Origin of the sequence: Kocuria sp. CPCC 205297 (assembly GCF_040981035.1) — a bacterium.
Lineage (GTDB): Bacteria > Actinomycetota > Actinomycetes > Actinomycetales > Micrococcaceae > Kocuria > Kocuria marina.
This window is the reverse complement of the sequence record NZ_JAVKPY010000004.1, coordinates 170777-227525: the sequence shown is the minus strand read 5'-3', so window position 1 is coordinate 227525 and position 56749 is coordinate 170777. Positions and strand designations below refer to the sequence as shown.

Genomic DNA, 56749 nt, shown 5'->3' with positions numbered 1-56749 from the left:
TTAAGGACGTCAGGGACGCGAGGTTGCACTCACGCCGCCGCGGGTCGTGCGGCAACGGACGGCCCTGCGCGGACAACCGCGTGAGCCAGATCGGCAACTGGTGGGACACGGCCACGGCCTGGGCGCCGTCGCCACCGCGGCGCACCGCGTCCCGGGCGAGTTCCCGCACGGCCTGTGCCATGCGCTCGACCTGCGCCTTGTAGGGCTCACCCCACGAGGGCCGCAAGGGGTTGAGCATGTAGGGCCAGTGCTTGGGCTTGGCGAGCTCACGACCGGTCACGTGCAGACCCTGGAAGTGGTTGGCCGGTTCGATCAACCGCTCGTCCGTGCGCACCTCGAGCCCCAACTCGCGGGCCACGGGTGCGGCAGTCTCCCGCGTGCGGGTCAGCGGCGAGCACGCCAGCAGAACGATCCGATCGCCATCCTGGACCCGCCGGGCCAGGTCCGCCGCGGCGGCCTCGGCCATCCGAGCGCCCTTCTCGGACAGGTGGTAGTCCGGGAGCCGCCCGTAGACCACGTGCGCGGGGTTGTGGACCTCGCCGTGGCGCAGGAGGTGAACGGTTGCTGAAGGCATGCCCCCAGTGTCTCAAACCCCGCTGTCAGCCCCCAATCGGCCCCGTCGGCACGGAACTGACCCCGTCAGGACAGCACGGCGCGCAACCGGGCGGCGTCGATGCGCAACCGGTCCCATGGGGCTCCGTCCACGAAGACCACGGGGATGTACTCGGCGTAGTCGCGCAGCAGCTGCAGATCGCCCGTGATGTCCCGCTCGCGGTACTCGCTGCCCGTCTGCTCGCACACCCCGGTCACGACCTCGCGCGCGTCCTCGCACAGATGGCATCCCGGTTTGGTCAGCAGCGTCACTGTGTGCGCCGGGCGCGGGCGGGTCCAGTCCGCGCCGGAGAGCAGGGGCGTACGACGTCGCTCGCGCCCGTCCTGCCGCCCCGCGGCACCGGCGCCCGCGCCGGTTCCACGCGCCGTCGTCGTTGCGGGAGCCGTCGTCCCGCGCGTCGTCGCCGCTGCGGGTTCCGCCTGCACGGCGGGGCCCGGTTCGGCCGGACGGGCGGGATCGAGACGGTCGGGGCTCACGGGCTGCTGCGTCATGCGGCCCATGCTACGCACGCGGACACTGCGCACACGATGAAGGCCCCGTTCCCATAGCGGGAACGGGGCCTATCACGGGCGCGCTTACTTCTTGTTACGGCGCTGGTGACGAGTCTTGCGAAGCAGCTTGCGGTGCTTCTTCTTGGACATGCGCTTGCGGCGCTTCTTGATGACCGAACCCATAGGATCCCTCACAGTTCTCTGGACAGTGGTATTTGCTGGGGGCCGCGGGTGAACACCGCCCCGCCCCTGCTCACGCGGGGGCAACATACGTTTAACGGCAAACTACTGGCCTACCTTACCGTGCGACCCCGCCGGGCCCGAAAACGGGCGCTCAGGCGCTCGCGCGGCGATCGGCGTCGAGTTCCTCGTCCTGCTCTGGCCGCCCGTCCTGCTCCGTGACGGAACGCCCCCGCGGCGTGGCCGTGCGCTTGTCCCGGGACGACGCCACACGGTCCAGCGAGCGTGGTTCCGCGACCGAGGCGCGGGAGTCGTCCGGGTCCACGCCGGCTTCCTCGTACTGGTAGGTGATGTGTTCGGCCACGAGGCGGGCGGCCAGGTTGTGGTCCCCCGCTTCGAGGGCGCCCACGATGGCCCGGTGTTCGGCGCGGATGCGGCTGGACGTGGTGCTCCACAGCGGCACATGACCCACGAGTGCCAGGGTGTACTCGTAGATCGAGTCCCGCAGGGCGGTGAACAATGCCGCGTTCACCGCGTTGCCGCCCGCCTTGACCAGCGCGATGTGGAAGCTCACGTAGAGGTGGTGGAACTGCTTGAGCCCCAGGTCCTCGTCCATCTGCGCCATGATCGCGTGCAGTTCCTCGCGCGGGATGCTGTGCTTCTCGGCGTTCTCTAGGGCCGAGGTCTCGAGCATCACGCGAGTCTGGACGATGTCACGCAACGGGTGCTGCGACGTCGCTATGTGCAACTGCAGTGCGGGACCCGCGGACGCGGCCGGTTCGCGCACCAGGATGGGGAGAATGCTGCGGTGCGGGCCCTCGAAGAGTTTGACGATGCCCTGGGCCTCCAGGATCTTGAGGGTCTCACGCATGGAGTTGCGGGACACCCGGAAGATCGCGGCCAGGTCCTTGTCGGTGGGCAGTCGTTGACCCAGCACCAGGTTTGCGTCGAACAGCTCGTTCTCGAGCCATTGCAGAACCTCTCGATGCGTTGCCATATATCCCACCCTAAACGTCGTACGGCGCCCGACCGCCGTATGGCACGGTCGGGCGCCCGGCGCGCCGCTCTCCGGACGCGGCCGTGCTCAGATGATGCCCTGGGCCACCATGGCCCGGGCGACCTTGAGGAACCCCGCGATGTTCGCACCGGCCACGTAGTTGCCCGGCATCCCGAACTCCTCGGCGGTCTCCGCGCAGCGATCGTGGATCCCGCGCATGATCTCCCGTAGGCGTTGCTGCGTGTAGTCGAAGCTCCACGAGTCGCGGGACGCGTTCTGCTGCATCTCGAGCGCGGACGTGGCCACACCGCCGGCGTTGGCGGCCTTACCCGGCGCGAACAGCACGTCCGATTCCTGGAACCGGTGCACGGCCTCGGTGGTGCACGGCATGTTGGCACCCTCGGCGACGGCCACGATCCCGTTCTCGAGCAGGGTCTTGGCCTGACGGCCGTTGAGCTCGTTCTGCGTGGCACACGGCAGCGCGACCGTGCCGGGGACGTCCCACACCGAACCGTCGGAGATGAATCGGGCGCTCGAGCCGCGCCGTTCGGCGTACTCGCTGATTCGGGCCCGCTCAACCTCCTTGACCTGCTTGAGCAGCTCCAGGTCGATGCCGTTGCTGTCCACCACGTAACCACTCGAGTCCGACGCCGTGAGCGCCTTGGCGCCGAGCGACTGGGCCCGCTCGATCGCGTAGATCGCCACGTTGCCCGAACCGGAGACGATCACGTCCCGGCCCTCGAGGTCCAACCCGCGGGTCTTGAGCATCTCCTCCGCGAACATCACCGCACCGTAGCCCGTGGCCTCGGTGCGCACGAGCGAACCGCCCCAGGACAGGCCCTTGCCCGTGAGCACACCGGACTCGTAGCGGTTGGTGATGCGCTTGTACTGACCGAAGAGGTACCCGATCTCACGCCCGCCCACGCCGATGTCACCGGCGGGGACGTCCGTGTACTCACCGATGTGGCGGTACAGCTCGGTCATGAAGGACTGGCAGAACCGCATGATCTCCGCGTCACTGCGCCCGGACGGGTCGAAGTCCGATCCACCCTTGCCGCCGCCGATGGGCATGCCGGTCAGCGCATTCTTGAAGATCTGCTCGAAACCCAGGAACTTCACGATGCCCAGGTACACCGACGGGTGGAACCGCAAGCCACCCTTGTAAGGACCCAGCGCGGAGTTGAACTCCACCCGGAACCCGCGGTTGATATGCACCCGGCCATGGTCGTCCATCCACGGCACACGGAAAATGATCTGACGTTCGGGTTCGCAGATACGCTCCACGATCGCGGAGTCCAACAGATCCGGATGGCGAGCCACCACGGGACCCAACGACTCGAAGACCTCGTCCACGGCCTGGTGGAACTCGGACTCACCCGGGTTGCGCGCCGTGACGATCTGCCGGATGGGGATCAGTTTCTCGTGCATGTCTCTCCTGCCCTCTTGAAAGGTCTGCGGCTCCCACTCAACCGCGGCGTGAACCGCGGTTGCGGCGCCGGAAACCCGTCAGAGTGGACAGCAGACCGCTCTGACGGCGATGCGCGGCCCCGCGAGGTCGGATGAGCTCCGCGATCTCGGGCGAGTTCGTCTCCGGGGAGACAGCGCGGGGCTCTGCATCGTGGGGCTCGGCATCATGCGCGGCACGGGGCTGCGCAGCGGGCTCGGTGTGGGCACCATCGTCCACAGTATCCCCTGTGACCTGGGCCTCCCGTTCGTCGGCCAGGCCCTCCGGATCAGCGGAATTGATAGCTTCTTCGGTGACCCCCGAGCTGAACTGCACGACTTTCTCGGACCCCTGGGATGATTCGTCGAAAAACTCGGCTTCTACGGGCGTCTCTGCTTCGCCAGAATTTTCTTCCGGACGGGGATCATCGACCGGGGATCCGGGGGCGACCGTGGGAGCGGGGATGTCCAGGACCTCGGGATCGTCCGAGGTGTTGGTGGCCTCCGCGACCTCCGTCGTGACGTCGGTGACATCCGCCGTGAACCACGGCAGGGACCGCTCGGGTTCGCGCACAGGTTCCTGGGCGGCGCCGACGTCACCGGCCTCGGCGCGTACGGGCTCCGGGCGCGGGGCGTCCTCGGGCGACGGTGCGGCGTCATGGTCGGTCGACTCGGCGGAGGCGTCCGTGGTCAGCTGCGCAGCGTCGTCGACGGCCAGCTGCACAGCGACGTCGTTCGCCATGGTGGGCCCATCGGACTCGGCCGGGGCGGACTCGTGCGCATCCGTCACGGGAGTGTCCGCCTCGTTCGCGGCGGCGACCAGCTCGTTCACCCAGTCGAGCACGGCCACGAAGGGCTCGGCGGTGAGGTTGTAGAAGCGCTTCTGTCCCTGGGCGCGCGTGGTGACCATCCCGGCGTCGCGCAGGACCTTGAGGTGCTTGGACACCGTGGGCTGGGAGACCTCGAGCGCGGTGACCAGCTCGCCCACCGGCCGGGGCCCCCCGCACAGGGCCGTGAGGATGCGGCGTCGGGTGGGGTCGGACAAGGCGGAATATGCGTCGTGGGACATGGGATTCACCTTAGACGGGCTACCCACCCTGACCCAATCAGACCTTCCCGTCACGGGTCGGTCCCACCAGCGTCAGCCCTGCCAGGGTCAGTCGTACCAGGGGTCCAGTCCCCACTGGGGAAAGACCTCCTTGCGCGTGGCCATGATGCTGCGGTCGGTCTCGTCACTGGGGTCGTAGCCGATCTCCCACGAACGCCACCAGATGTCGACGTCGTCGCCCATGCGCTCGGGCGGGCGCCCGCCGTACTTTTCGGCCATGTAGCTGCGCCACGCCTGCGGGACCGGCGTGTTCACGTCCACGGGGTATCCCGAGGCGACCCCCACGAGGTGCGCCCACGAGCGGGGAACGGCGTCGTGGCAGTCGTACCCGCCGCCACCCGTGGCGATCCACCGGCCCTCACATAATTCCGCCGCGAGCTCGGACACCGCCAACGCGATCTGACGCTGCCCGTCCACGCTCATGCGTAAATGGGTCAGTTCGTCCTGGAAGTGGGAGTCGCAGCCGTGCTGGGAGACGATCACCTCGGGACGGAACTCGCGCGCGATCGGGGGGACCACGGCGTCGTACGCTCGAAGCCACTGGGAGTCGTCCGCGCGCGTGGGCATGGCCACGTTGACCGCGGTGCCGGCCGCCGCCCCGGAGCCGATCTCGTTGGCGAAGCCCGTGCCCGGGAACAGGGACAGGCCCGTCTCGTGCAGGGACACGGTCACGACGCGGGGCTCGTCGTAGAAAATCGACTGGGTGCCGTCCCCGTGGTGGCCGTCCACATCCACGTAGAGCACGCGCTGCACTCCGTTGTTCAAGAGGTGCTGGATGGCCACGGCACAGTCGTTGTACACGCAGAAACCTGAGGCCTTGTCCGCCGCGGCATGGTGCATGCCACCGCCGAAGTTCACGGCGTGGACCACGGAACCGCTCAGCAGGTCCACGGCACCCTGGTAGCTGCCGCCCACCAGGCGCGCACTCGATTCGTGGATGCCCTCGTAGCCGGGAGTGTCCTCGGTGCCCAAACCGCATTCGGGGATCTGCCGCGTGGGGTCCTCCGAGACGGCGCGCACGGACTGCACGTAGGTCTTGGTGTGCACGAGTTCCAGGACGGAGTCGTCCGGGACCTCGGGGACGGTGACCCGCACGTTGGGCGCGGTGTCCAGGCCCAGGTTCTGCACCAACCGCATGGTCGCGTCCAGGCGGGTGGGGCTCATGGGGTGGTAGTCCCCGAAGTCGTACTGGAGCAACCGGGGATCCCAGTAGACACTGGTGGGGTAGACGGCATCCTTGCCCGTTGTCGCGGAGCTCACACCTCCATTAGAACACTCACGCGCGTGCGGCAGTCGCTGCAGCGCACTGTGACGGGGGATACTAGGGGTCGTTGCGCCGATCCACCCCCGCGGGCCGTAGGATTCCGCGTGACCCGACCGTCCATCGGATCCCGCGAGGAGGTGCCGTGAGCGAGCTCGAACAACCCAACGCCGTCGAGGAGCCTGCATCCCCCACGCCCTCCGGTGAACCGCTGACCACACGCACGGCGCGAGGCATCCGGGACTTCGTGGACCAGATCGCGAGTTCCTCGCCCGCGCGGCTCGCGGTGATCGTGTTCGTGATCGTGGACCTGGGCTTCGCGGCCCTGTTGTGGCTGCCCTTGTCCGCTAATCCCGGTCAGGAGACCCGGTTCGTGGACGCCGTGTTCACCGCGACCTCCGCCGTGACCGTGACCGGACTGACCACGGTGTCCACGGCCGCGCAGTGGTCCGTGTTCGGCCAGGTAGTCATCCTGATCGCCATTCAAGTGGGCGGTCTGGGCACCCTGACGCTCACGTCCATCCTGGCGCTGGCCATCGGGCGCAAGCTCGGGCTCAAGTCCAAGCTCATCACTCAGGAGGCCCTCAACATCGGGCGCTTGGGTGAGGTCGGCTCGCTGCTGCAGATCATTGTGATCACCTCCGTGAGCATCGAGGCCGCCCTGGCGCTCGTGCTCTCCGTGGGGTTCCTCGCCGAAGGAGAACCCCTGGGAACGGCCCTGTGGCACGGGGTGTTCTACGCGATCTCGAGCTTCAACAACGCCGGGTTCACGCCCCACACGGACGGGCTCGTGCCCTACGACCACGCCGGGCCCACCGCCTGGCTCATCCTGCTGCCCGTGTGCATCGGGGTGATCGTGGGGTCCCTGGGCTTCCCCGTGATCTTGGTGCTGCGTCAGGTGGGGTTCCGGTTCACCCGGTGGAACCTCAACGCCAAACTCACCGTGGTCACCACCGCCGCACTGTTGCTGCTGGCGTGGGTGCTGTTCACGGCCATCGAGTGGGCCAACCCGGACACCCTGGGCGGACAGTCCGTCCCCGAGCGGATCTTCCAGGGGTTCTTCGCGTCCGTGATGATGCGCTCGGGCGGTTTCAACCTGGTGGACATGACCGACACGTCCCAGGTCACGCTGTTGCTCACGGACGCCATGATGTTCGCCGGCGGCGGTTCCGCGTCCACGGCCGGTGGGATCAAGGTGACCACACTCGCCGTCGTCTTCCTGGCCATCCTTGCGGAGGCCCGCGGCGACCAGTCCGTGATCGCGTTCTTCCGCACCATCCCTGACTCCGTGCTGCGCATCGCGATCTCCGTGATCATGATGGGCGCCTCCGTGGTGCTGCTGGGTTCGAGCATCATGGTCGCCCTGACCCACATGCCCCTGGACCACGTACTGTTCGAGGTCATCTCCGCGTACGCCACATGCGGTCTCAGCACCGGTGTGTCCGCGGGCGCCCCGGACGCCGGGAAGTACGTGCTGTCCGTCATCATGCTCATCGGCCGCATCGGTACCAACACCGTGGCCACGGCCCTGGCCCTGCGCTCGCGGCGCCGGCTCTACACGTACCCGGAAGAGAGGCCCATCATTGGCTAAGAACTCCTCCCACTCCGTCCCCGTCCTGGTGGTGGGCCTCGGGCGCTTCGGCTCTGCCACGGCCCTGCAGCTGATCCAGCAAGGGCGCGAGGTCCTCGGCGTGGAACGCGACGCCGCCCTCGTGCAGAAGATGTCCGGCCAGCTCACCCACGTGGTCGAGGCCGATGCCACGGACATCGACGCCCTGCGCCAGCTCGGCGCCGCCGAGTTCTCCTCCGCCGTGGTGGGTGTGGGCACGTCCATCGAGTCCTCGGTGCTGACCACCGCAAACCTCGTGGACCTGGGGATCGACCGGATCTGGGCCAAGGCCATCTCCCCCGCCCACGGCAAGATCCTCGCGCGCATCGGCGCCCACCACGTGATCTTCCCCGAGGCCGACGCCGGGCGCCGCACCGCCCACCTGGTCTCCGGGCGGCTCCTGGACTACATCGAGTTCGACGACGACTTCGCGATCGTCAAGATGTACCCGCCCCGGGAGACGCAGGGGTTCACGCTGGGCGAGTCCGACATCCGCTCCAAGTACGGCGTGACCGTGGTGGGTGTGAAGTCCCCGGGCGAGGACTTCACCTACGCCCGCCCGGACACCACGGTCAGCTCGCGGGACCTGCTCATCGTGTCCGGGCACGTTGACCTGATCGAACGGTTCGCCGCACGCCCCTGACCCGGTTGCGTCTCGGCGGGCCGTTGTGATCCGGCATCACGGCCCGACGCCCCTCGGTGACCGGCGTGACCGACGCCCGCGAGCGACGTCGTCCCCCGCTACGGCGTACGCGCGTGACGCTACCCCGCGTTACTCAGCATCCGACGGCGCGGCCGTCATGGCCCGCGTGGCGAGCGCCATGATCCCGGGGACGCCGGCGCGGCCGAACGCCCGGCGCTGACGGCTCGCCCCATTACCGCGCTCGAGGATGTGGTGCACCCCCGCCTCGGCGAAGCGACGGTCCTCCTGCGAGGTGTAGTGCCCGCTCACCCGTTCCAGCAGGGTGCTCACGAGTTCCTCGGCTGGGACCAGGGTGGCCGTGACGGGATCCAGGAGCCGACCGCTCAGCCCCCACCGGGCGGACTGCCACAGTGCGATGTCCAGGTACTCCTGGGTGAACGCGACCGCGGGCGGTGTCTCGAGCGCGTAGTTCGCGAGGGCGCGCGTGAGCACCGCGATGGCCACCGAGTCCTGGGCCTCCAACTGGACGTCGCACGCGCGGATCTCCAGGGTGTCGTGGCGGTGGGACAACCGGGCGAGCCAGCTGAGACTCGCGGGGCTCTCCACGGCGTCGAACGCGGTGAGCATGGCCACGCGCGAGTCGTAGTCGTGCAGGTCCTGGAAGTGGGGCGGCACGCCGTTGGTCATCCAGCGGCGATAGTGGATGGAACGCCAGCTCTCGAACCCGGATTCCATGCCCCGCCACACGGGCGAGTTCGCACCGATGGCTACGAGCACGGGCAACCAGCCCCGCAGCCCGTTCAGGGCGCGCACCGCGACCTCCAGGTCCGGGAACCCCAGGTGCACGTGCATCCCGCTGATGTACTGGTCCGCCGCGATGGCCGGGGTCTGGCCGGCAAGTCGCTGGTAGCGGGCGTCGTGGGTGATCTGCGCGGGTTCGGGCCGCACGTCCGGGGCTGCGGCGACGCCCACCACGTCCATGCCCATGGCGTTCGTGGCCTCGCGCAGCGCCGTGCGGAATGTCACGAGCGAGTCCACTGCCGTGGCGGCGTCGCGGAACACCGGGGAGGTCTCCTCGACCTGACACGAGAGCCATTCCGGGGTGGCCGCACCGCCGCCAGCGGTCAGCGACATCAGTTGCGCCGACTGTTCCGGCGTGGGCCGTGCGGGGAGGTTGTCCCCGCGGTCCACCAGCAGGAACTCTTCCTCGATGCCGAACGTGCTCATGGTGCTACCGCCTTGCGTGGTCTCGTGTGGTGGGCCGGGCGGTTCACGTCATTCGCCGCCGTATTTCTCCTCCATGTGGTCACCCTTCGTCGCGGACGCCTCCGCGCCGGCCGCGATGATCTCGCGCAGGCCCTTCTCGTCGAACGTGGTGATCGCCTGCTCCGTGGTGCCGCCCGGGCTGGTGACGGCCTTGCGCAGGGTGGCGGGATCAGCGTCGTCGGGAGCGAGCAGGACGCCCGCGCCGGAGACCGTCTCCTTCGCGAGCACGCGCGCCGTCTCCGGGTCCAGGCCCAGCTGCTCCCCCGCGTGCTGCATGGCCTCGGCCAGGTAGAACACGTACGCGGGGCCCGAGCCGGACACACCCGTGACCGCGCGGATCAGGTTCTCGGGCACCTCCACGACCGTGCCCACGGCGGCCAGCACGTCCTTCACCGCGTCCAGCTGCTCACGGGACACGTGCTCACCCGGGGTCACGGACAGCACGCCACGGCCCACGCTCGACGGCGTATTGGGCATCGAGCGCACTGCCGGCTGCCCCTGCGGCAGGGCCTTCTGCAGGGCGTCCAGCGTGACACCGGCGGCCACCGACACCACCACGGTCCCGGGGTCCAGAGCGGGTGCGATCTCGCGCGCCAGGTCCAGGATCGCGTACGGCTTGACCCCCAGCAGCACGACGTCCGCGCCCTTCACAGCAGTGCGGTTCGCCTCCGCGTCTTCCTCGCCCGCGAACACGGTCACGCCGGTCTCGTCACGCAGCTCCTCCCCCGACGACGCCGATCGGGTCGTCGCGCGCACCGCCCCCTTCTCGGTGCCGCCCGCCAGGACCCCTCGCAGGATCGCACCGTTCATGGAACCGGTTCCCAGGAACGCCAGGGTCAGCTCGCTCATGCCATCAGTCCTTTCACACACGCCCGGGGGCCCTCTCGTGCTGTCGCCGCGCAGTAGGGCTCACGGGGTGTTGTTGCGGTCACGGAACTCTCCTTGAACGGTATCGCGCGGCGGACGGTCCCCGCGAGCGCGCCGGATGGGACTCCGTGCCGTGGGGGTCGGCGGGGAGCACTCCATACGGGGCAAGGGAAGCACCGCGCCCCGCGGCTGCGAACATTCATGGCCCGAAAAGACACGGATCCCGTGTCCAGGCGGCTGTTCCGGGACTTGTGTGTATCCGCCCCTGGTGACCGGGCGGAGGCGCCAACCTCAGCCCGCTCCCACGCCGGTGCGGCCCGGGACATCCTCGCTGCAGAACGCGCGGATTCGGGGCCGAAACCGTGCGTATCGCAGCGCAGACGTGCGCGCCACCCTGGACGGGTGGCGGTGCAAGGCGGTGTGAGGCGGAAGGGGTGGCGGCAACGGCCCGCCGCGGTGCGCCGGGTCCGGGGTCCGGCGGGCTAGCCCTCCACCGTCATGTGGCGGCGCGCGAAAGACAGGGCTTCGGCGAGCCACTCGTCCCGCTCGTCCGCGTCCTTGGTCTTGCGTGTAGAGACCTCGACCCCCACCACACCCTGCCAGCGCTGATCACGCAGGTACTCGAGGGTCTCGGCGACCGGTTGTACGCCCCGCCCCGGCAGGAGGTGCTCGTCCGCCATGGTCTGACCTGAACCGTCCGTGAGGTGCACGTGGCCCAACCGGGAACCGAGTTCCTTGACGGCCGCGAGCGAATCCATCTTGGCGGTGGCCGCGTGGGAGAAGTCCCACGTGACCCAGTCGTAGTCCTGACCCAGGGGGCTGTAATGCGGCGAGTAGACGACAGCCTCACGCCCGCCCACGCGCCACGGGTACATGTTCTCCACGGAGATCTTGGTGTCGGTCATCCGGGAGACCTCACGCACACCGGCCGCGAAGTTGCGCGCGTACTTGCGCTGCCACCGGAACGGCGGGTGGGCCACCACGACTTCCGCGCCCACCTGGTGCGTGAGCTTGGCGGCCATCTGGATCTTGGTCCACGCCTTGCCCCACACCTGTTGCGTGAACAGCAGCGTGGGCGCGTGGATCGTGGAGATGGGCAGCTGGTACTTCTGGATGTTGTCCAGCAGTTGGTGGGTCAGCTGACTCATGCGCTCGTGGGTCACGAGCACTTCCACGCTGTCGTAGCCCAGGCGTTGGGCGGCGTCGAACGTCTCGGGGACACCCTGCGGGTACAGCGAACTCGTGGACAGAGCCACGTGCGGGCGGTAGACGGGTGTGTCGGTCATGAGCTGGTCACCAGGTCCTTGGGATCGACGGTCGAGCTCGTGGAGTCCCGCAGCAACCGGTCCATGCGCCGCAGGATGAGTCCTTCCCGCAGGGCCCACGGGGAGATCCGCAGCGACTCCACCTTGAGCAGGTCCATGGCGGTCTCCGCGACGATCGCCCCGGCCACCACCTGTGCGGCACGGTGTTCGGAGACACCGGGCAGGTCCGCGCGTTCGGCCACGGTCATGGCCTCCATGCGCCGCGTCCACAAGCGTAGGTCCTCCAGGTGCATGACGCGTTGCACATACGGTCCCTGGCCCGACGGCGCCGCCCCGCAGATCCGCGCGAGCGAGCGGAACGTCTTGGACGTGCCCGCGACCAGATTCGGTTGTCCCCCGGCGGCGATCCGGTCCACGGCGGGACGCAGCGTGGTGCGCACGTGCTTGCGCAAGGCCTTGAAGCGGGCCGGGGGTGCGACGTCGTACCCCGCGAGATATGCCCGGTACAGCCGACCCGCACCGAGCGGGACGGACGTGGCGACCGTGGGCAACGCGTTGGTGCCGATCGCCATCTCGAAGGACCCTCCGCCGATGTCGAAATCCAGGACGCGTCCGGCGCCCCAGCCGAACCAGCGGCGCACCGCGGAGAACGTCACGGCCGCCTCCTGGTCCCCGGACAGTTCCGTCAGCGTGACCCCGGACGTGGACTGGACGTGGTCCAGCACGGCGTTGCCGTTGGTGGCCTCCCGGATCGCGGAGGTCGCGAACGCAAGCAGGTCCTCCGCGCGGTGCTCCACGGCAAAGTCACGCGCCTCCACCACGAACCCGGTGAGCAGGTCACGGCCCTCGTCCGTGATCCGACCGTCGTCGTCCTGGTAGTCCACGAGCCGTAGCGCCATCTTGTGGGACGAGTACGGTTCCGGCCGCGACCCCGGGTAGACGTCCAGCAGGAGCAGGTGCACCGTGTTGGAGCCGACGTCCAGGACGGAGAGCCGCATGTGAGTTCCTTCGCTCGCTGGGTGGAGGCGTTGGGTGGGGCCGTTGGGCCGGATCGGATCGCGGGGCTTCGGGACGACCGCGGAGACGACGCCGCCGGGATGCCGCCGCACGAACCGGTCCTACTTGCTCGCGGAACGCCCCGCGCCGGCGGTCTTGCGCGTGGTCTTCCTGGCCGCGCCACTCTTGGTAGCCGCACCCTTGGTCGTGGAACGTTTCGCCGTCCCGCTTTTGGCCGTGCCGCTCTTGGCCGAGCTGCGAGAGCGCGACGTCGTCTTGGCGGGCGCCGGGCCCTTCGCCCGCTTCTCGGCGAGCAACTGGGACGCACGGGCCGCGGTGATCTGCTCGATCGCCTCGGCACGCGGGACCGTCACGTTGGTCTCCCCGTCCGTGATGTACGCGCCGAAGCGGCCTTCCTTAATGACCATGCGCTTCTCGGTCAGGGGATCCGCACCCAGATCCGCGAGCGGGGGCTTGGCGGCCTGGCGACCGCGCTGCTTGGGCTGCGCGTAAATGGTCTTGGCCTCGTCCAGGGTGATCGTGAAGATCTGGTCCTCGGAACCGATCGACCGGGAGTCGGAGCCCTTCTTCAGGTACGGGCCGTAACGCCCGTTCTGCACCGTGATGGTTTCACCGTCGGTGTCCTCACCCAGTACCCGGGGAAGGGACAGCAGCTTGAGGGCGTCGTCCAGGGTGATGTCCTGCAGGTTCATGGACGAGAACAGGGATGCCGTGTTGGGCTTGGGCCGCTCGACCTTCTTGGGCTTGGGCTTGCCGTTCTTGTAGTACTCGGTGGGGATCGCGTCCAATTCCTCCTGCGTGGGCTCCGGGATCACCTCCGTGACGTAGGGACCGTAACGGCCGTCCTTGGCCACGATCATCCGACCGGTGTCCGGGTTCACGCCCAGCTCACGGCCGTCCGCCTTCCCGATCTCCATGAGTTCCCGCGCCTTCTCGGGCGTGAGCTCATCCGGGGCGAGGTCCAGCGGGACGTTCGCGCGCACCGGGTCGGTCAGTTCCCCCGTCTCCGGGTCCACCGTGCCACCGGTCTCGAGGTACGGACCGAACTTGCCCACGCGCAACGTGATCTCGTCCGTGACGGGGATCGAGTTCACGGCACGGGCGTCGATCTCCCCGAGGTCGTCCACGAGCGGCTTGAGTCCTGGTTCGGAGGCGGTGTCACCGAAGTAGAACCCCTCGAGCCACTTGACCCGCTCGGCCTCGCCACGGGCGATCCGGTCCAGGTCCTCCTCGAGCTCCGCCGTGAAGTCGTAGTCCACGTAGTCGGAGAAATGCTCCTCCAACAACCGCACCACGGAGAACGCGAGCCAGGACGGGATCAACGCCGAGCCGCGCACCTGCACGTAACCGCGGTCCATGATCGTGGAAATGGTCGCGGCGTACGTGGAGGGCCGCCCGATCCCCAGTTCATCCAGGGTCTTCACGAGGGAGGCCTCGGTGTAGCGGGCGGGGGGCGTGGTGGTGTGCCCGTCCGCGGTGACCTCGGAGGCGTCCAGGGCGTCACCCTCGGCCATCACGGGCAGCCGCTTGTCCTCGGACTTCTCGGACTGCTTCGAGTTCTCATGGGCGAGATCCGGGTTCACGTCCCGGCCCTCCTCGTACGCGGCCAGGAACCCCCGGAAGGTGATGACGGTCCCGGAAGCCGAGAACTCGGCGTCGGCGCCGGAATGCTCACCGGCGGCGGAGGTGGCCGTGGCGCCCAGGCGGACGGTCGCGGTGCTGCCCTTGGCGTCCTCCATCTGGGAGGCCACGGTGCGCTTCCAGATCAGCTCGTAGAGCTTGAACTCGTCCACGGACAGCTGCGAGCGCACCTGCGACGGGGTGCGGAAGGTGTCCCCCGCAGGGCGCACGGCCTCGTGGGCCTCCTGCGCGTTCTTGGATTTGGACGCGTACACGCGCTTGGAGGCGGGGACGAACTCCGCGCCGTAGAGCTCCTTGGCCTGCGAGCGCGCGGCGTTGACCGCCTGATCGGACAGCGCGACCGAGTCGGTACGCATGTACGTGATGTAGCCGTTCTCGTACAACCGCTGCGCGACCCGCATGGTGGTGCGCGAGGTGAAACGCAGCTTGCGAGCGGCCTCCTGCTGCAACGTGGAGGTGGTGAACGGTGCGGCGGGACGGCGCGTGTAGGGCTTGGTCTCGAGCGAACGGACCGAGAACTCGGCGTCCTGCAATCCGGCCGCGAGCGCCGTGGCCACGGTCTCGTCCAGCGCGGCGGGGGCGTTCTGCCCGGAGGCCTTGAGCTCGCCGCGGTCCGTGAAGTCCTTGCCGGTGGCCACGCGGCGGCCGTTCAGGGAGCTCAACCGCGCGGTGAAGGCCCTCCCGGTGTCCTGCCCCTCGGGCCGGGAGAAGGTGCCGGTGAGGTCCCAGTAGTCGGCGGGCACGAACGCGATCCGCTCCCGTTCGCGCTGGACCACCAGGCGGGTGGCCACGGACTGCACGCGCCCGGCGGAGAGCCCCGAGGAGACCTTGCGCCACAGCACCGGGGAGATCTCGTAGCCGTAGAGCCGGTCCAGGATGCGGCGGGTCTCCTGGGCGTCCACGAGGTCCTGGTCAATCTCCCGCAACTGCGCGAACCCGCGCTCGATGGCCTCCCGGGTGATCTCCGGGAACGTCAAGCGGTACACGGGGACCTTGGGCTTGAGCACCTGCAACAGGTGCCACGCGATCGCCTCACCCTCGCGATCACCATCCGTGGCCAGGTACAGGGCGTCCGCGTCCTTGAGCTTGCGCTTGAGCTCCGTGACCTTCTTCTTCTTGTCCGGGTTGACCACGTAGTACGGGTCGAACTCGTGCTCCACGTCCACCGCGAACTTGCCGTACGGGCCCTTCTTCATGTCCGTCGGCAGCTCGGAGGGCTGCGGCAGGTCACGGATGTGGCCCATGGAGGACTCCACTTCATAGGCGTCCCCCAGGTACCCCGCGATCGTCTTCACCTTGGACGGTGACTCCACGATCAGCAGGCTCTTGCCCGTACCGGCGTTCTTGGTGGCCTTGGATGCCAAAGGTGCTCCTCGTCATGACCCGTGGTTGCGGGGCGGGTCTGTGTTCAATGCTGGCCGTTCATGCTGATCGGCCGGTGGGCGTGGGCGACGGCGCTCGATTCCTCCGCGCGCCGCGTTCACTTCGTGCCCGGGACGTCAGCGTACGACACGCTGGATCACTACAGGTCGTGATCCGGTTCCTCGCCCATGGTGAATTCGCGTCCGGTGGCGTCGTCCGGCTCCAGGACCACGTAGTGGAACTTGTAGTTCGGTGCCCATGGGGTCAGCGGCAATTGTTCCGCCGCCTCCACCTCCGCCCGGGTCTCCAACCGGCGCGCCCGGCCGTGGACCACCGCGGATTCAACATGGGTGCCCTCGACCTTGTCCACCTCGAACGCCACGTGGTTGTTCACCACCAGGCTGGCCAGCTTGGTGCCCTGTGACGTGCGGAAATAGATCTTGCGCTGATTGACCACGTGATTGACCGGGAAGATGTCCACGAGGCCCGCGCCCTGGACGGCAAGGCGGCCGTACGGCATGTCGCCCAACAACTCCCAGACCCGCTGGGAATCCATGACCCGGAAGGGATTCAGGTTCTCGCTCATGGGTTCAGTCTTACACCTCCGTCAGGAAGCCATGTGTGATCAGGCCTTTGATTTCACGCAGCAGCTGGGGTGCCGGGCCGTCCTGCCACCCCAGCAGCGATCCGAGGGCCGTGAGGATCTGCCCCGCGCTGAGCTCGCCGTCGCATACGCCCGCGAAGCCCGCCGCCTCGCTCGAGAGGATCACGCTCCGACGCAGTCCCGCCCCCTGCCGCAACAGGATCAGGGCCGGGTCCGGGGCCCCGGGTGTGCCGTGGCGTTCCTCGGTCACGTCCTGCGCCACGGTGTAGTGCCGCGCGAGCCACGCGGGATCGGTGCCCGACGCCGCTGCCGGGCCGCGAGCGCCGTGGTCCGCCTCGTCGCGCGCCATGCGCAGCATGCGCTCCCACTCCGCGGCGAGCGCCGGGGCGATGGGTTGCTGGATCGGGTGCGGGACGGTCTCGAAGATCCGCGGTGCAATATCCGGTGTTTCCTCACCCGGGCGGTACAACCACACCATACCGAAGCCCACCGCGGCCACGTCCCGGGAGTCGAAGTCGTCCAGGTAGGCCGCGTAGGCACGTTCGTAGTCGGCGACGTCGCGCTGCTGGGACGCGTCCCGCAACCAGGTCTCGGCGTACTCGCACGGGTCCTGCACTTCACGTTGGACGAGCCACGCGCCGGTTCCCGGCGGCACCCACGACGCCGGCCCGCGGGACCACGTGGTCGAGGGCTCCTCGTGCGGATCACGCGGGATCTCCCAGTTCGCGAGCAGGTGCGCGGTGGCCCCCGGGTTCAACACGGTGGGCAGCGCGCCCAATAATTCCCGCACGAGCCGGTCCCCCGGCAGACCGCCGTCCCGATAGGTGAAGCGGTCCTCGGCGTGTTCGTCCGGGCTGCGCGGCGTGATCACGAAGGGCGGGTTGGACACGACCATGTCGAACCGGCGATCCGCCACGGGCTCCAACAGGCTCCCCCGTTCCAGGCTCACCCGGGCGGGCAAGTCCCACGGGTCCACGTCCAGTGCCTCGGCGTTGAGGATCAGGTTGAACCGCGCGGTGGCCAGGGCGCGGTCGGAGATGTCCGTGGCCGTGACGTGGCGCGCGTGGGCCAAGAGGTGGAAGGTCTGGATCCCGCATCCGGTCCCCAGATCCAGGGCGGTGTCCACGGGCCGGCGCGGTGTGGACTGCACGAGGGTCAGCGATGCACCCCCGATGCCCAGCACGTGGTCATGGCGCAGCACGCCCGGTCGCTGGAACGCACCCAGGTCGCTCGCGACGTACAGCTCGGCCGAGGAATCCGTGGCGTAGGGCCGCAGATCCACCGCGGAACGCACTGTGACGGAGGGCGCGGGGGTATCCGCCGCTGCGCTCTCGTCCGGGTTCGCGTGGGACGGGCAGTTCTCACGGAGCCCGCGTGCAGCGGCGTCGACGGCGCCTTCGGCCGACTCGGCGGCGGCATCGGCGGCATCATCGGCCGGCTCAACGCCGGCCTCGACCAGACCCAACCGTTGCAGGCCGGAAGCGCCCACGGAGGGCAGCGCGGCGTCGAGCGATGTGGCCGTTACGGGGTCCCCGAGCAGGAAGAACGCGGCGAGGGTGATCAACGCGGCGACGTCATGGCCCGCGGAATCCGCAGCGTTGCCGACGCCACGCGGTGAGGAGTGAGTATCTTCCGCACCGCCCGGCACCGAACGGAGGTCCTGCGAGCGACGTTGCAGGGCGCGACGGGCAGGGACCGCCTGGTCCCGCGACCACGCGGACATGGCCTGTTCGCCCACGAGGTCCGTGACCCCGTCCACCGTGAACCCCGCGGCCACGAGGTCGTCGTGGAGGCGGGCGATCAGCTCCGGGTCATCGGAGCGCGGGGCATCCGGGACCACGCTGAACGCGGGCCCGGGAGCGGCGTCGTTGGGACAGGAAGAGACCACCCGTCAGTGACCCAACCGGAAGGCGCGACCCGTGATGCGCGTGGGCGTGATCTCCACGAACTCGATCTTCTCCGTCTCCAACCACGGTCGCAGACCAAGCTCTTCCACGTACGCGATCCGGTCCGTGTCCGTGATCATCTCGGCCGTGCCGCGCACCACCACGGAGTGCGCTTGTGAACCGGCGGCGCGGTCGATCTCGACCGTCACGTTCGGGTTCAGTTGTAGGTGCAGGACCTTGGTGCCCTTGGCGGAGCGGAAGAAGATCTTCTCGCCGTCGGTCACGATGTTCAGCGGGGTGATGTCGATCTCGTCGCCGTCGCGAGTCGCCAGCCGTGCGAAGCGTGCCTGCTTGAGCAGCTCCCAGCTCTCCTGTTCGCTCAGCTCGGTGATGGGCGGGACCTGGGACGCGTCATCGTGCTCGTGGGCGATGTTCATGGGGTGCGGGTGCTCAGCGTTGCTCATACCCCCATGATTCCATGCGGGTGCGGGACGTGGGCCAGGTGGCGGTGTCTTCCCCGCATCGGATTCCGGCACCGGGTCCCCGCACAGGCAGGGAGCCGACGACGCGTGGCGGGCCCCGCGCATTGGTGGCCGGGCGGCGTCGTCCCCGCCCGGTGTGGGCCACAATGTCACGGTGACGACTTCGCAGGAGATGGTGGACCTGCTCGGACGCGGACCCCGCCCCGAGCAGGTACGTCATGTGCGCGAGATCCCGGAACGTGAACCCACCCACGCGCCCTGGCCCGAATGGCTGCACCCGGACGTGGTCAGCGCATATGAACGGCTGGGTATCCATGAACCGTACGCGCACCAGGTCGCTGCGCTGACCGCTCCGCGACACGCGATCGTGGCCACGGGCACCGCTTCGGGGAAGTCCCTGGTCTACCAGTCCCTCGTGCTCGACGCCGTGCACCGGGGCAAACTCGCGGTGGCCGAACGCCCCGGCCTGCTACACCATCCGGACGAGGCCACGGCCCTCTACATCTCGCCCACCAAGGCCCTGGCCGCGGACCAGCTCACGTCCCTGCGTGCGCTCGGCTTCGCGGACGTGCGCGCGGCGACCTACGACGGGGACACCGATCCCGGCGAGCGCCGTTGGATCCGGGAGCACGCCGACGTGATCCTGTGCAACCCGGACATGCTCCACCACGGGATCCTGCCGCATCACATCGGCTGGTCGCGGTTCTTCCGGCGGCTGCGGTTCGTGATCGTGGACGAGGCACATTCCTACCGGGGGGTGTTCGGTTCGCACGTGGCCGTCCTGTTGCGCCGACTTGTCCGGGTCGCGGCGCATTATGGGGCCTCCCCCGTGTTCGTGGGGGCGTCCGCCACGAGTGCGTCCCCGCAGCAGTCATTCGCCAAGCTCATCGGCGCGTCCGAACAGGACGTGACGGCGGTGACCCGTGACACCTCGCCCCACGGTTCGCGCACCGTGGTGCTGTGGGAGCCGGAACAGTCGCCCGGCGGTTCGGACAACGGCGCGCCCCGTCGCCGCACGGTCACAGCCGAGGCCTCCGACATGCTCACCGACCTGGTGCTGCGTCAGATCCGCACGATCGCGTTCATCCGTTCCCGCCGCGGCGCGGAGACCATCGCACAGGCGGCCCACCGGCAGCTCGAGGAGGTGGACCCCTCGCTCGGTCATCGCGTGGCCGCCTACCGTTCCGGATTCTTGCCGGAGGAACGCCGCGAGCTGGAACAGCAGTTGCGGGACGGGCGGTTGCTGGGGGTCGCGAGCACGTCCGCACTCGAGCTCGGGATCGACATCGCGGGGCTCGACGCCGTCCTGGTCGCCGGGTGGCCCGGCACCCGCGCGTCCTTCCTGCAGCAGATCGGCCGCGCCGGGCGGGCGGGCCAGCACGCCTTGGCGGCACTGATCGCCGGTGACGATCCCCTCGACGGCTACTTGGTCAACCACCCCGAGGCAATCTTCGACGTCCCCGTGGAGGCCACGGTGTTCGAGGCCTCCAACCCCTACGTGCTCGCACCGCACCTGTGCGCGGCCGCCGCAGAACTGCCCCTGCGCCCCGACGAACTCGAGCTGTTCGGGCCCACCGCGCGCGACGTCGTCGACTCCCTCACGGACGCGGGGCACCTGCGCCGACGTCCGAGCGGGTGGTTCTGGACCCGGTCCGAACAGCCCGCCACCATGGTGTCGATCCGTTCCGGGGACGGCGGTCCCGTGCAGATCATCGACTCGGAGACCGGCTCGGTGCTCGGCACCATGGGCGCTCCGCAATCGCATTACCAAGCCCACCCGGGGGCGGTCTACGTGCATCAGGGCCGAACCTATCTGGTGGAGGAACTGGACGAGGAACTGCACGTGGCGGCGGTGCGCCGCGCGTTCCCGGACTTCTACACGGTCGCGCGGGACATCACCGAGGTCCGCGTGCGGGACGTGCGCGATTCGATGCAGTGGGGTCCTGTGAGCATCCACCGCGGGGCCGTGGACGTGACCACCCAGGTGGTCAGCTATCAACGCAAACTGGTGGCGTCCAACGAGGTGGCGGGTGAGGAACCCCTGGATCTGCCGCCCCGCCAGTTGTCCACCACGGCCACATGGTTCACGGTCTCCGGGGGTCAGCTGGCCGCGATGGGGATCGAGGAACCGGACATCCCCGGCTCCTTGCACGCCGCGGAACACGCGATGATCGGGCTCCTGCCACTGTTGGCCTCCTGTGACCGGTGGGACGTGGGCGGGCTCTCGACCGCCCTGCACGTGGACACCGAACTGCCCACGATCTTCGTGCACGACGGCCACCCCGGCGGTGCGGGCTTCTCCGAGCGCGGGTACGACATGTTCCGGCACTGGATCACCGCCACCCGGGACGCGATCGCGCAGTGCGAATGCGAGTCCGGTTGCCCCTCGTGCGTGCAGTCCCCCAAGTGCGGCAACCGCAACAATCCGCTCGACAAGGCGGGGGCGCTCAAGCTGCTCAACGGGGTGCTGTCCTTCGCGCCGTGATGCGCTCGCGGCTGCCACGCGGCGGGTGGCCGTCCCGCAATGGCTGACTACTCCGAGGTGGGGGACCACTCCGGGGCGGGCGCCTGCTGCGGGGCTGATGGCTGCTCCGGGGGTGAAGTTCCCGGAGCTCATGGCTCCCCCGGCGGCGGTCCGGCCCGGGACACCCCGGTGGCCGGGCCCAGTGACGCGAGGGGTTGCGGCAACTCGATCACCGCGGTGACGTCCACGATCGTGTTCTCAGGGGCCACCACCGCGCACTCGGACAACTGCGCCCCGTTGTCAGCGGCCACCCGCGCAGCCACATCGCACGGGACGCCGGGGCTCAGGCCGCGAGCGACGTCGGCCGCGGCGAGTGCTGCCAAATCCGCCGCCTTGGCCGCACGGTGCGTGAGGATCGCGGCCTGCCCGACGAGCAGGACCACCAGGAGGACAAAGCAGAGCATCACGGCCAGTGTCAGACCGTGCACCGTGCCGGACCCCTCGTCGCGATGATCTCCCGCGCCCACTGCTCGAGTCCGGCGACGCTCGTGCACCTCGTCCGACGTCATGTCACGGCCTCGCATGATCAAGCGTCCCCGGCCCGGCGCTCGGACCCCCGGTGGTTCCGAGAGCGGTGTCCACGGCCGCGCTGCCCGTGGCCTGCAAGCGCCAATCACTCCACGTCCCCAGGATCCCCGGGGCGGGGCCGTTCACCGCGACCGTGACCCGGTCGTCCGCGACGCTCACCCGGACGACGGCGGTGTCCCCGGCGATCTCACGCGCCGTGCGTTCCACGACCTCGGCGGTTTCTCCCCGTGCGGCGGCGCGCGCGGAGGCCCGGGCGGCTTCCTCGTAGCGCACGGTCGTCATCCCGGCAGCTGCGGCCGCGAGCAGAACGGCCAGGAGCAGGACGAGACCGGGCATAATCACGGCCGTTTCCACCGTGACCGCTCCGGCATCCGGATGTCGTGGTGGGTGCTCCGGCTGTCCCGGTGGGGCTTCGGCGCGATCGTGCACCGGCACGGTTCTTGACCTTCTCATGGGAGTCCTCCTTCTACGGACGGCCACGCGCTCGCTCACCGGCACTCCACGGTGTTCGAACCACGGTGTGACTGGGGACCGTGGCAGTTCCGGGCGGCGTGGTGGTGGCCCACTCCGACGAGCGGGTCCGCCGGAACAGAAGCGCGGCGGGCCCGGGGGCTCGGAGTGGTTCGGGTGTATGCGGTTCTGGCACCGGGCCCGGGCCGCAGGGTGGCCGGTCCTACGCGGCCCTCCCACGGCCCGGGCCCGGTGGGTGTGCGGTTCAGACGGCCAGGGCCTTCTGGATGATGCCGAGCAACATGCCCGACACGGAGTCCGAGGACAGCACTGCGGCCATGACGCCGCCGAACGCGGCGGCCGCGAGCACGATGACCGCGTACTCCGCCGTGGACGCCCCGAGGTCCGGGTCGTCCGGATCGATGGCGGTGCGGGGCCGCACCTCGGCGGTCGGCATCGACTGGGTCGCATCCTCCACGGGGATCTCCGTGGGATCGTCGAACGCGGTGGTGCAGGCGGGAAGCGTGATCGTGGACATGGTGGTATTCCTGTTCGTTGGGTGTTCGTGATGTGTTGAGGGGTGAGATGGCAGCGGTGTCGCGCACCCGCCTTCGTGACAAGTGGAAGGTTGCAAATACGTGTCTAGATCGGGGCGCAGCATCCTGCGGGCGGTCCTCTCCCCCTCCCCGCAGCGTGAGCGCCGTGCAGGCGCGCGTGGCCGGTCATGATCCGAAGACCCTGGGCAGCAAACTCATGAGCACGGGGACCACACCCCAGCACATGAACGCGGGCAGGAAGCACAGGCCGAGCGGCAGCACGAGCTTCACGGCGAGCGCCTCGGCCGCCCGTTCGGCGCGACGGTACTGCGCTCGCCGCACGAGGTCCGCCTGACCCCGCAGGACGGACGCCGAGGCCGTGGCGGAGGTGGCCGTGAACTCGAGAGCGTCGCGGAAGTCGCGCATGTCCCGGGACAGTTCTTGATCCGCGGGCCACGCCGCGTCCCACGGGAGCCCGAGTCGCAGGGCGGCCGCAACCCGACCCAGCTGCTGGTGGACAGCTCCAGCGCAGCTGTTCGCGAGGACGGACACGGCCTCCGCGAGGGGCAATCCGGTCTCAAGCTGGCATGCCGTGAGTTCCACGAGTGCCGCGGCGGGTAGAGGGGGGATCGACGCCGCCGTCGCAGTTGCTGCACGGACCGAGGGGCCCAGCGATGCGTCCGCCGGCATTGCCCAGGTCGCCACACTCCGAGCATCCCCGGTCGCTCCCGGGGTCGTGGATGACCCAGACGACCACCCGTTCACCCCGGTCGATCCGATGTCCCCGCCCCGGGCCAATCCGCCGTGAACGGTCGACGTGGCCTTTGAGCCAGGACGATGAAACCCACCATTCAACCCCGAACGGGACGACCCGAGCTCACGCGGGGAACGTCGCCGTCCGCGGGGGATCCGCAGCCGCGAGCCGGGAGAAAGCCACACAAGTACACCGCATCCCGCGAGAACACCCGCCATCAGCGCCCCGATCATGACGCGCTCTCCACTTCGGCGCGATGCATCAGGGCCCGGGTCCACAATCGCCCGGCGATGCTGAGGGCAGCACCCGCCGCGAGCGCGAGCCGACCCCACCACGTGGTCAGCAACGTGGTGATCGGATCCGTGCCCATGAGCACACCGAGCCCCAGCGCGAGCACGGGCAGCCACGACAGCGTCCGCACCGTGACCCGCGGTCCTGCCAGGGCACTGTCCCGGGCGGCCTGCGCGTCCAGCTGCGATTCTAGGGACTCCGCCACGCCCGAGAGCGTGCGCCCCAGGGGCGCCCCGGAACGCTCCGAGATCTCCCAGCACGCGGCGAGCTGGGCGCACACGGACCGCGCGGTGGCCGCGAGGGCACGATCACCCACGGGCACGGGAGCACTCGCGAAGCGTGTCAGACTGGCGGACACCGGGATCCCGACCTGGGCGGCGGCGTGGACGTCCCCGCACATCCGGGCGATCCACCGCCCCGTGGGTCCCGAGCCCGTGGAGACCGCGGGCAGTTCGCCGAACACCCGGGCGGGTGCCCGCCCCGCTTGCAGCAGCGCGGCCAGTCGGCGCACCACGGTCACCCATTGCATCGCTTCCGCGGCACGATCACGACGACGCCACCGTGCGAACACGCCCGTACCCACCGAACGCTCGGCACCGCCGTCGGCGTCGTCATCACCCGAGCGGTGTGCGGGTACTGCGAGGCTGCCCCCGCGCGCGCCGCCACTGCTCCAGACGAGCAACGCGGCCGCGGTGAGGACGAAGAGGAGAAACGCGAGCATCATGATGCGTCACGCCCTCGGGCCAGCAGCCGTGCCAGCTGTGACCACCCGGGCCCCTCGACCGGATGCCCGGACTCCACGGTCAGAGCGGGCCGGGTGCTCAGCACACCGTCCTCGAGGTGGAGAGTGCACAGGGAATCCAGCCTGCGTCCGGCGGGGGTGCGGCTCACGTGGGCCACGAGGTCCAGTGCGTTGGCAGCCTGCAGGTCCACGGCGCTACGGCTGAGTCCCGCGAGGGACCCCAGGGCGGCGAGCCGGGCCGGAACCGCCCGCGCGGAGTTCGCGTGCACGGTTCCCGCACCGGAGTGCCCCGTGTTCAGGGCGGTCAGCAACTCGCGGACCTCCGCGCCACGGCATTCCCCCACCACGAGCCAATCAGGGCGCATCCGCAACGCTTGCCGGACCAGGTCCGTGAGGTCCACGGAACCGGCCCCCTCCACGTTCTCCTGCCGGGACTGCATGCCGACCACGTGGGGATGATCGGGGTTCAGCTCCGCGGCGTCCTCCACGAGCACGAGGCGCTGTCCCGGCGCGCACTGGGACAGTAGAGCAGACAGCACGGTGGTCTTTCCGGAACCGGTGGCGCCGCTGATCATGAGATTCGCCCGTGCGGCCACGGCATCCGTGAGGACGTCCGCGAGGAACGGGTGCACGGTCCCGGAGTGCACCAGATCCGCGAGCGACAGCCGCTGCGGAGCCCGGAAACGGATGGACAGCAGTGTCCCCGACGTGGACACCGGCGGGATCACGGCATGCACCCGTAGCCCGGTGGCGGTCTGCACGTCCACGCACGGGTGGCCGTCGTCCAGCCTTCGCCCGGCCGCGGTCACGAGCCGCACCGCGAGCGCACGCACGTGCGCCTCGGACGTGAACGGGCTCGTGACACGCTGGATCCCGTCGTGGGTCTCCACGAAGACGTTCTCGTGGCCGTTGACGTAGACGTCGCTCAGTCCGGTTGCCGGCAGTAGTGGCTCCAACGGCCCGAGCCCGGTCAATTGCGCCTTGACGTGCTGCGCTGCTCGGACGGAGCCGACGGCCCCGAGCACCCGGCCCGTCTCCCGCACGGCCTTGGCGATCCTGGTGTCGGTGATCGGACCGCCCTCGGCCAGGAGGCGTTCGCGCACCTGGTCCACGAACGCGGCGTCGTGCGCGGCAGCTTCCGGCCCTGGCGTGGCGCACGGCCCGGACCGGGTTGCGGTGTGGTCGACTACTTCCGACCCCGACGCGTCGCGCGGACCGGGCCGGGCGGCGTCGTGATCGTGGGACACCGTGCATGAGACCGTCATGACAGCTCCTCCAATGCCCGGGCGATCTGCGCCACGGCCTTCGCGTGGCGGGGACGCCGGCCGCGACGTAGGACGGTGCCATCGTCGAGGTGCTGGGGCACGCCAGCGTCGAACGCCACGGCCGCCACGCACGGCACGCCGGCGGCCTCGGCCACGACCGGGGGATCCACGTCCGCGACGTTGACCCCGCACACCGCACTCACCACGGGAACGGGTGCGCAACGCCGCACCGTGTGTTCCGCGGCCAGGATCCCGCGCACGGTGCGGGAAGCCAGGACCAGCACGGCATCGCACCAGCGCGCTTGCCGTTCGAGGTCCGAGCGGCACAGATCCACCACCTGGACCGCAGCGGCGCCACGCAGCGCGGCGATCACCGTGGCCATCGGAACGGTGTGCGCTAGGCTCGCGTGGCGATCCCATGAGAGGTACCGCAGGGCATCCAGGCGCGGCATGGCCGCCCACAGTTGATCGGCCGCCACGGTGCCCGAGAACTGATTGAGCTCGGGCCACCGCAGCCCGTCGGTGGTTTCCTCCCCCAGCGCGAGATCGAGGCCCGCGCCCAGGGGGTCACCGTCCACGAGCGCGGTGTCCACCCCCCGGGCCGCGAAGTGCCCCGCGAGCCAGCACGCCACCGTGGACGCGCCCACTCCCCCGGTAGCGCCGACGACGCCGTACACCCGCCCGGTCGTGCGTGGCAGTTCGGAATCGGACGAGCGGGAGATCATGTCCGCGAGCCACGCGGCCGCGTGCGGTAACACCACCACGGCGGACGCCCCGAACCTCACCGCGGTGTCCCACGCGTCGGCGTGTTCGGTGAGCGCCACGACCACCGCCCCGCGGGGTACGACGTCCCCGGCCCAGGCGGCATCCACGAGCACGACGTCCGACGACGCCGCTCGCGCCCCCGCACCGTCGTCCGTCACCCTGAGCGCAACCCCGGCGCCGATACACACGGCCTCAACGGCCTCCACGAGGTCAGGGGTGGTGCTGAGCAACTGCACGCCGCGGGTCCCGTGCAACTCGGTGCAGGCCAGCGAACTGCCCGCCGAGGCACCGCCCGCGGCGACACCGCCCGATGCCGCGCTGCCCGTCGCCGCGCCTCCCATCGGTGCACGTCCCCCCGCTGCGCTGGCCCGCGAGCGCGCCGCGATCGGGGACTCGCAATCCGCGGGGACCGGCCCGGCAGGGAGCGGGCCACACCCCTGATCGCCATGGCCGCTGTCAAAGGCTGCGTAAGACCGACTGGCCGCGCGGCGGGCTCGACGCGAGGCGCCCGGAGGGTCGACGGGAGCCGTGATGGATGCGGTGTTCATGGCACCAACCTGGCCGGTGACACCCACGTTCCGCGCCCGCTGGCCCGCACTGTGCAGCGTTGCGGGCACCCGCCGCGGCGCGTCGAGTGCTGTGCAGATCGCCCGCCGCGGGGACGGAGGGTCCCCTCCCGTCGTGCGTGCTCGCCGAGTATTACGGAACGGTAACCGGTGGTGCACAGTTGTCCGGGGAAGCACCACCTTGAGCTGATGGACCTCAAACCTGTGACACGAACATCGGCCGTCGCGGCGCTGATCCTGAATGTGCTCTATTGCCTGCTGGTGCTCGCCCTGCTGCTCTGGGTGTTCCACTGGGGCCGGGTCAGCATCATAGTGGTGGCTCTGCTTCTCCTGGCCGTCATCATCATCCCCGGGTTCTTCGCATTGCGCCCGCAGACCGAGTGGGCGAAGGACTACACCATCACCTCATGCGGTGCCCGTAGCCAAGGGCAACTCACGGTACCGGTGCCCGTCTCCGAACTTCCGAGACTAGTCGAGCGTGCCTGCGTCCAGCACGCGGAACTGGGCTTGCGAGAGCTCGGTGCGCAGGGCGGGCGGATCTCGGTGGGAATCCCGCTCTCGTCGTGCGGCGCGCGCGTCCGGTCCGCTTTGCGACCCGTCTCGGAGACCGCGTCGCAGATCGTGGCGACCTCGCGTCCTCGGATGCCCCTGGAACTGTGGGGCCTGGCCGGGAGCGAGGCAAACCTGTCCGTGCTGTTCCGCGGCGTGGCACGGGAGGCCGAGCGCACGCACACGAGCGTGGCCTGAGCACCGCCCGACCGGGCACGGCGCATGCCCCATGAGGCCCGGCTCTCAGCTGAGCCGCCGCTCAGGCGGGTTCCACCCACCACGCCCGGGTGGTGTCGGTGGGGCCGTCCAGCTCGGTCAACCCCGCGTCCGTGACCGTGACCGGCCTCTGGACCCCGCCCCACTCATCCCGCGAGGGGAACTCCACGCGCACCCGGTAGTCGTCCACGCGCCAGCGTTCCCGCACTGCTTCGGGCATGGCCTCCCACGCGAGCTGCGCGGCGTGCCCACACTGCGCCGCGAGCTTGCCGCTCGAGATCCCGAGTCCCGGGGCCACCTCCACGGTGACCACGGCATTCTGCGTGGCGGAGGCCCCGACGGCGGGGAATTGCGTGCCGGACACCTGCAGCTTGTGCAGTTGCTTGGGCAGGGGCTGCACGGGTGCGGGCACGAACGCCCTCACGGCCGCGGTGCCGTGCTCGTCCGCTGCCGTAGTCGGCGCCTTCTGCGCCACCGTGACCCCGGGTAACGCCTGCACGTCCTCCCAGCGCTTGCCGTCCGCGCGCCGCACAAGTTTGCGGATCTGCACGTCCCGCCACGTCCGCACGGCCTCGTGCCATGGCCCACCCGGGGCGCTGCGTTCGTCGGCCAGCAGCATCACGACGGCGCGCGCCGCCGCTTCCGCGACGTCCACCTCCCGTGCGGGGCGCCCACGATCCCGGTACACCACCAGTTGCATGGCCCAGGGGACGTCGTGGGTCTCAGTCGGCTCGGCACTCATGGCCCCGAGTCTCCCACACGGGTCCGCAGCGCGAGCTCGCCCACGGACAGCGCGTGCGCGTCCGGGACCACGGGGACCATGAGACCGCGGTCCGTGGCCGTGGCGATCCCCAGGTGCACGCGGCGGGGGACCGTGATCTGCTCACCCTGCAGCGAGGCGTTGAGCTCCGGAGTCCGGTGCAGGACCCAGCACATGGCCCGCGAGAGCACGGCCAGGGGGCTGACCCGGGCGTATCCCTCCGCACCGCAGCTGCGCGCCACGAGCTCCATGGTGCGCGTGACGTCCACGTCCAGGAACTCGGTGACGTGCGGCGCGGGGGACGCAGAAGCCACCATCGCCTGCGCCGTGGCCTTGCGGACGCCCTTCAACGGGATGGTCCACGTCTCGTCGCCCTCCGGTGCGCCGGGCGACGCCGTCGGCGCGACCTCCGGGAGACCACCGGTGCCTACCAGGTGCTGCGCGAGGTCCCTGCGGGTGACCTCGCCGGCCGGACCCGTTCCGGTCAGCGCGGCGAGATTCACCCCGGCGTCCTTGGCCCGCTTGTGCACGGGCGGTGTGGCGCGGGCACGCGTGTCCCCGGGGGACGGCACCGAGGGTTCAAGACGCTGCGGGGCACCCACGTCCTCGTGGAGACCGATAGGACCGGACGGTGCTGGCCCCGCCGGCTCGGCCGCCCGCTGCTCCGCAAGGGCACGACGTCGCCCGAGTCGCCCGCGACGCTTCGTGTCCTCCCGAGCCCCGTACCCGACCAGGGTGGCGCAGGAACCCTCGGCATCGGCCGCGGGTTGCGCGCCGGTCTGGGGGCCGGACTCCCGTGCAGAACCGGCCGGGGCAGCGGGTGCACCGGTGGACCCGTCCGCCACGGCGTCCTCGGCCACGATGTCGATGATGGGCGTCCCCACCTCCACCGTGGCTCCCTCGGGGGCGAGCAGCGCCGCCACCGATCCCACGGTGGGACACGGCAGTTCCACGACCGACTTGGCGGTCTCGATCTCCACGATCACCTGGTTGACCTTCACGGCGTCACCGGCGGCGACTTTCCAGGTCAGGATGTCCGCTTCCGTGAGGCCCCCGCCGACGTCGGGGAGCTTGAACTGGGCTGTATTCATGATCTTCTCCTCAATACTCGAGAGCCCGGTCGATCCCGTCGAGGATTCTGTCCACGTCGGGCAAGTCGTGGTGCTCGGAACGCGACGCCGGGTACGGGGTGTGGAACCCGCCCAGGCGGATCACGGGTGCCTCGAGGTCGTAGAAGCATTTCTCCCCGACCCGCGCGGCGATCTCAGCGCCCACACCGAAACTCGTGGGCGCTTCATGGACGACCACGAGACGACCCGTCTTGCGCACGGAGGTCACCACGGTGTCGATGTCCACGGGGCTGATCACCCGCAGGTCCACGACCTCCACGGACACGCCGTCGTCCTGCGCCGCCGCGGCCACGTCCAGGGCCGTGGTGACCAGGGGTCCGTACGTCACCAGGGTCACGTCCTCGCCGAGGCGACGAACCACTGCCCCGCCTGCGAGACCGAAGCTCCCATAGGCGGCGGGGTCGGTCCCCACCTCACCCTTCATCCAGTACCGGCGTTTGGGTTCGAAGAAGATCACGGGGACCTCGGAGGCGATCGCCTCCCGGATGCCCCAGTACGCGTCGTGCGGGGTGCCGGGCGCCATGATCCGCAGCCCGCTCATGGCCATTCCGACGCCCGTTCCCACGATGCCCGCTTCCGCGAGGGGAGCATCGATGACCCGCTGGTCACCGAAGTCCTTCTGCAGCCCGTCCGTGATGAGGAAGACCCCGCCCGCGCGCCGATGTCCTCCCCGAACAGCACGACCCCGGGATCGTCCTCGAGGGCCTTGCGCAGTCCCCGGTTGATGGCAGCGGCCAGGGTCATGGTGGTGTTCTCGGCCCCGGGTGCCTGGGCCGCGGTCCCAGCTCGCCGCTGGGACTGATCATCTGCACGGGATGAGGTTCACCCGGTCCCGTTCGTTCCGGATCCATCACCTCGTTGTGAACGTTCATGTCACTCCTCGAAGTAACGCGTATTCAATTGTCACTAGGTCTCTGTGATGCAGGTCGCTACGTCTATCCCGCGCGGCTCCGCCAGGGGGCCCGGGCGTACCCGATCCACGCCCCATACTGGGAGCATGCACATCGTGGTGGCCGCCGCAGAGCCCGGGTCCTGGGTGTTGCGGGTGGTCTCCGCGAACGGCAAGCCCGCCGGGGAGCCGCACACCGTCACGGACGAGGGCCTCGCCTTCGAGGTCGCCCGGCGCGAGAACGCGGCACGTGCCGCGGGCGTGGTGCCTCCCGTGTGGACGTGGCTCGAGACCTCCGTCCCCGCCGCACTGCTGCTCGCCGCGGGCGTGTGGGTGACCCGCTGCCGGGACCTGGGACTGTGCGCCACGATCCTTGCCACGGCCGCGACCGCCCCCGGATCCGGCGCGCCCGATCCCACGTCGGACGAACCCCGCCCACTCGACTACCGTCCCGTGATCGAACCCGCGGACCCGCGCCGCGTGCCCGGTCCACGCGCCCCGGCCGAACCGAGCAGCCAGGGGTCGCTGTTCGCCGTCGTCGAGCAGCGCGGACCCGGGACGGACGAGTTGATCGCGGAGCTCGCCGCGCAGAACCGGGCGTGCGAGACCGCGCGCTATCCCCGGCGGATCGAACGCCTGCTGGCCCTCGAGTCCCAGGGCGCGTTGGTGGCCGCGGACATGCGCCACCACGGCGTCCCCTGGAGCCCCCGGGCCCACGAGGAGATCCTCGAGGAGCTGCTCGGCCCCCGCCCGGTCGGTGAGGAGCGGCCCGCGCGCATGCAGGAACTCGCCCGGCGGGTACGTGACGTGCTCGACGCCCCCACCCTCAACCCTGACTCCCCCGTGGAGCTGCTCAAGGCCCTGCGCAACGCCGGGGTGGACGTGGACACCACGCGCGCGTGGAAACTGCAGGACTGGGCCCTCGTCAACGGCCGGCCGCAGGAGCAGCGCGTGGCCATCGTGGAACCGGTGCTCGAGTACAAGAAACTCTCCCGGATCTTCTCCGCGACCGGGTGGCACTGGTTGGACACCTGGGTGCGGGAGGAGCGCTTCCACCCCGAGTACGTCGTGGGCGGCGTCGTGACCGGACGATGGGCCGCGCGCGGCGGCGGTGCGCTGCAGATCCCCAAGTACATCCGCGGCGCCGTGCGCGCGGATCCCGGCCGCGCGCTCGTCGTGGCCGACGCCGCCCAGCTCGAGCCGCGCGTGCTGGCCATCCTCGCGCGCGACGACGCTCTGGCCGAGGCGTCGCGCGACCGTGACCTCTACGAGTCCATCGCACTGCAGGGCGAGGCACGCGGTTCGGAACTCAAGGAGCGGGCGCACGCGAAGCTCGCACTGTTGGGCGCGATGTACGGTGCGACGTCCGGGGCCGGCGGGCGGTTCATGCCTCACCTGGCCCGGATGTTCCCGCGCGCCGTGGGTTACGTGGAACACGCCGCGCGCGTGGGCGAGCTGGGGCACCAGGTCTGCACCTACCTGGGCCGCTGGTCACCCGTTCCCGGGGCGGAATGGTTTGAGGTGCAGCGCGCCACGGCCACCCAGGCCGGCGAGCGCCGGGCCACCCAGGCCGCGCGCGGTCACGGCCGGTTCTCCCGGAACTTCGTGGTCCAGGGCTCGGCCGCCGAGTGGGCGCTCGCATGGTTGGGACACATCCGACAGGGTCTGCACGACGCCGGCCTGGACGCACAGCTCGTGTTCTTCCTGCACGACGAGGTCATGGTCCACTGTGCCGAGCAGCATGCGCCCCGGGTGCGGGACCTCGTGACGCAGGCGGCCGAACAAGCGGTGATCACGGTGTTCGGCAGGGTACCCGTGGCGGTCCCGGTGGCCACGACGGTGGTGACGTCGTACGCGGATGCGAAGTGACCGCGGCTGCGCGCACCGGCATTACGCTGAGACGTCCCGCTCCTGAGTGGCGTCCTGCTGGTGACCTCGCGGACCGTCCGCACCATGCGCCTCGACGGGGACCGAGGGTGAACGGCGCTGAAAGGGTTACGCCTTCGGCCCGAACCTCGGCGCGGGGCGCTTGATCGAGCGGTCCCACTCCACGGACCAGCCGAGCCAGTCGAGCACGCGGTCGATGATGACGCCGGTGAACCCCCACACGGTGATGGGCTCGGCCACGTCCGCCACGCTCACGTCGAATGCCGGGGACTCGTAGGTGTGCTGCCCGCGGGTCACGGTCGCGTAGTACCGGTGGGCGGGGTTGATCAGGTCCAGCACCGGCACCCGGAACACCAGGGAGGACTCGGCGTGGTCCACCACGTCCACGGGGGACGGGCTGCGCCACCAGCCGATCACGGGCGTAACCAGGTGGTTGCTCACGGGCAGCGGCACGGGGTGCAGTGCACCGAGGACCTCCACGCCGTCCGGGTCCACCCCGGTCTCCTCGTGGGCCTCCCGCAGTGCCGCCCGGATATGGGGTGCGCTCACGCGCCCGCCGGGCACGTCCAGGAAGGTGCCGGGTTCGCCGTCGGGCGGATCGAGGCGCCCGCCCGGGAAGGCGACCTGGCCGGGGTGGGCACGCAGGGTCGCGGCGCGCTGGACGAGCAGCACGTCCAGGTCACGTCCCGGCCCGTCCGTGTGCTCGGCGTAGTGCGAGGGCACGGCGTCCAGCGCGCCGAAGAGGATGAGCACCGCGGAGTGCCGATGGTTCTCGTCCAGCTCGCCGATCCGCCACGGTTCGCGGTCGTGCATGATCACGGAATCACCGTGCCGGGCGAGCTCCACGAGCTGATCACGGGGGTCGGCCCCGTGAGGGTCGGAGGGGGTCATGCGAAGTCCTTTCACGCGCCGAGGGTGTGTCCGTCGGCGCGCAGTTCGCGGCGCGTGCGCCCGGCCAGGAAGCCCGCGAGCAGCTCCTCGCGGCCCGGGGCGAGTTCGTAGGCCAACAGTTTCCGGGCGGCCAGTGGATCGGTGGGGCCCGTGCCGTAGGAGGGGCACAGATCCGCGACCGGACACACTCCACACGCTGGTTTGCGCGCGTGGCACATCCGCCGGCCGTGGTAGATCAGTTCGTGGGACAGCTCGGTCCACACCGCGGGCGGGAACAGGGCGGCCACGTCCGTCTCGACCTTGACGGGGTCCTCCTGGTCGGTCCAGCCGAAGCGGCGCGCGAGCCTGCCGAAATGCGTGTCCACCGTGATCCCGGGGACCCCGAACGCATTACCGAGCACCACGTTCGCGGTCTTGCGCCCCACGCCGGGCAGGGTCACGAGCTCGGCGAGCGTACCCGGGACGCGGCCGTCGTACTCGTCCACGATCCGCGTGGCCAGCCCCTGGATGGAACGCGCCTTGGACCGGTAGAACCCGAGCGAGCGCACCCGTTCCTCGACGTCCTCGGCCGGCGCCTCGGCCAGCTCCCAAGGCCCGGGGTATGCGGCGAACAGCCCCGGCGTTACCGAGTTGACGCGCACGTCGGTGGTCTGCGCGGAGAGCACCGTGGCCACGAGCAGCTGCCACGAGTCGTCGAAATCCAATTCCGCCACGGCGTACGGATAGCTGCGCACGAGCTCGCGCTGGATCCGCCGCGCGCGCCGCGTCGTCGCCAACCGCGTTTCGCCCCCGGTACGACGACGCCGCGCGGCCGCCTGCTCGGCCTGGCGCGGGGGCACGAAGCGCACGTGGGCAGCGGCGGCCGGGGAGTCCATGTCCTCGATCATGGTGGCCGCCGTGGCGGGGGTCAAACCGCGCGGCCGCCGTGACGGTGCGCGCGACACCGGCCGCCATGGATCGAGCACGGGCGGGAACCTCGACTACGCTGGAGAACAAGAATGTGAACTGAACCACGTGCCCGCGAGCGGCACGAGACGGCCCAGGTAAGGAGCACCATGTCCCCGGAATCCGCAGCATCCCAGTCGAAGACCTACGCACCCAGCGAGGAGTTCGCCACCCAGGCCAACGCCACCGCGGAGCTGTACACGCGGGCCAAGGAGCAGGGTGAGGAGTTCTGGGCGGACCAGGCCCGCGAGCTGCTGACGTGGTCCACCCCGTTCACCGAGGTATTGGACTGGTCCAACCCGCCGTTCGCCAAGTGGTTCCAGGACGGCACCCTGAACGCCGCGTACAACGCCGTGGACCGCCACGTGGAGGCCGGCAACGGGGACCGCGTGGCCCTGTACTTCGAGGGCGAGCCCGGGGACAGTGCGTCCTACACGTACGCGCAGCTCAAGGACGAGGTCTCCAAGGCCGCGAACGCGTTCGAGGCGCTCGGCGTGGGCAAGGGCGACCGCGTGGCCGTGTACCTGCCCATGATCGCGGAGGCCGTGGTCACCATGCTCGCGTGCGCGCGCATCGGAGCGATCCACTCGGTGGTCTTCGGCGGCTTCTCCGCGGATGCCCTGCGCTCGCGCATCGAGGACGGCGAGGCCAAGCTCGTGGTCACCGCGGACGGCTCCTACCGCCGCGGCAAGCCCACGACGCTCAAGCCCGCCGTGGACGCCGCCCTGGAGAAGGGCGGGAGCTCCGTCCAACACGTGGTGGTGGTCAAGCGCAACGGCGAGGAGGTCGCGTTCCAGGACGGCCGTGACGTGTGGTGGCACGAGGTCACCGAGAACGCCTCCACCGAGCACACGCCCTCGGAGCAGAACGCCGAGGATCCGCTGTTCATCCTCTACACCTCCGGCACCACAGGCAAGCCCAAGGGCATCCTGCACACCACCGGCGGCTACCTCACCCAGGCGGCGTTCACCCACAAGAACGTGTTCGACCTCAAGCCGGAGACGGACGTCTACTGGTGCACCGCGGACGTCGGGTGGGTCACGGGCCACACCTACATCACTTACGGGCCGCTCGTGAACGGCGCCACCCAGGTGATCTACGAGGGCACCCCGGACTCCCCGCACCGCGGCCGGTTCTGGGAGATCGTGCAGAAGTACGGCGTGAGCATCCTCTACACGTCCCCCACCGCCATCCGCACCATGATGAAGTGGGGTGAGGAGATCCCCGGCGAGTGGGACCTCAGCTCGCTGCGCTTGCTGGGCACCGTGGGCGAGGCCATCAATCCCGAGGCCTGGACCTGGTTCCACCGTGTGATCGGCGGCGAGCGCTGCCCCATCGTGGACACGTGGTGGCAGACCGAGACCGGCTCGATCATGATCTCCCCGCTGCCCGGGGTCACCCACGCCAAGCCCGGTTCCGCGCAGGTCCCGCTGCCGGGGATCGCGGTGGACGTCGTGGACGACGCCGGCAACTCCCTGCCCAACGAGACCGACGGTTTCCTGGTGGTCCGCAAGCCGTGGCCGTCCATGCTGCGCACCATCTGGGGGGACGACGACCGTTTCGTCAACACCTATTGGGGCCAGTTCGGTGACAAGTACTTCGCCGGCGACGGCGCCAAGCGGGACGCGGACGGGGACGTCTGGATCCTGGGTCGCGTGGACGACGTCATGAACGTCTCCGGCCACCGCCTGTCCACCCCCGAGATCGAGTCCGCGCTGGTCTCCCACCCGTCCGTGGCCGAGGCCGCCGTGGTGGGCGCCCAGGACGAGACCACGGGCCAGGCGGTTTTCGCCTTCGTGATCCTCTCGGACCAGGCCACCGCCGAGAACCGGGACGCCGCCGAGCTCGCCGAGGAGATCCGCGCGCACGTGGGCCGGGAGATCTCCCCGATCGCCAAGCCCAAGAAGGTGTTGATCGTACCCGAGCTGCCCAAGACCCGCTCGGGCAAGATCATGCGCCGTCTGCTCAAGGACGTCGCCGAGGACCGCCCCGTGGGTGACGTCTCCACGCTCGCGGACCAGACGGTCATGCAGCAGATCGTGGACTCGCTCGGCCAGAAGTAACCCCGGCCCCGGCGGGCGACGCCGCTGCGGTGCCTCGCGTGAAGAGGTCATCGTGGCGGCGTCGTCCGGTGTTGTCAGGGTGTTCGACGACGCCGCACTGTTCGTCGGTGCCGCACTGTTGGTCGGTGCCGCCTTGTTCGGAGGTGCCGTGTCGCTCCACGTGACCGTGTTGTTGAATGGAGCCATGAGTGAGCTGCCGATCCACGTCCTGAATGGGCCCAATCTCAACACCCTGGGCACCCGCAAGCCCGAGATCTACGGGCACACGACCCTTGCGGACGTCGAACGCAATGTGCGCGTCCGCGCGCAGTCGTACGGGCTGGACGTGGTGTTCGAGCAGTCCAACTATGAGGGGCAGCTCGTGGACTGGATCCAGCGGGCGCGCACCGAGGCATGCGGGATCGTGATCAATCCCGCGGCGCTGACCCACTACTCCGTGGCCCTGCACGACGCCCTGGAGATGTGCGAGATGCCGATCGTGGAGGTGCACATCTCCAACGTGCACCGCCGGGAGGCCTTCCGGCACACGTCCTTCGTGTCACCGCAGGCCACGGCCGTGATCGCCGGTGCCGGTGTCCTGGGGTACGAACTGGGCGTGCAGGTGATCGCCAACGAACTGGGTAAGAACATCGAGAGTTAGGACGCACCCTGACCGCAGCAGATCCACGGTCCGGTGTGCCCCTGGTCTACAGGCGCATCGATGAGTCCTTCCAACAGGTGGCCGCCGCCGGGGGCGTGGAGCTGTTCGCCGATGCGTGGTTGCCCGGCGGCCACGAGGTGCACTGGGAGCAGGTCAAGGACACGTGCGTGGAAGCCGCGGTGCTCTTCGAGGGGTGCATGTTCTCCTGGGCGTTCCGGCCCACGTCCCGGAGGACCTGGTCTCGTCCCTGCAGGAACTGGCCAGACCCGAGGTGGCCGAGCGGATGACCACGCTCACCGCGCAGGGGACCATGCCCGGGACCGGTCTGACCATGCGCTCCGAGAAACTCATCGAGGCCTACGGACTGGCTGCGCTGGGGCGGCGCCAGGAGATCGGTGACCCGCGGGCCATCATCGACACGGTCGACCGGCGCATGGCGGACGAGGACTGGTTCGTCACTGCCCTGTGGCAACCGCAGTACCTCCACGACGTGTAGTACGACCTGCGCCCGCTGCGTGATCCCCTGAATGCGTTCTTGGCCCCGGACCGCGCCTCCCTGCTGGCGCACTCGGTACCCGGCCACCGCTCGTGCGTGCTCGACCGCCGGTCATCGGTGCTCAGCCGCTGCTTGTCGGTGTTCAGCTGCTACCAACAGGATGTCCGCTCAGGACACCACGCACTGACCTGTGGGGACGGACTCCGTGGAGTCCCCCGCCGCGGCGAGGATCTCGGTGACACGAGCCACGGGGATCGCATACCCCACCTGATCCGTGACGGCCTTGGCGAAGACCACGCCCACGACCTCACCGTCCGCGTTGAGCAGCGGACCGCCCGAGTTGCCCTGCTCCACATTGCCCGCGATCTGGATGATGCTGCGGGTCTGGGTCTGCCCCGTGGTCACGTTCTGCACGGGGGCCACCGCCTGACCCTGGATCGTGGCCGGGCGCAGCGTATAGGGACCACCCAGCGGGTAGCCCGCGAAGGACACGGTCTGTCCGCTCGTCACCGAACTCTGCAGGGCCAGGGGTGCCTCGGGCAGATCGGGGACGCGCAGCACCGCGAGGTCGGACGCGGCGTCGTACTGCACGGCCTGCGCACGGTAGACGCGACCGTCGCGCGTCTGGACCACGGGCTGGTCCACGCCCGCGACCACGTGGGCGTTGGTCACCACCGTGCCGGGCTGCGCCACGAATCCCGAACCCGTCTGGTTCTGGGCGCACTGGGCGGCCGTGCCGTAGACCTGGACCACGGACTGGCCCGCGTCCGCGACGCTCTGGGTGTCCGGGGTGTCCGTGGGGTCCGGGGCGGCCTGGGACGGGAAGAGCAGTTCGTCCAGCTGCCGGATGCCCTGGGCGCCGCTGATCGCGTTGCGGGTCTGTGTCATGGCCTGGCGCACGGGCTCCGGGGTGACCCGCTCGATACCGCGCAGCACCTGCGAGGACGCGACCTGTTGGGACAGTGCGGGAAGGCCCAGCTGACCCACGAGCGAACCCACGAGCCCCATGACCAGGGCGGCCACGACCACGTTGAGCACCCCGCCGCCCACGCGGTCCAGGATCCCCAGTCCCGTCCTCTCGGTGATCCGCGCGAGGGCGTTACCCGCGATCGACCCCAGCCACTGACCCAGTGCCAGGGCCACGAGGACGGTGAGCAGCACGGCCGGGATCCGCCATTCGTCCGAGACGTACGCGGACACCACGGGGCCGGCCCAGAACGCCACCACGGCGCCGAGCACTAGCCCCACGAGGGACGCGAACGAGCGGAAGAACCCTCGGCTCAGCCCTGCGACGAGATACGCCACCAGCGCCACGATCAGCAGCACGTCCAGGATGTTCAGGGACAGGGTCATCGAAGTCCTCACGGAGGGGGAACACGCGGGGATCGGGTGCGTGCTCAGCCGAGCATACGGTGGGGGGCTGGGTAAATCGTGGATCGTGAACGGTGGATGAACACGAGCGGGAACACCCGGAACTCGCAGCGCGTTCACACCGGGCATAACCAGCGGGGTGGGCCCGGGCGGTGTGAAATTCGTTACGATGGAACGTACTCAGATCATGTGCCCCTGTCCGGGCTCATCCGCAATCCGTGAGGAGTTTTACCTTGGATACAGACGTCCTACGCCGCGCTCCGCTGTTCGCTTCCTTGGACGATGAGGCGTTCGCCGCTCTGACCGAGGAGATCACCGAGGTGAACCTCTCCCGCGGTGCCACCCTGTTCTACGAGGGTGATCCGGGGGACCAGCTTTACTTCATCGTCTCCGGCAAGATGAAGCTTGGGCGCACCGCGAGCGACGGTCGCGAGAACCTCGTGGCCGTCATGGGTCCCGGTGAGATCTTCGGCGAGATGGCCCTGTTCGACCCCAGCCCCCGCTCCACCTCCGCGACCGCCGTGTCCGAGACCCGCCTGGACGGGCTCAAGCACGAGAACCTGCGCAAGGTCATCCAGCGCTCCCCCGAGGTCTCCGCGCAGCTGCTGCAGGCGCTCGCCCGGCGCCTGCGCCGCACCAACGAGAACCTCGCGGACCTAGTGTTCTCGGACGTCCCCGGCCGCGTGGCCAAGGCTCTGCTGGACCTCGCGGACCGGTTCGGCCGCCCCGCCACGGACGGCATCCTGGTGTCGCATGAGCTCACCCAGGAGGAACTCGCCCAGCTCGTGGGCGCCTCCCGCGAGACCGTGAACAAGGCCCTGGCCGAGTTCGTCCAGCGCGGTTGGATCCGCCTCGAGGCGCGCGCCGTGGTCATCCTGGACCTGCAGCGCCTCAAGCAGCGCTCCCGCTGACACCGGTTCTTCCGCCGACGGCGCTCGTGGCACCCGCCACGGGCGCCGTCGCCTTTCACACGGGATGCGTACGGGGTGCGTGAGGGCGCGCGGGACGCGACCCACCCGGGAGGTCACTCGTCCAGGACGAGGACGGGTTCGCCGTCGCGCAGATCCAGTCGGGGACTCTTGACCCGCAGGTCCCGCCGGGCCGCGAGGAACGCCACCGCCGAGCCGGCGTGCGCAACCGCCTCGAGGGCGCACTGCACCCCGGGGGTCGTGAGCTCGTTGAGGTCGAAGTGCCAGGGGTCGTCGGTGAGGCTGGCTTCCTCCGACTGGCGCCGGAACAGCTCCGGCACCGGTGTGGACCACGGGTCCTCGAACAGGGCGCGCGCGTCCACCCAATCGAGCCACGCCACACCGCGCTGCGTGGCCAGCGGCACGGGGCGCTGGCCCACGGGAACGGCCGCCGAATAAAACTGCAGGTCCACGCGCTGGTGGATGAAGTCCGAGGTGATCCAGTGGGACAGCGGCCGGAGGCATTCGCTGTGGAACGTGAGACTGCGCTTGGCCAGCAGGTCCGCGAAGGAGAACTCCTCTGCTGCCAGCCGTTCCCGCGAGGTCATCCAGTCCGCGCCGTCCACGCTCTCGGCGACACCGTGACCCGGGGTTCCCGCGAGCAGGATCCCGGTCTCCACGAACACCTTGCGCGCGGCGGCCACCACGCTGCGACGCGTGCGGCCGATGTCCTCCGAGAGCACCTTGTGGGCCCACTGCGCGGGGGTGGGGCCGTGCCAGTCCAGGGGTTCGTCGTCGCTGGTCTCGCACACCCCGCCGGGGAACGAGAGCGTGCCCATGGACTGGCGGCCCGGGCGGTGGAGCATGAGGGTCTCCACGCCGTGCTCGCCGTCCCGCACGAACACGGTGGCGGCGCCGTGGCGGGGGGCGGAACCGTGCAACCCCAACCCCCGTTCCATCCAGGCCCGGGCGGCCGTGGAATAGGCGCGGGGCACCGCGAAGATGCGTTCGTTCCCGCGGCCCCCGCTCATCGTCAGTGGAACTCGACGATCAGTTCGACCTCCACCGGGGAGTTCAGCGGCAACACGCTGACACCCACGGCGGAGCGGGCATGCACGCCGGCGTCCCTGAACACCCGGCCCAGCAGGGTGGACGCGCCGTCCACCACGGCGGGCTGACCGTAGAAGTCGGTCGCGGAGGCCACGAAACCCGTGACCTTGACGATGCGTTGGATCCGGTCCAGGTCCTCGATCTGGGACTTCACCGCGGCCAGGGCGTTGAGCGCGCAGCGTTCGGCGAGCTCGGCGGCCCGTTCCGGGGACACGGTCCCCTCGGCGCCGGAATCGCTCACCACGCCGGTCTCGAGTAGTGACCCGGACACCAGCGGCAGCTGGCCTGCGGTGTAGACGTGCTTCCCGCTCACCACGGCCGGGGCGTAGGCCGCGAGCGGCCGGGCCACGCCCGGCAGTTCCAGACCCAGCTGCGCGAGCCGGTCTTCGTAGCTCTTGTCCATGATGTCCTCTTCCCCGCGGGTCAGTTCTTGGGCCGCTTGAAGTAGGCGATCGGGTTGGTCTGGACGGGGGCGTTCACGTTGCCCGCGGGGGTGTCCGCGGCCTGCGTGCCGGGCAGGACGGTCACGAGCTCCCAGCCGTCCTCACCCCAGTTGTCCAGGATCTGCTTGGTGGCGTGGATCATCAACGGAACGGTGGCGTATTCCCATGTGGTCATGGCCACCACCCTACTGGTCCCGCCCCCCGCAGCGCGCCGGGAGCGTTCCCGCACGAGGTTCGCGGGCCGTGTGCCACCCTCTCCGGTACACGATTCGCACAGGACCCGGCCTATAGACTGGCCCAATGGCATCACGCAACAACTCGGGCTCCGAGCCCACCTCGGTACTGGGCAACATCGTGGCGTTCATCGCCGTGTCGGTGGTTGCCGGGGTGGTGGCAGCCGGACTCCTCGTTCCCCCCGCCGCGGCCGCCGGACTGGCCGCCAACGCGTCCATCGGCTGGTTCAAGTCCCTTCCCGCGGACATGGAAATGGGCCCCCTCTCCCGTTCCTCCACCGTGGTGGCCAAGGACGGTTCCGAGATCGCCACGTTCTTCGCGCAGAATCGGGAACCGGTCTCCCTGAACCAGATTTCCCCCAACATGAAGAAGGCGCTGCTGTCCATCGAGGACCGCGACTTCTACGACCACGGCGGTGTGGACCCCTGGGGCATCGTGCGTGCCATGGGCAATAACGTGTTGCGCCCCAGCAACCGCCAGGGTGCCTCCACCATCACGCAGCAGTACGTGAACAACTTGATCATCGATCAGCAGGTCCGGGCCGGCGAGCAGGCCAGCACCATCGGCGCGGACAAGGGCATCGTGGATAAGATCAAGGAAATCAAGCTCGCGCTGTCCATGGAGCAGGAGAAGTCCAAGGACGAGATCCTGGAGGGCTACCTCAACATCGTGCTCTTCGGCGGTCAGAACTACGGTGTGCAGGCGGCCTCCGAGTACTACTGGGGCATCCCGGCCTCCCAGCTGAGCATCGCGCAGGCCGCCACGCTCGCGGGCATGGTGCAGTCCCCCAACTACTACGATCCGCAGGTCAACCCGGAGGCCTCGGTGCAGCGGCGCAACGTGGTGCTGGACACCATGGTGCAGACCGGCGCGATCACGCAGCAGCAAGCGGACCAGGCGGCCCGCGAGCCCCTGAACCTGGACATCCACCCCACGAGTTCCGGGTGCTCGGCCGCGCGGACCGCTCCCTACTTCTGTGACTACGTGGAGAACCAGGTCATGCAGTCCAACTCGTTCGGTGCCACGCCGGAGGAGCGCCTGGCCACGCTGCAACGCGGTGGTCTGACGATCACCACCACCCTGGACCCCAAGGCCCAGCGGGCCGCGGACACCCAGGTGAACGCGACCCAGCCCAAGGACGACAACCCGGACAACGTCTCCACGGCGTTGGTCTCCCTGGAGCCGCGCAACGGTCACATCGTGTCCATGGCGCAGAACACCAACTACTCCGCCGCGGAGGGCACCTCCAACACCACGTACAACTTCAACGTGGACAGCTCCATGGGCGGTGCCGGTGGGTTCCAGGTGGGCTCCACGTTCAAGCCGTTCACCCTGGCCCAGTGGATCAATGCGGGCAAGGGCATCAAGGCGAGCGTGGACGCGCGTCGTCTGCACTACCCTGCGGACTTCCGTTGGAAGGCCTCGTGCCTGCCCAACGGGTACAAGATCGAACCGGGTGATGACGGCAACGGGTTCAGCTTCCAGAACGCGACCGAGGGATACGCCCGGGTCATGGACGTGGACTACGGCATCTACAACTCCATCAACTCGGCGCTGTACGCCATGGCCGCGGACCTGGACCTGTGCGAGATCGGTGAGTTAACCAAGGCCATGGGCATCCACGACGGCAAGACCGGTGATCCCGTGGACACCACCGTCCTGTCCTCCCTGTTGGGTGGTTCGGTGGACATCTCCCCCATGACAATGGCGCGTGCCTTCTCCGGCTTTGCGAACGACGGCGTGATGTGCGAGCCCCGCGCTGTCACCAAGGTCGTGGACTACACCGGGAAGAACTACGACGTCCCCGGTGACAGCTGCCAGCAGGTGATCAAGAAGGAGGTGGCCCAGGGCGTGAACGAGGTGCTCAAGCAGGTGCTCGTGCGCGGTTCCGGGTACCAGCGCTCGATCGGGCTGCCGGATGCCTCCGCCGCCAAGACCGGCACCACCGACAACTCGACCCAGACCTGGATGCTCGGCTACACCAAGGGCCTCGCGACCGCCTCGTGGGTGGGTAACTACGAGTTCGGTTCCCGCTCCCTCAACGGCCTGAGCATCGGCGGGCGAACCGGCGGTTCGGGTACCGAGTGGGTGGACGGTGCCACGTACGCGGGTGGCCAGTGGCAGAACTACATGCGCACCGTGGCCCCCGACTACGACACCTCCCGGTTCTCCTCGCCGACGCCCAGCGTGATGTCGGCGCGCAAGTAGTGGCGGACTCCACCGCATCCGCCCCGGTCGCCCGCTCCCTCGCCGCGGCCGGAGCGGGCTTGTTCGCCGCTGGCGCCGGGACGCTCGCGTGGGCCTCACTCGGGGAGCGGCGTCGATTCCAACTGCGCCAGGAGACGGTGCGTGTGCTCCCGGAGGGCTCCCGGCCCGTGCGGATCCTGCACATCTCCGACCTGCACACCGTGCCCGGGCAGGAGGCCAAGAAGCACTTCGTGCACTCGCTCGCCGCACTGCGCCCGGACCTCGTGATCGACACGGGTGACAACCTCTCGCACCTGCGCGCCCTGCCGTACCTGCTCGAGATCCTGGAGCCGCTGTTCGCGTTCCCCGGTGTGTACGTCCCGGGGTCCAACTGCTACTTCGCGCCGCAGCCCAAGAATCCCGCGCGCTACCTGTGGCGCACCACGAGCGGCGAGAAACCGGACGAGGCCCCGCGGTTGCCCACCGAGGACATGCACCGCGCGTTCGACGAACGCGGCTGGACCGGGCTCATCAACCGCGCCGAGCGGCTCAACATTGCGGACACCGTCATCGACTTCTCCGGCGTGGACGACCCCCACCTGCGCTTCGACCGGCACCCGGGCTTCCCGCGTGACCAGGACGGGCCGGCCCACGTGCGCATCGGCGTGGCGCACGCGCCGTACGTACGCACGCTGGACCGTTTCGCCGCCCACGGTGCGGACATCGTCTTCGCGGGTCACACCCACGGCGGTCAGGTCTGCCTCCCCGGGGGCCGCGCGCTGGTGAGCAATTGCGACCTGGATCCCGCGATGTGCAAGGGATTGATCTCCCACAGGGGCGTCCCGGTGAACATCTCCCAGGGCCTGGGCGAGTCCCGCTTCGCCCCGGTGCGGCTTTTCTGCCCACCACAGGCCGTTCTGGTCACGCTCACGGACTAAGGTTCTTCCCATGGCACCGATTCGACTCCCCCTCCCCACGCGCCGACCCGACGACGCCGCCCCGGCTCCCAGCGACTCTCCGCTGGACCGCGCGGTGGCGAGGATCGAGCGGGAGTGCGGCAGCGGCGTCGTCGTCACCGGGGAGCTGGAACGGCGCGCGGTGGCCCACGACGCCTCCCACTACCTGATGCAGCCCCGCGCGGTGCTGCGCCCACGGGACACGCACGAGGTGGGGCGGATCTTCGCCGCGGCCGCGGACACGGACGCTGGCCTGACCCTGCGCTCGGGCGGCACGTCCCTGTCGGGGCAGTCCGTCACGGACCAGATCCTCGTGGACGTCCGCCGCCACTTCAAGAGCGTGGAGGTCCTGGATCGGGGTGCCCGCGTGCGCGTGCAACCCGGGGTCACCGTGCGCCAGGTCAATGCGCGGCTGGCTCCGCACGGGCGGGCGCTGGGCCCGGATCCGGCCAGCGAGTCCGCGTGCACGCTGGGCGGAGTGGTGGCCGACAACTCCTCCGGGATGGCGTGCGGCACCGAGTTCAACACGTACCGCACCCTGGAGTCCATGGTGCTCGTGTTGCCCTCCGGCACGGTGCTGGACACCGCCGCCCCGGATGCTGGTGAGCAGCTGCGGGCCCGAGAGCCCGACCTGTTCGAGGGCCTGCTCCGGCTGCGGGACCGCGTGCGGGGCAATCCGGAGTCCGTGCGGACCATCCAGCGACTGTTCGCCATGAAGAACACCATGGGCTACGGGCTGAACTCGTTCCTGGACCACGAGGACCCCGTGGCCATCCTGGAGCACCTCATGATCGGCTCGGAGGGCACCCTGGGGTTCGTGGCGAGCGCGACCCTGCGCACCGTGCCCGTGCACCCGCACGTGGCCACCGGCCTGCTGGTGTTCCCCACCGTGGTGGCCGCCACGAGTGCCGTTCCGGACCTGGTGGGCTCGCAGTGCGCCACCCTGGAGCTGATGGACGCCACGTCCCTGGCGGTCTCGCAGCGCACCGGACTCGCGCCGTCCGCGATCATGGACATCCCGGTGAGCCAGCAGGCCGCACTGCTCGTGGAGTACCAGCACGACACCGCGGCAGGTGTGCGGGAGCTGGCGGAGGCGGCGGCGTCCACCTTCGATGCGCTCGAGCTGGCCGGGCCGGTGGCCCTGACCACCGACCCCCGCGAGCGCGCGAGCCTGTGGACCGTGCGCAAGGGGCTCTACACCACCGTGGCGGGCAACCGACCGCAGGGCACCAACGCGCTGCTCGAAGACGTGGTGGTGCCGGTGGACCAGCTGGGCGGCACGTGCGAGGAGCTCACCGGACTCTTCGACGCCCACGGCTACCGGGACTCGGTGATCTTCGGCCACGCCAAGGACGGCAACGTCCACTTCATGCTCAACGAACAGTTCGATGATCCCGCTTCGCTACGCCGTTACGAGCAGTTCACCGAGGAGATGGTGGAGCTCATCCTGGGCCGCGGGGGCTCCCTCAAGGCCGAGCACGGGACCGGGCGGATCATGGCCCCGTTCGTGCGGCGGCAGTACGGGGACGAGCTGTACTCGGTGATGGTGGAGCTGAAGGCCCTGATCGATCCCGGCAACCGCTTCAACCCCGGGGTGATCCTCACCGAGGACCCGCGCGCGTACCTGCGCGATCTCAAGACCGCGCCGGCCGTGGAGGAGGAGGTGGACCGGTGCGTGGAATGCGGATACTGCGAGCCGGTGTGCCCATCCCGGGATCTCACGCTCACGCCGCGCCAGCGCATCGTGGGGCGCCGCGAGATCGCGGACGCCGAAGCGCGCGGTGAGCACGAACTGGCCGGTCGGATGCGGCGCGAGTTCGACTACGACGGGCTGCAGACGTGCGCGGTGGACGGCATGTGCGTGACCGCGTGCCCCGTGGACATCAACACGGGTGACCTGGTGCGTCGGCTGCGGGCGGAGAACCGTTCCGCTGTGGCGGACCTCGTGTGGGCGGGGCTCGCCCGGGCGTGGCCCATGACCGTTCCTGGTGCGGCCTTCGCGCTGTCCCTGGCCCGGCGGATGCCCGCCGCGCTCCCGGTCAGCGCGACGTCGGTGGCCCGCGCCGCGCTCGGGACGGACACCGTCCCCGGCTATTCCCCTCGTCTGCCCGCGGGCGGTCGCTCCCGTGCCGGATTGACGACGGCGCCCGCGAACGTCCCTGCCGACCGCGCCCGGGCCGTGTTCTTCCCCGCGTGCATCGGGGCCATGTTCGGCACGGTGCACGGGGAGGGACCGTCGGTGTCCGAGGCGTTCTTGATGTTGTGCGAGCGCGCCGGAGTGGACGTACATGTTCCCGAGGGCATCACCTCCACGTGCTGTGGCACGCCGTGGAAGTCCAAGGGCCTACCCTCCGGATACGAGACCATGTCCCGGCGGACCCTCGAGACCCTGTGGGAGGCCTCCGAGCACGGCACACTCCCGGTGGTGTGTGATGCCTCCTCGTGCACCGAAGGACTCGTCACCATGCGAGAACTGGCGGCGAACTCGCCCCGGTACGCCGGACTGCGGTTCGTGGACGCGGTGCAGTTCGTGGCCGAGAACGTGCTGGACCGGCTGACCGTGTCCTCGCCCGTGGGCGCGCTCGCGGTGCACCCCACGTGCTCGTCCGTGCAACTGGGGATCAACGATCACCTCCTGCGCGTGGCTGGCGCATGTGCCGAGCACGCCACCGTTCCTTTCGCGTGGGGGTGCTGCGGGTACGCGGGCGACCGCGGCATGCTGCATCCCGAGCTCACGGCGGCCGCCACGGCTCCCGAGGCTGCGGAGGTACAGGCCGGAGCCTTTGATGCATACGCATCTTTGAATCGGACGTGTGAGCAAGGCATGACCGAGGCCACGGGCAAACCCTACGAACACGTCCTGCAGGTGCTGGAGCGGGTCAGCCGCTGACGCCGCGCTCGGACGTTTTCGGTGACTCGGGGATTTCACATTCCTCCCGTGCTGCCGCTATGCTGGAGCAGTTGTTCGCGGCTCTGCCGTGTGACATCGGGATGTGGCGCAGCTTGGTAGCGCGCGTCGTTCGGGACGACGAGGTCGCAGGTTCAAATCCTGTCATCCCGACCACATGAACACCCGGACCCACGAATCGTGGGTCCGGGTGTTCTGCATTTCCCCACGGACCCGGATCCCGGAAACCCATTCCGAGCCTCTTCCCGGGACATGGTCCGGCCCGGCGATACTCGGCAGCGGCACGTAGAAACCTATGCATAATCATTCATTGTCTGAACCGATATGCACTCCGGTCATGATCGCGTAGCTAACCGGCAATCCGTCACCATCCCCCGGCGCACCGGTGAACTCCACGATGACAAGTACTGACGATGAACCTCTCCGGTCGTGCCCTGGCTCGCGCAGGCCGCGTGCATGCCCGCGTACCGCGCGATCGGTGACCTCATGGCCGAGCGGGACATGCAGAAGATCACCCGGTGCTTCTGCGAGGTGTGGCCGGCCATGTTCCTGCAGACCCTCCCGCTCGCCGGGCTGTTCGCACTGCCGCTGTGGCTGGCCACCGGCTGGTCCTGGCAGGCCATGGGCGCCTACCTGCTGTTGCTGGGCGCGCACGTGCTGTTCGTACAGTCCCTGGTCCTCGCCAACGTGGGAGAACGCCGCGGCCTGTGGGCCGTGGCATGGGGCGCCTACGCCCTGGCCCTGGCCGTGGTTCCCACCGTGTGGATCCTTCCGCCCCTGGTCGCCGCGGCCACCCAGATCGCGGCAATGGGCCGTCAGCTGTCCCACGTGCGGGTCTTCGAACGCCTGGACCACCGCAACTTCGCCGCGGACGCGCTGCGCGGACTGCTGCTCGGATCGGTGTTGTGGGCGGACAAGTTCGTGCTGTTCCTGGCCACGGACGGGACCTTCCAGGTGATCGTGGTGTTCATGGCCATGCTCCCCGCGGTGCTCGCCTACAACTTCTACTTCGTCAACATGGCCCCGCACGTGGACCGCGCCGTCAGCGGACTGCACCGGGCCATCGAGAAGGAAACATTGCCCGTGCTGGCCTCCCGCTCCACGCTGCTCAGCTACGTGGTGGACCGCTCCGTCCTGCGCACCGGCGCGGTGGGCATGGTGCTGACCCTGGCGGCCGCGCTGCTGCTGGGCGGACTGCAGCCCCACCACGTCCTCCTCGCGGTGACCGTGGCCGTGGCGTCCTGGACGTTCATGATGCTCACGCTGTTGAGCTACGAACTGGACTACATCGGGGAGAAGATCACGGCCCAGGCCCTGGGTGCGGTGCACCTGGTCGTGAGCATCCTCGCGTTCGCGGTGTTCTCCACCAACGGGGCGTACGCCCTCCTGTTGCTCGCGGACCTGGTGCTGGTCGCCGGTGCCTGGGCACTGTACAAGCGTCACTGGGCCCAGCCTGAGTACACCCTCTTCTGGCGCCACGCCACGTCCTGGTAACGCAGTCCACGTAAGCGCTTCCTATCAAGCGCATCCGCCGCGCCCGGGCGCAGTCCTGCCCGGTCTCGGCCCCCACTGCACGTCCCTGCTGGTCGCCACATTGCGACCCCGGACCCTTTCATCCCGTGAGGAATAGTTGACATGTACCCTTTCACGCGCTCACACGCCAAGCACCGCGCCACCAAGTCCGTGGCCGTCGCGGAACCCACCCGTCTGTCCCCCGCCGCGCAACAGCGCCAGAAGCAGTACGAGGACGTGGACGTCGCCATCGTCATGGAATCCACCTACCCCTTCCTCAAGGGCGGGGTCTCGGCGGTCGTCCACGACATCGTCACGGGTAACCCCGACCTGAGCTACGGGATCATCCACATCTCCTGGGACTCCGAGGCACCCCAGGAGGACCTCTACTCCATGCCCGAGAACGTGAAATGGGTCCGCGTGGTCTACCTGAGCATGCAGGAGCACCGGGACGACTTCATGTCCGTGCGCCCCAAGGATCTGGGCATGACCGCTGAGCAGCGAACGGTGCTGTCCCACCGGATCTTCGACGCGATCTACGCCCTGGCCGGTACCCGGGACACCGAGCCACTGTGGGAGCTCATCGACGAGGGACTCAATGAACGTACCCGGCAGTACCCCCTGTGGGCCGTCCTGGGCTCTCGCGAGTTCCTGCATGCGCTGACGGAGCGGATGCCGCAGCTCGGGCTCTCCCTGTCCGAATCGTTCTGGTTGCTGCGCGGATTCTTCTCCCTGGCCCACGCGATCCTGGGCGAGACCATGCCCCGGGCCCGGGTGTACCACGCGCACACGACCGGCTACGCGTCCCTGCTGGGTGCCGCGGCCGCGCGCGATCACGGCACGTCGTTCCTGCTCACCGAGCACAACCTGTACGTGCGCGACACCGTGAACACCCTGCTCGACCGCAACATGGCGCTGTCGATCACGTCCGAGGACTACCGCACGTTCGACGTCAGTGCCGAGGACCGGGCGTGAATGGCGTGGTGGATCGAGATCGGGCACTTCTGCTACCCGAGCGCCGAGCTCGTAACCTACCTCTACCCCACGGCCATCACGGAGGCCGCGCGCCTGGGCGCGGACGTGGACAAGTCCGTGGTGCTGCCCAACGGCATGATCATCGAGGAGTTCGAGGAAAAATACCACGCCCGCCAAGCCGCGGTGGAGCGCATTGCGCAGTCCCCGGAGGAACACACCTGGCGACTCGTGTACATCGCCCGCGTGGTGCCCATCAAGGGACTCATGGATCTGCTCTCCAGCATGGACATCCTGCGGGATCGCGGGTACCCCAACATCCACCTGGACGTCCTGGGCCCCACCGAGCATGTGCCCGAGTACTACGAGGCGTGCCTCGAGAAGATCGAGGCCCTGGGCCTCCACGACCTCGTGACCATCCACGGGACCGTGAACGTACGGGACATGCTCGACCAGTTCGACCTGCTGGTGCTCCCGAGCTACAACGAGGGCCAGCCGATCGTGGTGCTCGAGGCCATGGCCGCGGGCATCCCCACGGTGGGTTCGGACGTGGGTGGCATGAGCCAGCTCGTGGGCGACGACCTGGTGACCCCCGACGGCCGTACGTGGGGACCGTGCGGTGAACTGCTCGCACCCGGTGACATCGTGGCCATGGAGGACAAGGTCCAGGCCGTGATCGGGAACGTGGATCGTTACCGCTCCTACAGCACCAACGCCCGCGGCCGCGTGGAGGACTTCTTCCAGCTCCACGAGGTCATGTCCTCCTACAACAAGATCTACCGGATGCTCGGCAACATGGGTGAGAAGCGCAACTTCGAGTACTCGGACCTGCGTCAACCGGCGCTCGAGGCGCCGTTGGCGGGCGCGGGCGAGTGAGCGGCGTCGGCGCCTGGATCCGGTACGGGGGCCCGATCAGCCCCGAGCAGCTCGACTTCGCCGCGCAGCACTACCGGGCGGCGATCCTGCAGCCGTGGGAGACGGCGGCGGCCGCGGACCTCAAGCGGCGCCGCCCGGACATGACGGTGCTGTGCTACAAGTGCCTGTCCTCGACCCGCAGTTACGAACCGGGCCCGATCCACAGTTCCGGGGTCTCGTACGCCGAGGCCCCGGACTGGTGGTTCGCACGGCGCCTGGACGGTGAACGCATCGAGTGGGCCCGCTACGGCGGACACTGGCAGATGACCGTGTGGTCGCCCGAGTACCGCGAGCGCTGGGTGCGCAACGTCGTCGCCGAGCTGCGGGATTCGCCGTTCGACGGCGTGATGGCGGACAACGACGTGTTCGACGACTACTACGGCCTGGACCTGCCCATCCGTCATGCCCGGACGATGGCGGATTTCCGCGACGGCGCTGGCGAATTGGTGCATGCCGCGGGCACGGCTCTGAACGAGGTCGGTAAGATTCTGGTCCCGAACATCGCGGAATCGCGGCGCGAGCCCGGCCGCTGGGCGAGTCACGCGGCCTACGGCGGCGGATTCGAGGAGGTGTGGCTGGGTTTCAGCCCGGTGGACCTGTTCGACCCGGAGACCACCGAGGCGCAGCTGCCCCAGGCGGACGGGCCGGGCATCAGCATCCTGCGGGTGCCCACGGACGGCGACGACGACCACCCCAATGTCGAGTACGGTCTGGCCGCGTTCTGGATCTTCGGGGCGGGCCGCGGCGCGTACTCGGCCACGGCGCACGACGACTACAGCCGCACCCAGCACACCGCGCAGCTCGACTGGGACCTCGGCGCGCCGGTGCAGGACCCCGTGCGCCGCGGTCACACGTGGTGGCGCGAGTTCACGCACGGCTGGGCCGCGGTGAACTTCAACGCCGACCGCCGACGACGCCGCCGCGTCCGGGTGCCGCGCGGCATGGTCGACGTCCGGGGTCGGGCGGCGGGGTCCCACCTGGTGCTGCAGCCCCGCCGCGGGGTAGTGCTGCGGCGGGGGTGAGCCCACCGGGGGTGCGGGGCATCGCGTGCCGGACGCCCGTCCGGCACGCGTGTGCGCCGGACATGTTGTCTCTGGCCGCGCCGTGTGAGGCCCGGGCGCGAGATGACACCCCGTCGGCGCATCGTGATGGAATCACCCCATGAGCCCAATACCTCGTCCGCGCCCGTTCACCCAGGTCGACGTCTTCTCCCGGGAGCCCTATCTGGGCAACCCGGTGGCGGTCGTCCTGGATGGCACCGATCTCACCGACGACGCCATGGCCCGCTTCGCGCGCTGGACCAACCTGTCCGAGACCACGTTCGTGCTCCCACCCACGGACCCGGACGCCGACTACCGGCTGCGCATCTGGACCCCGGACCGTGAGCTGCCGTTCGCCGGTCACCCCACCCTGGGCTCGGCCCACGCATGGCTCACCGCGGGCAACACCGCGCGTGCCAAGGACGTCATCGTCCAGGAATGCGCCGCGGGCCTCGTGCGGATCCGCCCGTCCGACGACGGCGCACTGACCTTCGAGGCCCCACCCACCGACCGCACGGGAGACCTGGGCCCGGAACTGCTCGGGGGCGTGACCGCGGCCCTGGGCCTGCGGGACGAGCAGGTCGTCGCCCATCAGTGGGTCGACAACGGCCCCGGCTGGGCCGCGCTGCTTCTGGCTGGCGCCAAGGACGTCCTGGCGATCGAGCCCGACCTTCCCGCTCTCCACGGCGCCAAGATCGGCGTGGTGGGTCCCCACCCGCAGAGCAGTCCGCACCAGTTCGAGGTCCGCGCCTTCGTGGGTGGGACCGGCGGGTACGAGGACCCCGTCACGGGAAGCCTCAACGCGAGCCTGGCCCAGTGGCTCATCCGTACGGGCCGGGCGCCCGCGAACTACATCGCCCGACAGGGCACCCTCATGGGACGCAGCGGCCTCGTGACCGTGACGTCGGACGGGGACCACGTGTTCGTGGGCGGACACTGCACCGCGTGCATCGACGGGACGGCGCTGCTGTGAACCCCCGGGGCACCGAGCAGGGCGCGTCCCTGCACCTGGTCTTCGACGGCAACTGCGGGTTCTGCACGCGCTGCGTGGGATGGGCCCGGACACTGGACCGCCATGACCGGATCGCCCTGCACGCCTACCAGGTCCCCGGCGTACTGGAGCGGTTCGGACTGACGAATGCGGAGGGCAACGCGTCGGTGTGGGCCGTCCTATCCCGTTCCGGTGAGCGATCCTCGGGGGCGCACGCGGTGGCCGTGACCCTGGACACCGCCCTGGGCATCCGGGTGTTCGAGCCGTTCTACCGGTTACCGCCCGTGCGGTGGGTCCAGGACCGCGTGTACCGGTGGGTGGCCGATCACCGGGGGAAGTTCCCCGGTGTCACCCCGTGGTGCCAGCAGCACCCCGGGCAGTGCGGGACCCCGTAACGGTTCCGCTCCGCGTACCGAGCGAGCCGTGCCACCCGCGCGACGGCAAGACACTGCGGCGCCATGACTCCATGACTCCGCCCCGACGCGCACCACCCCACCGAACACGTCGCTACCCGAGCGGTGCCATCCCACCGCGGCGCCTCCGCTCCACCGCGTTCAAAGATCGGGTCTCACCCGGGCAGCGTGTCCCGCAGCGCCCGCGCCGCCGCGGTGACGTCCTCCGCATCGGTCACGGCCCGCACGACCACGATGCGCGAGGCACCCGTGTCGAGCACGGACGGCAACCGCGCGGTGTCGACCCCGCCGATCGCGAAGAAGGGCTTGGCCCCCGCGTGCTGAGCGGCGTAGCGCGGCAGCTCGAGCCCCACGGCCGCGCGACCCGGCTTGGTGGGGGTCTCCCACACGGGCCCGGTGCAGAAGTAGTCGAGCCCGGCGTCGGCCACGGCGGCGTCCACCTGGGCCAGGGAGTGACAGGACCGCCCGATCACCACGTCGTCCCCCAGGACCCGCCGAGCCTGCGCGGTGGTGAGATCGCCCTGGCCCACGTGGAACACGTCCGCGCCGGTGAGCAGCGCGACGTCCGCACGATCGTTGACGGCGAAGAGTGCGCCGTGCTCACGGGCGACGTCGGCGAGTACCTCGATGGCCTCGATCTCCGCTGCAGCCTCGAGGGATTTGTCCCGCAACTGGATGATGTCCACCCCGCCCTCGTACGCGGCGTGCAGAAATTCGCGCAGGTCACCGCGCTCGTGGCGCGCCGTGACGCATACGTACAGTCGCGCGTTCTCGAGGGCGGCGCGGCGCCCGGTACCCGTCTGGCTCGTGTGTCCCATGCGGCCATCGTGGCACGAACCGCGCGCCCGCGGACACCTCGCCCGATCAGCCCGCCGCGAAGTCCCCCTGCGTTCCACAGCTAGGGGTGATTAGACTGGCAGGGCCGTTCGTCGCCGTTCGACGAACTCCACGGGAGCCCGCACACGTTGGCAACAACCACCGCAGCGGGCTGAGAGGGCGTGAGCCGCCGACCGGATCACCTGATGCGGATCATGCCGCCGGAGGGAGGAATAATGCCCGAGCACCTCGGTGACCACGTGGTCGTGGCCGGAGCTGGTCTCGTGGGCCTGGCCACGGCCTTCGAACTACGACGCCGCGGGGCCGCCGTGACCGTCGTCGATCCCCGCCCGGCGTGGGGCGCCACCCGCGCGGCCGCGGGCATGCTCGCACCGATCGCCGAGACCCAGTACGGCCAGGAACGCCTCTACCCCCTCATGCGGGCCTCCGCCGCGGAGTACCCGGACTTCGTGGAGCGCGTCACCGCGGCCACGGGCCTGCCCACGGGCTACCGCACCGAGGAGACGCTCGTGGTGGCCGCCGACGCCGCGGACGCCCAATCCCTCTCCGACCTCGCGTCACACCAGATCGCCTCCGGGATGGACGTGCAGGAGATCTCCACGCGGGAGGCCCGGCACCTGGAACCGGCTCTTGCGCCGCGGTTGAGCGGTGCGGTACGGATCGTCTCCGACCGCCAGGTGGACCCCCGGATGCTCGCGGCCGCCCTGGTGGAGACCCTGAACTGCCCGCAGCTGACCACCATCGGGGACGTCCCCGACGCCGGACCGGCGCAGTGGCTGACCTCCCGCGTGGACACCGTGCTGACCTCCCGCAGGGAACCCCGGCAGGCCACGGGCGTGCAGGTGGACTCCGGTGAGGTGATCCCCGCGGACGCCGTGGTCGTGGCCACCGGGCTGACCGCCAACACCATGGGCGGGCTGCCCGAGGGACTCGACCTCAGATTGCGCCCGGTGTTCGGGGACATCCTGCGGTTGCGGGTTCCCGAGACCGCCCTGGCCCCCGGGGAATCGCATTTGCTCACGCGCACGGTGCGCGCCCAGGTCCTGGGTCGACCCGTGTACATGGTCCCCCGCGAGGACCGGACCCTGGTGCTGGGCGCCACGAGCCGCGAGGACGGGCGCGAATCCGTGCTGGCCGGTGGCGTACACCAACTGCTGCGGGACGCGCGCGCCGTGGTCCCCGCGATCGACGACTGCGACGTCCTGGAGATGATGGCCCGCGCCCGCCCGGGAACCTCCGACGACCTGCCGTACGTGGGGAAGACCTCGGTGGCCGGGCTCGTGATCAGCACGGGTCACTTCCGTCACGGCATCCTGCTGACCCCCGTGGCGTCCCGGCTCGCGGCGGAGCTCGTGACCGGCGTCCTGGACCCGCTCGCGGACCACGGGTCCGACGCCGCGTTCCTCGCCGACACCGACCCGGCCCGGCACTCGAACCCCGCCCCCGAGGCCCCGTTCACCACACCCGAGAGCTATCCCCAGATGCATGGAGGACTCGAATGATCGCGCCCGAGACCACAGACAATTCCTCCACGGCCGTCGTGAACGGCTCCCCCGTGGCGGTGACCCCGGGGTTGACGGTCGCGAGCGCCGTCGTCGACCTCACGGGCCGCGAGATCACACCCGAGGGCACCGCCGCGGACGGCCATCCCCTGGGGATCGCCGTGGCGGTGGACGACGCCGTGATCCCCCGCTCCCTGTGGGCCACGACCCCCGTGGAAGCGGGTCAATCCGTGGAGATCGTCACCGCGGTGCAGGGAGGCTGAACGTGACCACGCACGAAACCCACCTGACCGTGGCCGGGGTGGAGCTCTCGTCCCGGCTGATCATGGGCACCGGGGGCCTCACCGATTTCGCGATGCTCGAACGGGCCCTGCTGGCCTCCGGGACGGAACTGACCACGGTGGCCCTGCGCCGCTTCGCGCCCGGCCCCGCCTCGCCAGCGGGCGCGCAAGCATCCGGCACGGCGAACCGGGCGAGCGGTCGCGCGGGAGGTGGCGCAGCGGCGTCGTCGACCGGGACACCGCAGGACAGCCTGTACGGGCTGCTGCGCCGCAACGACATCCGGGTGCTGCCCAACACTGCGGGGTGCTACACCGCGCGGGACGCTCTGCTGACCGCTGAACTGGGGCGCGAGGCGCTGGAGACGGACTGGGTCAAGCTCGAAATCATCGCGGACGAGGACACCCTGCTCCCGGACGGTGTGGAGCTGCTGGACGCGACCGAGAAACTCGCTCGGCGCGGTTTCATGGTCTTCGCGTACACGTCCGACGACCCCGTGCTCGCGCTGCGGCTCGAGGACGCCGGGGCCGTGGCCGTGATGCCCCTCGG

General features: G+C 69.7%; 52 protein-coding genes, 1 tRNA gene, 1 pseudogene and 1 riboswitch (2 of these 55 cut by a window edge). Of the genes and pseudogenes, 22 read left to right on the top strand and 32 right to left on the bottom strand.

The annotated features are described in order from the left end of the window. From RF650_RS05365 to RF650_RS05335, 7 genes are all read right to left on the bottom strand, one after another. Window positions 1–574: the 5' portion of a histidine phosphatase family protein gene (locus RF650_RS05365; RefSeq protein WP_085106233.1), read on the bottom strand. 98 nt of this gene lie to the left of the window's left edge; 574 of the gene's 672 nt are visible here — the first part of the coding sequence; the start codon lies at window positions 572–574; its stop codon lies off the left edge, out of view. A 65-nt stretch (window positions 575–639) separates the two neighbouring features. Next, entirely contained in the window at window positions 640–1104 is a 465-nt protein-coding gene (locus RF650_RS05360) for a glutaredoxin family protein (RefSeq protein WP_206398599.1), read from the bottom strand. Between the two features lie 84 nt (window positions 1105–1188). Then, on the bottom strand, window positions 1189–1287 hold the full coding sequence (locus RF650_RS05355; RefSeq protein ID WP_005504750.1) for an AURKAIP1/COX24 domain-containing protein: 99 nt from the start codon (window positions 1285–1287) through the stop codon (window positions 1189–1191). Between the two features lie 151 nt (window positions 1288–1438). Further along, on the bottom strand, window positions 1439–2281 hold the full coding sequence (locus RF650_RS05350) for a FadR/GntR family transcriptional regulator (RefSeq protein ID WP_085106231.1): 843 nt from the start codon (window positions 2279–2281) through the stop codon (window positions 1439–1441). Between the two features lie 87 nt (window positions 2282–2368). Then, window positions 2369–3709 (bottom strand): NADP-specific glutamate dehydrogenase, encoded by a 1341-nt coding sequence (gene gdhA / locus RF650_RS05345; RefSeq protein WP_368814294.1) that lies wholly within the window; start codon window positions 3707–3709, stop codon window positions 2369–2371. Window positions 3710–3746: 37 nt separating this feature from the next. Further along, window positions 3747–4793: a metalloregulator ArsR/SmtB family transcription factor gene (locus RF650_RS05340; protein WP_368814293.1), complete on the bottom strand. Its 1047-nt coding sequence runs from the start codon at window positions 4791–4793 to the stop codon at window positions 3747–3749. Between the two features lie 87 nt (window positions 4794–4880). Further along, window positions 4881–6092 (bottom strand): acetoin utilization protein AcuC, encoded by a 1212-nt coding sequence (locus RF650_RS05335; RefSeq protein ID WP_368814292.1) that lies wholly within the window; start codon window positions 6090–6092, stop codon window positions 4881–4883. A 146-nt stretch (window positions 6093–6238) separates the two neighbouring features. On the opposite strand from RF650_RS05335, the gene RF650_RS05330 reads away from it, so the two are divergent. Together RF650_RS05330 and RF650_RS05325 are read left to right on the top strand one after the other, a co-directional pair. Beyond that, entirely contained in the window at window positions 6239–7684 is a 1446-nt protein-coding gene (locus RF650_RS05330; RefSeq protein ID WP_368814291.1) for a TrkH family potassium uptake protein, read from the top strand. After that, entirely contained in the window at window positions 7677–8345 is a 669-nt protein-coding gene (locus tag RF650_RS05325) for a TrkA family potassium uptake protein (RefSeq protein ID WP_035965130.1), read from the top strand. Before RF650_RS05330 ends, RF650_RS05325 begins: the two co-directional genes overlap by 8 nt. Before the next feature lie 129 nt (window positions 8346–8474). Here the strand turns inward: RF650_RS05325 and RF650_RS05320 are convergent, their stop codons facing one another. The 8 genes from RF650_RS05320 to RF650_RS05285 form a co-directional block, all read right to left on the bottom strand. Continuing rightward, complete coding sequence (locus RF650_RS05320; RefSeq protein WP_368814290.1) at window positions 8475–9572, bottom strand: YbdK family carboxylate-amine ligase; 1098 nt, start codon at window positions 9570–9572, stop codon at window positions 8475–8477. 48 nt (window positions 9573–9620) lie between these two features. Next, window positions 9621–10460: a pyrroline-5-carboxylate reductase gene (gene proC, locus RF650_RS05315; RefSeq protein ID WP_368814289.1), complete on the bottom strand. Its 840-nt coding sequence runs from the start codon at window positions 10458–10460 to the stop codon at window positions 9621–9623. 500 nt (window positions 10461–10960) lie between these two features. Continuing rightward, window positions 10961–11764: a sugar phosphate isomerase/epimerase family protein gene (locus RF650_RS05310; protein ID WP_368814287.1), complete on the bottom strand. Its 804-nt coding sequence runs from the start codon at window positions 11762–11764 to the stop codon at window positions 10961–10963. After that, window positions 11761–12741: a Ppx/GppA family phosphatase gene (locus tag RF650_RS05305; protein WP_368814286.1), complete on the bottom strand. Its 981-nt coding sequence runs from the start codon at window positions 12739–12741 to the stop codon at window positions 11761–11763. Before RF650_RS05305 ends, RF650_RS05310 begins: the two co-directional genes overlap by 4 nt. A 120-nt stretch (window positions 12742–12861) precedes the next feature. Beyond that, the gene (topA, locus tag RF650_RS05300) at window positions 12862–15765 is read right to left on the bottom strand and encodes a type I DNA topoisomerase (protein ID WP_368814285.1); all 2904 of its coding nucleotides are present in this window, start codon (window positions 15763–15765) and stop codon (window positions 12862–12864) included. A gap of 158 nt (window positions 15766–15923) precedes the next feature. After that, entirely contained in the window at window positions 15924–16349 is a 426-nt protein-coding gene (locus RF650_RS05295) for a pyridoxamine 5'-phosphate oxidase family protein (protein ID WP_085106222.1), read from the bottom strand. A gap of 10 nt (window positions 16350–16359) precedes the next feature. After that, window positions 16360–18255 (bottom strand): methyltransferase, encoded by a 1896-nt coding sequence (locus tag RF650_RS05290; RefSeq protein ID WP_368814284.1) that lies wholly within the window; start codon window positions 18253–18255, stop codon window positions 16360–16362. Window positions 18256–18258: 3 nt separating this feature from the next. Next, window positions 18259–18717: a pyridoxamine 5'-phosphate oxidase family protein gene (locus tag RF650_RS05285; RefSeq protein ID WP_082943346.1), complete on the bottom strand. Its 459-nt coding sequence runs from the start codon at window positions 18715–18717 to the stop codon at window positions 18259–18261. A 190-nt stretch (window positions 18718–18907) separates the two neighbouring features. On the opposite strand from RF650_RS05285, the gene RF650_RS05280 reads away from it, so the two are divergent. Next, the gene (locus tag RF650_RS05280) at window positions 18908–21220 is read left to right on the top strand and encodes a DEAD/DEAH box helicase (protein WP_368814312.1); all 2313 of its coding nucleotides are present in this window, start codon (window positions 18908–18910) and stop codon (window positions 21218–21220) included. 128 nt (window positions 21221–21348) lie between these two features. On the opposite strand, the gene RF650_RS05275 is transcribed toward RF650_RS05280, so the two are convergent. From RF650_RS05275 to ssd, 7 genes are all read right to left on the bottom strand, one after another. Next, window positions 21349–21768 (bottom strand): Rv3654c family TadE-like protein, encoded by a 420-nt coding sequence (locus tag RF650_RS05275; protein WP_239319103.1) that lies wholly within the window; start codon window positions 21766–21768, stop codon window positions 21349–21351. A 1-nt stretch (window position 21769) separates the two neighbouring features. Then, window positions 21770–22129, bottom strand: coding sequence for a TadE family type IV pilus minor pilin (locus RF650_RS05270; RefSeq protein WP_276401456.1), 360 nt, complete (start codon window positions 22127–22129; stop codon window positions 21770–21772). Window positions 22130–22502: 373 nt separating this feature from the next. Next, window positions 22503–22775, bottom strand: coding sequence for a DUF4244 domain-containing protein (locus RF650_RS05265; protein ID WP_239319101.1), 273 nt, complete (start codon window positions 22773–22775; stop codon window positions 22503–22505). Window positions 22776–22959: 184 nt separating this feature from the next. Beyond that, on the bottom strand, window positions 22960–23376 hold the full coding sequence (locus RF650_RS05260; protein ID WP_240505565.1) for a type II secretion system F family protein: 417 nt from the start codon (window positions 23374–23376) through the stop codon (window positions 22960–22962). Window positions 23377–23756: 380 nt separating this feature from the next. Then, entirely contained in the window at window positions 23757–24542 is a 786-nt protein-coding gene (locus tag RF650_RS05255) for a type II secretion system F family protein (protein WP_064846639.1), read from the bottom strand. Continuing rightward, on the bottom strand, window positions 24539–25825 hold the full coding sequence (locus tag RF650_RS05250; RefSeq protein ID WP_368814282.1) for a TadA family conjugal transfer-associated ATPase: 1287 nt from the start codon (window positions 25823–25825) through the stop codon (window positions 24539–24541). Before RF650_RS05250 ends, RF650_RS05255 begins: the two co-directional genes overlap by 4 nt. Next, window positions 25822–26931 (bottom strand): septum site-determining protein Ssd, encoded by a 1110-nt coding sequence (ssd, locus tag RF650_RS05245; RefSeq protein ID WP_368814281.1) that lies wholly within the window; start codon window positions 26929–26931, stop codon window positions 25822–25824. Before ssd ends, RF650_RS05250 begins: the two co-directional genes overlap by 4 nt. A 414-nt stretch (window positions 26932–27345) precedes the next feature. Here ssd and RF650_RS05240 point away from each other — a divergent pair, with 414 nt between their 5' ends. Further along, a complete protein-coding gene (locus RF650_RS05240) occupies window positions 27346–27903 on the top strand; it encodes a hypothetical protein (protein ID WP_368814280.1) in 558 nt (185 codons plus the stop codon). Window positions 27904–27964: 61 nt separating this feature from the next. On the opposite strand, the gene RF650_RS05235 is transcribed toward RF650_RS05240, so the two are convergent. From RF650_RS05235 to RF650_RS05225, 3 genes and pseudogenes are all read right to left on the bottom strand, one after another. After that, on the bottom strand, window positions 27965–28663 hold the full coding sequence (locus tag RF650_RS05235) for a peptidyl-tRNA hydrolase (RefSeq protein ID WP_368814279.1): 699 nt from the start codon (window positions 28661–28663) through the stop codon (window positions 27965–27967). After that, entirely contained in the window at window positions 28660–29772 is a 1113-nt protein-coding gene (locus tag RF650_RS05230; RefSeq protein ID WP_368814278.1) for a dihydrolipoamide acetyltransferase family protein, read from the bottom strand. The genes RF650_RS05235 and RF650_RS05230 overlap by 4 nt, the downstream gene beginning before the upstream one ends. 10 nt (window positions 29773–29782) lie before the next feature. Further along, window positions 29783–30555: pseudogene (locus RF650_RS05225) on the bottom strand (alpha-ketoacid dehydrogenase subunit beta). A 253-nt stretch (window positions 30556–30808) separates the two neighbouring features. On the opposite strand from RF650_RS05225, the gene RF650_RS05220 reads away from it, so the two are divergent. Continuing rightward, window positions 30809–32569, top strand: coding sequence for a bifunctional 3'-5' exonuclease/DNA polymerase (locus tag RF650_RS05220; RefSeq protein WP_368814276.1), 1761 nt, complete (start codon window positions 30809–30811; stop codon window positions 32567–32569). Between the two features lie 126 nt (window positions 32570–32695). Here RF650_RS05220 and RF650_RS05215 read toward each other — a convergent pair whose 3' ends face one another. Beyond that, window positions 32696–33478 (bottom strand): CoA pyrophosphatase, encoded by a 783-nt coding sequence (locus RF650_RS05215; protein ID WP_318545299.1) that lies wholly within the window; start codon window positions 33476–33478, stop codon window positions 32696–32698. Between the two features lie 11 nt (window positions 33479–33489). Next, window positions 33490–34353: an endonuclease III gene (gene nth / locus RF650_RS05210; RefSeq protein ID WP_368814311.1), complete on the bottom strand. Its 864-nt coding sequence runs from the start codon at window positions 34351–34353 to the stop codon at window positions 33490–33492. Between the two features lie 180 nt (window positions 34354–34533). Here nth and acs point away from each other — a divergent pair, with 180 nt between their 5' ends. From acs to RF650_RS05195, 3 genes are all read left to right on the top strand, one after another. After that, entirely contained in the window at window positions 34534–36486 is a 1953-nt protein-coding gene (gene acs, locus RF650_RS05205; protein ID WP_368814274.1) for an acetate--CoA ligase, read from the top strand. A gap of 184 nt (window positions 36487–36670) precedes the next feature. Continuing rightward, window positions 36671–37126: a type II 3-dehydroquinate dehydratase gene (gene aroQ, locus RF650_RS05200; protein WP_064846707.1), complete on the top strand. Its 456-nt coding sequence runs from the start codon at window positions 36671–36673 to the stop codon at window positions 37124–37126. A gap of 193 nt (window positions 37127–37319) precedes the next feature. After that, window positions 37320–37622: a glycine betaine ABC transporter substrate-binding protein gene (locus tag RF650_RS05195; RefSeq protein WP_368814273.1), complete on the top strand. Its 303-nt coding sequence runs from the start codon at window positions 37320–37322 to the stop codon at window positions 37620–37622. Between the two features lie 168 nt (window positions 37623–37790). On the opposite strand, the gene RF650_RS05190 is transcribed toward RF650_RS05195, so the two are convergent. Beyond that, window positions 37791–38975 (bottom strand): MarP family serine protease, encoded by a 1185-nt coding sequence (locus tag RF650_RS05190; RefSeq protein ID WP_085106206.1) that lies wholly within the window; start codon window positions 38973–38975, stop codon window positions 37791–37793. Window positions 38976–39226: 251 nt separating this feature from the next. On the opposite strand from RF650_RS05190, the gene RF650_RS05185 reads away from it, so the two are divergent. Beyond that, entirely contained in the window at window positions 39227–39904 is a 678-nt protein-coding gene (locus tag RF650_RS05185) for a Crp/Fnr family transcriptional regulator (RefSeq protein ID WP_368814272.1), read from the top strand. A 113-nt stretch (window positions 39905–40017) separates the two neighbouring features. Here the strand turns inward: RF650_RS05185 and RF650_RS05180 are convergent, their stop codons facing one another. Genes RF650_RS05180 through RF650_RS05170 form a run of 3 tightly spaced genes read right to left on the bottom strand, consistent with a single transcriptional unit; the run spans window position 40018 to window position 41629 of the window. Then, window positions 40018–40932 (bottom strand): hypothetical protein, encoded by a 915-nt coding sequence (locus tag RF650_RS05180; RefSeq protein ID WP_131332364.1) that lies wholly within the window; start codon window positions 40930–40932, stop codon window positions 40018–40020. Between the two features lie 2 nt (window positions 40933–40934). Beyond that, window positions 40935–41414, bottom strand: a complete 480-nt coding sequence (locus tag RF650_RS05175) for a RidA family protein (protein WP_368814271.1) — start codon at window positions 41412–41414, stop codon at window positions 40935–40937. Window positions 41415–41434: 20 nt separating this feature from the next. Then, window positions 41435–41629 (bottom strand): DUF4177 domain-containing protein, encoded by a 195-nt coding sequence (locus RF650_RS05170; protein WP_035965209.1) that lies wholly within the window; start codon window positions 41627–41629, stop codon window positions 41435–41437. 125 nt (window positions 41630–41754) lie between these two features. Here RF650_RS05170 and RF650_RS05165 point away from each other — a divergent pair, with 125 nt between their 5' ends. From RF650_RS05165 to RF650_RS05120, 10 genes are all read left to right on the top strand, one after another. Next, a complete protein-coding gene (locus RF650_RS05165; RefSeq protein ID WP_368814270.1) occupies window positions 41755–43896 on the top strand; it encodes a transglycosylase domain-containing protein in 2142 nt (713 codons plus the stop codon). After that, a complete protein-coding gene (locus tag RF650_RS05160) occupies window positions 43896–44813 on the top strand; it encodes a metallophosphoesterase (protein ID WP_368814269.1) in 918 nt (305 codons plus the stop codon). The genes RF650_RS05165 and RF650_RS05160 overlap by 1 nt, the downstream gene beginning before the upstream one ends. A 10-nt stretch (window positions 44814–44823) precedes the next feature. Next, on the top strand, window positions 44824–47721 hold the full coding sequence (locus tag RF650_RS05155; protein WP_368814268.1) for an FAD-binding and (Fe-S)-binding domain-containing protein: 2898 nt from the start codon (window positions 44824–44826) through the stop codon (window positions 47719–47721). Between the two features lie 97 nt (window positions 47722–47818). After that, a tRNA-Pro gene (locus tag RF650_RS05150) sits at window positions 47819–47895 on the top strand. 273 nt (window positions 47896–48168) lie between these two features. Next, window positions 48169–49233 carry a hypothetical protein gene (locus RF650_RS05145; RefSeq protein WP_368814267.1) on the top strand — a complete coding sequence of 355 codons (1065 nt, stop codon included), beginning with the start codon at window positions 48169–48171 and terminating at the stop codon, window positions 49231–49233. Window positions 49234–49374: 141 nt separating this feature from the next. Beyond that, window positions 49375–50226, top strand: coding sequence for a DUF3492 domain-containing protein (locus RF650_RS05140; RefSeq protein ID WP_368814266.1), 852 nt, complete (start codon window positions 49375–49377; stop codon window positions 50224–50226). After that, window positions 50227–51099, top strand: a complete 873-nt coding sequence (pelF, locus tag RF650_RS05135; RefSeq protein ID WP_368814265.1) for a GT4 family glycosyltransferase PelF — start codon at window positions 50227–50229, stop codon at window positions 51097–51099. It begins immediately after the preceding gene. Continuing rightward, the gene (locus RF650_RS05130) at window positions 51096–52160 is read left to right on the top strand and encodes a putative glycoside hydrolase (RefSeq protein ID WP_368814263.1); all 1065 of its coding nucleotides are present in this window, start codon (window positions 51096–51098) and stop codon (window positions 52158–52160) included. The genes pelF and RF650_RS05130 overlap by 4 nt, the downstream gene beginning before the upstream one ends. Window positions 52161–52299: 139 nt before the next feature. Then, window positions 52300–53151 (top strand): PhzF family phenazine biosynthesis protein, encoded by an 852-nt coding sequence (locus RF650_RS05125; protein WP_368814261.1) that lies wholly within the window; start codon window positions 52300–52302, stop codon window positions 53149–53151. After that, window positions 53124–53564 carry a thiol-disulfide oxidoreductase DCC family protein gene (locus RF650_RS05120; RefSeq protein ID WP_242670582.1) on the top strand — a complete coding sequence of 147 codons (441 nt, stop codon included), beginning with the start codon at window positions 53124–53126 and terminating at the stop codon, window positions 53562–53564. The genes RF650_RS05125 and RF650_RS05120 overlap by 28 nt, the downstream gene beginning before the upstream one ends. A 173-nt stretch (window positions 53565–53737) precedes the next feature. Here the strand turns inward: RF650_RS05120 and thiE are convergent, their stop codons facing one another. Continuing rightward, on the bottom strand, window positions 53738–54400 hold the full coding sequence (gene thiE / locus RF650_RS05115; protein WP_368814259.1) for a thiamine phosphate synthase: 663 nt from the start codon (window positions 54398–54400) through the stop codon (window positions 53738–53740). A 120-nt stretch (window positions 54401–54520) separates the two neighbouring features. Further along, window positions 54521–54645: riboswitch (TPP riboswitch) on the top strand. Between thiE and thiO the strand changes: the two genes are divergently transcribed. The 3 genes from thiO to RF650_RS05100 form a co-directional block, all read left to right on the top strand. Beyond that, window positions 54635–55921, top strand: coding sequence for a glycine oxidase ThiO (gene thiO / locus RF650_RS05110; RefSeq protein WP_368814257.1), 1287 nt, complete (start codon window positions 54635–54637; stop codon window positions 55919–55921). (Overlaps the previous riboswitch by 11 nt.) Beyond that, window positions 55918–56184: a sulfur carrier protein ThiS gene (gene thiS / locus RF650_RS05105; RefSeq protein ID WP_085106193.1), complete on the top strand. Its 267-nt coding sequence runs from the start codon at window positions 55918–55920 to the stop codon at window positions 56182–56184. The genes thiO and thiS overlap by 4 nt, the downstream gene beginning before the upstream one ends. A 2-nt stretch (window positions 56185–56186) precedes the next feature. Continuing rightward, window positions 56187–56749 carry the 5' portion of a thiazole synthase gene (locus tag RF650_RS05100; RefSeq protein WP_368814256.1) on the top strand. It continues 379 nt past the right edge of the window, so the window shows 563 of its 942 coding nt (coding positions 1–563); the start codon lies at window positions 56187–56189; the stop codon falls past the right edge of the window.

Coding starts and splice junctions, on each gene's coding strand:
- RF650_RS05265 (WP_239319101.1), bottom strand. CDS start 22,775: ATGTCCACGATCACGCTTCCCGCCTGCACCACCGCGTTCGACGATCCC.
- RF650_RS05295 (WP_085106222.1), bottom strand. CDS start 16,349: ATGAGCGAGAACCTGAATCCCTTCCGGGTCATGGATTCCCAGCGGGTC.
- RF650_RS05230 (WP_368814278.1), bottom strand. CDS start 29,772: ATGAATACAGCCCAGTTCAAGCTCCCCGACGTCGGCGGGGGCCTCACG.
- RF650_RS05305 (WP_368814286.1), bottom strand. CDS start 12,741: ATGCGGCTCTCCGTCCTGGACGTCGGCTCCAACACGGTGCACCTGCTC.
- RF650_RS05275 (WP_239319103.1), bottom strand. CDS start 21,768: ATGACGTCGGACGAGGTGCACGAGCGTCGCCGGACTCGAGCAGTGGGC.
- RF650_RS05240 (WP_368814280.1), top strand. CDS start 27,346: ATGGACCTCAAACCTGTGACACGAACATCGGCCGTCGCGGCGCTGATC.
- RF650_RS05285 (WP_082943346.1), bottom strand. CDS start 18,717: ATGAGCAACGCTGAGCACCCGCACCCCATGAACATCGCCCACGAGCAC.
- nth (WP_368814311.1), bottom strand. CDS start 34,353: ATGGACTCCCCGGCCGCCGCTGCCCACGTGCGCTTCGTGCCCCCGCGC.
- RF650_RS05250 (WP_368814282.1), bottom strand. CDS start 25,825: ATGACGGTCTCATGCACGGTGTCCCACGATCACGACGCCGCCCGGCCC.
- RF650_RS05320 (WP_368814290.1), bottom strand. CDS start 9,572: ATGAGCACGTTCGGCATCGAGGAAGAGTTCCTGCTGGTGGACCGCGGG.
- thiS (WP_085106193.1), top strand. CDS start 55,918: ATGATCGCGCCCGAGACCACAGACAATTCCTCCACGGCCGTCGTGAAC.
- aroQ (WP_064846707.1), top strand. CDS start 36,671: ATGAGTGAGCTGCCGATCCACGTCCTGAATGGGCCCAATCTCAACACC.
- acs (WP_368814274.1), top strand. CDS start 34,534: ATGTCCCCGGAATCCGCAGCATCCCAGTCGAAGACCTACGCACCCAGC.
- RF650_RS05310 (WP_368814287.1), bottom strand. CDS start 11,764: ATGACCGACACACCCGTCTACCGCCCGCACGTGGCTCTGTCCACGAGT.
- RF650_RS05190 (WP_085106206.1), bottom strand. CDS start 38,975: ATGACCCTGTCCCTGAACATCCTGGACGTGCTGCTGATCGTGGCGCTG.
- RF650_RS05280 (WP_368814312.1), top strand. CDS start 18,908: ATGGTGGACCTGCTCGGACGCGGACCCCGCCCCGAGCAGGTACGTCAT.
- RF650_RS05140 (WP_368814266.1), top strand. CDS start 49,375: ATGTACCCTTTCACGCGCTCACACGCCAAGCACCGCGCCACCAAGTCC.
- RF650_RS05180 (WP_131332364.1), bottom strand. CDS start 40,932: ATGAGCGGGGGCCGCGGGAACGAACGCATCTTCGCGGTGCCCCGCGCC.
- RF650_RS05235 (WP_368814279.1), bottom strand. CDS start 28,663: ATGAGTGCCGAGCCGACTGAGACCCACGACGTCCCCTGGGCCATGCAA.
- proC (WP_368814289.1), bottom strand. CDS start 10,460: ATGAGCGAGCTGACCCTGGCGTTCCTGGGAACCGGTTCCATGAACGGT.
- RF650_RS05340 (WP_368814293.1), bottom strand. CDS start 4,793: ATGTCCCACGACGCATATTCCGCCTTGTCCGACCCCACCCGACGCCGC.
- RF650_RS05125 (WP_368814261.1), top strand. CDS start 52,300: ATGAGCCCAATACCTCGTCCGCGCCCGTTCACCCAGGTCGACGTCTTC.
- RF650_RS05360 (WP_206398599.1), bottom strand. CDS start 1,104: ATGACGCAGCAGCCCGTGAGCCCCGACCGTCTCGATCCCGCCCGTCCG.
- RF650_RS05355 (WP_005504750.1), bottom strand. CDS start 1,287: ATGGGTTCGGTCATCAAGAAGCGCCGCAAGCGCATGTCCAAGAAGAAG.
- gdhA (WP_368814294.1), bottom strand. CDS start 3,709: ATGCACGAGAAACTGATCCCCATCCGGCAGATCGTCACGGCGCGCAAC.
- RF650_RS05215 (WP_318545299.1), bottom strand. CDS start 33,478: ATGACCCCCTCCGACCCTCACGGGGCCGACCCCCGTGATCAGCTCGTG.
- thiE (WP_368814259.1), bottom strand. CDS start 54,400: ATGGGACACACGAGCCAGACGGGTACCGGGCGCCGCGCCGCCCTCGAG.
- RF650_RS05170 (WP_035965209.1), bottom strand. CDS start 41,629: ATGACCACATGGGAATACGCCACCGTTCCGTTGATGATCCACGCCACC.
- ssd (WP_368814281.1), bottom strand. CDS start 26,931: ATGGGAGGCGCGGCGACGGGCAGCGCGGCATCGGGCGGTGTCGCCGCG.
- RF650_RS05155 (WP_368814268.1), top strand. CDS start 44,824: ATGGCACCGATTCGACTCCCCCTCCCCACGCGCCGACCCGACGACGCC.
- RF650_RS05165 (WP_368814270.1), top strand. CDS start 41,755: ATGGCATCACGCAACAACTCGGGCTCCGAGCCCACCTCGGTACTGGGC.
- pelF (WP_368814265.1), top strand. CDS start 50,227: ATGGCGTGGTGGATCGAGATCGGGCACTTCTGCTACCCGAGCGCCGAG.
- RF650_RS05255 (WP_064846639.1), bottom strand. CDS start 24,542: ATGATGCTCGCGTTTCTCCTCTTCGTCCTCACCGCGGCCGCGTTGCTC.
- RF650_RS05350 (WP_085106231.1), bottom strand. CDS start 2,281: ATGGCAACGCATCGAGAGGTTCTGCAATGGCTCGAGAACGAGCTGTTC.
- RF650_RS05175 (WP_368814271.1), bottom strand. CDS start 41,414: ATGGACAAGAGCTACGAAGACCGGCTCGCGCAGCTGGGTCTGGAACTG.
- RF650_RS05220 (WP_368814276.1), top strand. CDS start 30,809: ATGCACATCGTGGTGGCCGCCGCAGAGCCCGGGTCCTGGGTGTTGCGG.
- thiO (WP_368814257.1), top strand. CDS start 54,635: ATGCCCGAGCACCTCGGTGACCACGTGGTCGTGGCCGGAGCTGGTCTC.